Source organism: Synechococcus sp. MU1642, from assembly GCF_020514115.1.
In the GTDB taxonomy this organism is placed as follows: domain Bacteria; phylum Cyanobacteriota; class Cyanobacteriia; order PCC-6307; family Cyanobiaceae; genus Parasynechococcus.
Genome location: NZ_VTKZ01000006.1, coordinates 56,354 through 110,676, shown reverse-complemented (window position 1 = coordinate 110,676; position 54,323 = coordinate 56,354). Strand labels below are relative to the sequence as shown.

Below are 54,323 nucleotides of genomic sequence, written 5' to 3'. Positions count from 1 at the left end.
GACCAAGCACCGCAACGGGCCAGTGGGCACGGTGAAGTTGCTGTTCGAGCCGCAGTTCACCCGCTTCCGCAACCTGGCGGCCTGAGCCAACTCAGATAATGGAGCCATGAGTAGCTCCGCCGCCCCCACCGAATCCTTCGACGTGATCGTGGTCGGCGGCGGCCATGCCGGTTGTGAAGCGGCGATCACCGCCGCCAGGCTGGGCCTGAACACCGCCCTGTTCAGCCTCAATCTCGATCGCATCGCCTGGCAGCCCTGCAACCCGGCCGTTGGTGGCCCCGCCAAGAGCCAGCTCGTCCATGAAGTGGATGCCCTCGGTGGGGTAATCGGTCGCCTGGCCGATGCCACCGCCATCCAAAAGCGCATCCTTAACGCCAGCCGCGGCCCGGCGGTTTGGGCCCTGCGCGCCCAAACCGACAAGCGGCTCTATTCCCGCCAGATGCTGCAGCTGCTGCAGCACACCCCCAACCTCGCCCTGCGCGAAGCGATGGTGACCGGCCTGGAAACCACCGGTGAAGGCGATCAACAACGCATGAGCGGCATCCACACCTATTTCGGCAGCGTTTATGGCGCTGAAGCGGTGATCCTCACCGCCGGCACCTTCCTGGGGGGCCGCATCTGGGTGGGGCATCAATCGATGGCCGCCGGCCGCGCTGGTGAACAGGCCGCCGAAGGGCTCACCGAATCGCTGCAGCAACTCGGCTTCCAGACCGACCGGCTCAAAACCGGCACCCCCGCCCGGGTGGACCGGCGCAGCATCGCCCTCGATCAACTGGAAGAGCAGCCCAGCGATGCAGCCGATCGCTTCTTCTCCTTCGACCCGGCCGCCTGGGTGAGCGGTGAGCAGATGAGCTGCCACATCACCCGCACCACCGCCGAAACCCATCAGCTGATTCGCGACAACCTGCACCTCACCGCCATCTACGGCGGAGTGATCGACAGCAAGGGCCCGCGTTACTGCCCCTCAATCGAGGACAAGATCGTTCGCTTCGCGGACAAGAACAGCCACCAAATCTTCCTCGAGCCGGAGGGGCGCGACACGCCGGAGATCTATGTGCAGGGCTTCTCCACCGGCCTACCAGAACCGATCCAGCTGCAATTGCTGCGCAGCCTGCCAGGCCTGGAGAAGGCCGTGATGCTGCGGCCGGCCTATTCAGTGGATTACGACTACTTGCCCGCCACCCAACTCAAACCCTCCCTGGAAACCAAGCGGGTGCGCGGCCTATTCAGTGCCGGCCAGCTCAATGGCACCACGGGCTATGAGGAAGCCGCCGCCCAGGGCCTGGTGGCCGGCGTCAACGCGGCCCGGCTGATTGGCGGCCAGGAGCCGGTGCACTTCCCCCGTGAGGGCAGCTACATCGGCACGATGATCGACGATTTGGTGAGCAAAGACCTGCGCGAGCCCTACCGGGTGCTCACCAGCCGCAGCGAATACCGCCTGATCCTGCGGGGTGACAACGCCGACCGCCGTCTCACACCGTTGGGGCGAGAGCTGGGCCTGATCGACGACCGCCGCTGGCAGCTGTTCAAAGACAAATTCCAGGCGATGGAGGGCGAAAAGCAGCGGCTGGAAACCGTGCGGCTCAAGGTGAGCGATCCGGCGGCCCCAGCGGTGGAAGAGGAAACCGGTGCAGTGATCAAAGGCTCGATCACCCTGGCAGACCTGCTGCGCCGGCCCGGCATGCACGCCGCCGATCTGGTACGCCATGGCTTGGCCGACGCAGATCTGCCCCTGCCGGTGCGCGAAGGCGCTGAGATCGACATCAAATACAGCGGCTACCTGCAACGCCAGCAGCAGCAGATCGATCAGGTGAAACGCCAGAGCCAGCGCAAGCTTCCAGCCGATCTCAACTACGCCGGCATCGGCACCCTCTCCAATGAAGCCCGCGAAAAGCTCATGGCCATTCAACCCAGCACCCTGGGGCAAGCCAGCCGCATCCCCGGCGTCAGCAAAGCCGACATCACCGCCCTGTTGATGTGGCTGGAACTGCAGCAAAGGGAACGCCAAACCCTCGCCCCAACGGCAGAAGCTCGATAGCGTTGACGTCCTGAAACGTCTGGCCGTGTCAGCCCGGGTTTCCACCTCACGTGCCTACTGGAACCTGCGGGCCGAGCAGGTGATGGACAACGTGTTCGAGCGTGAGATGGCAACCGCCCCAAGCCAACCGAACCTGGTGCCGGTGCATGTGGCAGTACACGAACCAACAACCAAACCAGCCGAACCAAGCAAGCGCCGCTCCCCCTCCGCTTGGCTGCTGCCGCTGATCAGTGGCATCGCCGTGACCGGGGTTATCTGCAGCGCCTGGCTGGTGAGCAGCCTGCGGCCCTCCCGCCTGGAGCTGGAACGGCAGCAAAGTGCCGTGATCAGCCGCAACGGCCAACGCCAAGCCCTCTCGGCGGGAGGACTGTTCTGAACCACGCCCCCCGTCTTCACCCATCACCGCACCAGCTCTGGCAAGCCCCAACCAATGCCGTGCTGTCAGCGGACGGACCGCGTCAACTGCCCGGCCCCTGGCGGCTGATGCTGCTGGGTGATGGCAGCCCGACCCGCCACCTGCGCTTGCTCACCGGTTCGCCCGTTGCCGTGGATCTGATCGCCATGGAGGCCGACCAGACCGACCACCCCGGGGCACCTATGGAGGTGAATGAATTGATGGCACCGCTGCTGCGGCGCCAGGTGTGGCTGACCTGCGGCGGCACCCCGCTGGCCTGGGCCGAAAGCTGGTGGAACCAAGCCGAAGCGGATTGGCACCTGCGGGACCGCAACCAGCCGATTTGGAAAAGCCTCACCGAAGGGCGTTCCGAGCTGTTCCGCGAGGTGGACGGCTTGGCACTGGTGGAGGGGGATTGGCTGGACCAGACCTTTGGCCATCGCGGCCCCTACTGGAGCCGCCATTACCGCTTCTTCCGCCAGGGCAAGGCCCTCACCGTGATTCGCGAAGTGTTCAGCCCGCAACTCGAAACCTGGCTCGGACCAACGCTGCGCCAGGAGTTTCAACAAAATTCATGAACAAACCTGCGGGTTTGTTGGGATTTGCTCTTGACAACTTGCTATCCCCTGTGCATTCAGGAAGATGTGAGCACTTCGGTTCACCGTGTCATGGCTGCCACCACCTCCTGGCTCAGCCTCACCGACCTCGGTCGGATCTACGGCATTTCGGCGATTCACTGCGGCAAGACTCTCGAGCATCAAGGCTGGCGTGACCGTCGCGGTCGCCCCACCCAAAGCGCCCTCGACGCCAATGCCGCCATGCAGACAGGCCCCCATGGCCAGGGACGCACCGTGCTCTGGAACCGCTCGGTTTGCAGTCAGCTGCTGGAGCGCAAGGGCTATGAGCCCATGAGCCGCAGCCTGCAGGTGGAGCAGTGGACCCAACTGCTGGAGGCCCTCCAGGTGGGATCCCCATCGATCACTGCCACCGCAGACCAGATGGCGGAAGAGATGCCCGGAGAGCTGCTCGAGGATGTGAATCACCAGCTAGAAGCACGGGGCTGCCGCTACCGGGTCAGCCCACGCTCATTGCACCCCAGCCGTTAGTCGGCCCGGCGACGGCTAGAGCGCGGCAAGGCCCTGCGAGAGCCAGCGGGATTAGGAGCGGCTTCGGGCTCCGGACGGTTTGCCGGCTGGGCTGAGCGCGACCAGCGCTGCAGCCGGAAGCTCTCGTCTTCCGGCCACTCCCCCTGGTCTGCGTTGAACTCCTGAGCCACAGGCGGTGTTGCCGTGGGCGCTGGAGCTTGAGCTGCTGTTCCGCGGCGGCTTCGTCGTGAGATCGCATCGAGGGGTCGCCGGGCTGAGCGCATCGAACGCGCAGGCTCCGGGCGGCCACGGCCAGCTTCTTGCCAAGGCTCCTGCCAATCGTCGTCCTCCTCCAGAAGCCACTCGACTTTCTCGCCGACCCAGCGGCCAACTGAATCAAGATCCAAACCGGAGCGCCGCACTCCGGGCCGTTGTCCTGGTCGACGGCCGGACACCCCATCCACGAACTGACGTCCGGTTTCCAAGAACTGGTCGAGACGACGATCCCGTTGATCACGGAACCGATCCAACCGATCAAAACGCTCCTCCATACCCCGACGTTACCGACGGCGGCGGCGCAACCACTGTTCCCGCCGCAATCCCAGCAACACAATCACCACACCGCCGCACTCCAATGACAACCAGAACACCTCCACCTAACCCTCCGCCTCCACGTAACTGAGCACACAACTGGAATCCCAGCGGCCGTGAAAGTGCTCGACGCAACAGGCACGGCAAGCGGCATTGCGCGTGCGTCTCCGGCAGGGGGTACGACGGCCGCAACGGGGACAGACCGCCAACCAGCGGGCCGGCCGGGGCGGCACCGGATAGCTGTGGCGGATGCTCACCTGAAAGCGGGTCTGGGCCGCATTGATGGCGGCCATCCGGGCCCGGAACAGCGGGCCATGGCTTTCGCGGCGACGCTGCACCAGATCAACCCAGGCGTGGATCATCTCGTGGCAGAGCGTGCTTTCCATTGCGCTCTGCGGCAGCGGCTCAAGCACCGGCCGCGACAGCACGATTTCACTACCGCGACCTTCACCCACCCCAGGGCCACGACGATAAAAACCAGCAGTACGGCTCATCCGCCCATCGCTCCAGCGCACCGCCGTTAACGGCTGGCCCCCATCCACCAGCGCACCGCCAAAGTGTTCCCGATTGAGGCGGTGAAACAACGGCAGCAGGGGCTGCAAAGGCACAGAACGGGGGGAGGAGATCCGAATCAGCGCCATCTTGCCGTGGTCAGTCAGACTCGGCCCTGCTTTGACAGCTGGTGATGGAACTGGGACTGGTGCGTGAGATCGGCAGCAAAGCCCTGCTGGCCGGGGGTCTCACCCTGCTGGGGTACTGGATCTACAACGCCGTGAAATTGGTGCTCGACGCCCGCGGCATCAACCCCCTGATCAAGCAGTTCTTCACCCAGGTGGCAGCCGGCCGCATCGATGCCGCCTACCTGCTCACCACCAAGGCCTACCGCCAGCACGTGAGCCGCCAGCAGTTCATCCGCTTCCTGGCCGACCTCAAGCTGAACAAATTCCGCAATCTCAAGTCCGGCCGCCCCCGCGTGCAGGAAGGCAACTTGATCCTCACCGTGAAGTTGAAGTCCGAAGGCGACGAGGAGCTTCCCCTCGACTTCACGTTCACCAAGATGGACGACAACTGGCGCATTGCCCGCATCAACCGGGTCAATGGCTGATCCGCACGAGCGGGCCGCGGAACTGCGGCAACTGCTTAACCGTGCCGGCCACGCCTATTACGTTCTCGATGCGCCAGTGATGGAGGACGCGGTCTACGACCGCCTCTATCGCGAGCTGCTCGAGCTGGAACAGAACCACCCAGGCCTGCAACGGTCCGACAGCCCCACACAACGGGTGGGCGGAGCTCCGGCTGAAGGATTCACCAGCGTTGAGCACCGCGTGGGCATGCTCAGCCTCGACAACGCCTTCAACCCGGACGACCTGCAGGCCTGGCACGAGCGGCTGTTCAAGGTGTTGGACCGTCCCAACGACACCCGCCTGGCCCTGGTGGGAGAACTGAAAATTGACGGCAACGCCCTCGCCCTGAGCTACCGCAACGGGGTGTTGGAGCGGGCCGCCACCCGGGGTGATGGCAGCCGCGGTGAAGAGATCACCGCCAACGTGCGAACGATCAGCTCCATTCCGCTGCGCCTGCAGGTGGAGAACCCACCGGAATGGGTGGAAGTGCGCGGAGAGGCCTTCATCCCTGATGCCACCTTCGCGGCAATCAATGCCGAACGGGAACAACGGGGCGAAGCACTGTTCGCCAATCCCCGCAACGCCTGCGCAGGCACCCTGCGCCAACTGGATCCGAAGGTGGTGGCCGCCCGCCGGCTCGACTTCTTCGCTTACACCCTCCACCTGCCGGGGGACGCCCAACCCCCGGGTCAATGGGCGGCTCTGGAGTGGCTGAACACAGCCGGTTTCCGCGTCAACCCGAACCGAGAGCTCTGTGCCGACCTCACTGCCATCAATCGCTTCTGCGACCACTGGGAGCAGGGTCGCCACGACCTCCCCTATGCCACCGACGGCGTGGTGGTGAAACTGGACGACCTCCAGCTGCAGGACGAAGCCGGCTTCACCCAGAAGGCCCCGCGCTGGGCCATCGCCCTCAAATACCCCGCCGAAGAAGCCCCCACACGCCTCTTGCGCGTTGGCGCACAAGTGGGCCGCACCGGTGCTGTCACCCCCGTCGCCGAATTTGAAGCGGTGGCCCTGGCCGGCACCAGCGTCAGCCGCGCCACCCTCCACAACGCCGACCGGATCGCTGAACTGGATCTGCATCTGGGCGACACCATCGTGGTGCGCAAAGCCGGGGAGATCATTCCCGAAGTGGTGCGGGTGCTGCCGGAACTCAGGCCCAGCGACGCCACCCCGGTGGAACTGCCGCAGCAGTGCCCCGAATGTGGCTCCAACCTGGTGCGGGAGGGCGATGAAGCCGCCACCCGCTGCGTGAACAGCAGCTGCCCGGCGATCCTGCGGGGTGGCCTGCGGCACTGGGTGAGCAAGGGCGCCCTGGATGTGGATGGGCTCGGCAGCAAGTTGATCGAACAGCTGGTGGACCGCGGTCTGGTTCGCTCGCTGGCCGATCTCTACCGCCTGGATGCGGCCCTGCTGTCCAGCCTGGATCGGATGGGTGACAAATCGGCCACGAATCTGGTGGAGGCCCTGGAGGCCTCCAAACAGCAGCCCTGGCACCGCCAGCTCTACGGCCTTGGCATCCGCCACATCGGTGAGGTCAATGCCAAAGCGCTCGCGGCCGCTTTCTTCAGCATCGACAGCCTCGCGGCAGCAGCGCTGGAGGCTCCGGAGCAGATCGCCGAACTGCATGGCATCGGCCCGGAAATCAGCGCCAGCCTTGGCCAATGGCTGCGCACCCCCGCCAACCAGCAGCTGCTGCAGGACTTGCGCAGCGTCGGCCTTTCCCTGGAAGCGAGTGCCTCCGAGCAGGAGGCCGCAAGCCAAGCCGGAGCTGACGCCGACGGCGTGCTGCAGGGCAAGACCTTGGTGCTCACGGGCACGCTCCCCAACCTCAGCCGCAGCGACGCCAAAGTGCTGATCGAAACGGCGGGCGGCAAGGTGAGCGGCAGCGTCAGCAAGAAGACCGACTACCTGGTAGCAGGCGAAGCTGCCGGGAGCAAACTGACCAAAGCCGAAAGCCTCGGGGTGACGGTGCTCAGCGAAGCCGACCTCACCGCCATGCTGCAGCCATGAGCCAATCCACCCCTGCCCTGCACCGGTGGATCAAGACCGACTGCGGACGGGCCAAGTTGGCTGACCTGCAGCAACGCCGCGGCCCAATCGCCCGCACGCGCCTGGCTTGGTTCATCCTGATCGCTGCTCTGAGGGACTGGCGCCTACCCAATCCCGATCAGAGCGACGTCTCCACATCCTGAAGGGCCCGCCTGGCCGCCCGGCTCACCAGCCAGACCACCGCCAGCGTGGCGAGCACGCCAATCACCCGCAGCGCCCAGGTGCTGGCATCGGCCTCACCCCCCAGCACCTCCCCGAAACGGGCCACATCGCCGGCCAGCGCCCCCAACCCGCAAAACAACACCGTGCCGGGGAGGATGCCGATCAAGCCGATGCTGTAGTCCCGCAGGCTCACCTCACTGAGGCCATAGGCCAGGTTGAGCAGAGAAAAAGGAAAGGCGGGCGAGAGACGCGTCAGCAACACCAACCTCAGCCCCTCTTTGCTGACGGCCCGCTCCACCGCCTGCAGCTTGGGGAGCTGCTCCAACCGGCGCCGGGCCCAGTCGCGCAGCACCGAACGCCCCAGCAGGAACACCACCACTGCCCCCAGGCAGGCCCCCACAAACACAAGGGCACTGCCGAGCCAGGTGCCGTAAAGCACCCCGGCCAACATCGAGGCCCACACCCCCGGCAGCAGCAGCGTCACCCAGAGGGCGTAGAGCGGCATGAACAGCAACGCCCCAGCGGGGGAGCGCAGCAGCTCCAACACATCCGGCAGCCAATGCTGAACCAAGGAGATCAAGCGGAATCACCCACGCATGGCGTGGAGCATTGCACTTAACTCGATGCCGAGGTGTAGAAGCGAAGGGCAAAAAGCCAAAAGGCCCGCGCCGCCGCAAAAAACAGCACCGCCAACCCCAAACCTGCGAGCAACATTGGTGCCGCGGCTTCACCGAGCAGCACTTGAGCCGGAACCGTGGTGAGGAACGCCACGGGCAGCACCAGGGTGAACAGCAGGCGCAAGGCGGGCGGATAGGCGTTGAGGGGATAACGGCCGGAGGCCAGCAGGGCCCGCAACACCTCGGTGGCATTCCAGGTTTTGACGAACCAGATGCTGGTGGCGGCGATCAGAAACCAGAGCGAATAGAGGATCAAGCCACCGGCCAACAGCATCACCAGCACGGTGAGCAGTGAGGACAAAGTGAGCACTACGCCGGCCTGATGGCTGCCCCAGGCCAAGAGCCCCAGCCCCAAGCCGATCTCCGGCAGCCCCGCCGGCGAGAGCGTGCGCAGCGACAACCAGAACTGGCTGTCGATCGGCTTGAGCAGCACGAAATCCAGGGTGCCCTCGCGCACGTGGGTAACGATCGCCCCGAGGTTCGGGCGCAACCAGGTGGTGGCCATGCCATCGAACACCGTATAGAGCCCCTGCACCATCAGGGCCTGGGCCCAGCTCCAACCCCCCAACGTCTGATCGGGGCCATAGAACAGCGAGAGCAAAAACAGGCTGCCGCTGAGGCTCATTGCCACCGCCAGCAGCTCAATCAACACGTTGGCCTGATATTCCAGCTGCACCGCCACGGCCGTGCCCCAGAAGCGACGCAGAGTTCGCCAGTACCTCCCCATCAGGCCCCCATGGCGCTGTAGCGCCGCACGCCGGCCCGCCAGAGCAGCAGCACCAGCGGCAACAGCAGGACGATCCAAGCCAGTTGCGCCCCGAAGCCTGCCAAAAGATCCACCGGCTGGCCCGCCAGCACCCGGGCCGGGAAGTCGATCAGATATGGGAAAGGCGTCCATTGGGCTACAGCCCGCACCGCCGGCGGGAACGCCGTGAGCGGCGCCAGTAAGCCTGAAAGGAACAGGAATGGAATGAACTGGAGCCGCTCCAAGGCACTGGCCTTCTCACTCCAGAAGCAGAGGGCCGCAATCAGGCTCTGGAACAGGAAGGCGATGGCAAAGGCCATCCAGGTGGCCAGCCAGGCCAGCAGAAAGCCCCCCAACGACGGCACCCAGAAGGCCTGGGGTTGCACCGCAAAGAACACAGCTGCTATTAGGGCTGCGAAGGGCAGACGGGTGAGCTGCTCACCGAGGTGGGCCGCCACATATCGCCAAAGCGGATGAAGCGGTTGCAGCAGGTAGGGCGAGAGCCGGCCGAGAAGAGCGTCTTCCTCGAAGGCATACACCACCCACACCACCGAGAACTGGCGCACCAGAAAAGCGCTGAGGAAATAGCGATCCAGGGCCGAACCATCCAGCCCCAACCCCGATCGCGCGTCACTGCCGCTCCAAACGCTGAGCATGATGAAGGGCAGCACCCCAGAGAGGGCCCAAAGGGCAATCTCGGCGCGGTACTCGAGCATGTGGGCGTACTGGGAGCCAAGAAGCACCCGGATGATCCGCCGGTTCAGCCCGAATACCCGCATCAGACGCGCCCCTGGCGGAACAACCCACCGATCAGCTCCTCGATCGGCGGATCGGTCACATCCAGATCGCGTACCGGGAAGCGATCCAGCAACTGCGCCACCACGGCGGTGAGCTGATCGCGGGGCACCAGCAGCCGCACATCACAGCCCTCCAACTGCTCCAGGCGCCCCAACCCCGCCAAGGCATCGGCTTCAACGGGCGACTCCAACTCGAGCCGCACCTCGCGCTCCGGTGCCAATTGATCGGCCAGCACCTCAAGGGGGCCGTCATGGAACAACCGCCCCTGGTGGATCAGCAGCACCCGGGGGCACAGGGCCGTGATGTCAGCCATGTAGTGGCTGGTGAGCAGCACCGTTGCCCCCGTGCGGCGGTTGTACTGCGCCAAAAACTGGCGCACCCGGGCCTGGGCATTCACATCCAGCCCCAGGGTCGGTTCATCAAGGAACAACACCTCCGGCTCGTGCAGCAGCGCCGCCAAGAGTTCGGCCTTCATCCGCTGACCCAGGGAAAGCTTGCGCACCGGCCGGGTGAGTTCCTCGCCAAGCTCCAGCAGATCGGCCAGCTCGTTGATCCGCCGTTGGGCTACACCATCCGGGATGCCATACACGGCAGCATTCACCCGCAGCGAATCCATCGGCGGCAGGTCCCAGAGCAGCTGCTGCTTCTGACCCATTACCAGGGTGATCCGGCGCAGGAACTCCGCCTGACGGCGCTGGGGCCGGTGCCCCGCCACATGCACCTCCCCGGCGCTGGGGTGGATCAAGCCGCAGAGCATCTTCAAGGTGGTGGTTTTGCCGGCTCCGTTGGCACCGAGAAAGCCCACCATCTCGCCGGGCTCGATCCGAAAGGAGACGTCCTGCACCGCCGTCACATCCCGCGTGCGACGGCGGACGAAATGGCGCAGGGTGCCAGCCAACCCGGGCTGCTTCTCGGCAACCCGATAGATCTTGCTCAGCCCCTCAACCTGAATCACCGAATCAGCTCAGATCCGCCAAGCGCTTGCGTGCCAGATCGGCCTGGGCCTGCTTCTCATCGAGGTTGGCCTGGCATTCCGCCACAACCTCCGGCGGGGCCTTGTCGGCGAAATTGGGATTCCCCAGCCGGCCCGCCAGGCCCTTGATCTCCTTCTCAGCCTTGGCGATGTCTTTCTCCAGACGGCCCTTGAGCGCATCGAGATCGACCAGGCCTTCGATCGGAAGCAGCACCTGCAGCTCACCGCTCACCCCCGCCAGGGCCTTGGCCACCGGAGCCGCATCGGCCTCCTGCGGCGCCATCACCGCCACCGACTCCGCCCGCGTCAACGCCGTGATGTCAGCCATGCCCTTGCTCAGCACCGCCGCCAGCTCGCCACGGCCGGTAACGAAACGCACCGGCACTGATTGGGAGGGCTTGAGACCCGCCACCGCGCGCAGGTTGCGCACCACACGGATGGCACTAATCAGCTCAGCGAAAGAGGCTTCCAAGGCATCATCCAGAGCGCTTTCATCCATCGCGGGCCAGGGCTGCAACGCCAGGAAGGTGGTCTCCGGCTCGCCGGTGACGCTGTGCCAGAGCTCTTCTGTGAGGTGGGGCATCAGCGGATGCAGCATCAGGTGCATCTGGCTGATCACCTTGGCCAGCACCTGCTTGGCCACCCGCTGATCAGCAAGGGCCTCGGCCGAGGGGTCCTCACCGGGATTGAGCCGGCGCTTGCTCAGTTCCAGATACCAATCGCAGACGTCGTTCCAGGCGAACTCGTAAAGCCCCTTGGCCGCTTCACCCAGGGCATAGCTGCTGTAGCGCTCGGCCGTCTCCCGGTTCACCCGGGCCAGGCGGGAGAGAATCCAACGGTCCGCCAACTGCAGTGCTGCGGGGTCGGGGTCGCCGAGTTGGTCCGGCGTTTCGCCGCCCAGGTTCATCAGGGCGAAGCGGGTGGCGTTCCAGAGCTTGTTGGCAAAGTTGCGCGAGGCCTCCACCGTGGCGGAGGTGTCCCTTTTGCGGTCGTAGTCCAGACGGATGTCCTGCCCCGCACCGGCCACCTCCCGCACCAAGGCGAAGCGCAAAGCATCGGTGCCGTAGCGCTCGATCAGCAGCAGCGGATCGATGCCGTTGCCGGCGCTCTTGCTCATCTTGCGGTTCTGCTCATCCCGCACCAGACCGTGGATGTAGACGTCTTGGAAGGGCATCTCGCCGGTGAAGGCGCCGGCCATCATCGTCATCCGGGCCACCCAGAAAAAGATGATGTCGAAGCCCGTCACCAGGGTGCTGGTGGGGTACCAGCGCTGCAGGTCCGCGCTATCGGCATCAGGCCAACCCAGGGTGGAGAAGGGCCACAAGCCACTAGAGAACCAGGTGTCGAGCACGTCTTCGTCCTGCTCGATCTCCGCCGCCGCGCCGTACTCCGCCTTGGCTTTTTCCAAGGCTTCAGCTTCGTTGCGGGCCACCACGTAAGGCGTGGTGTCGATGTACTTGCCGCCGGTCTCGCTGATCACGAACCAAGCGGGGATGCGATGGCCCCACCAGAGCTGGCGGCTGATGCACCAGTCGCGGATGTCGGTGAGCCAGTCGCGATAAACCTTCTCCCAGCGCTCGGGGATGAAGCGGGGATCCTGCTTCTCCAATGCCTCGCGGCAGCGAGCTGCCAGGGGTTCGGTTTTGACAAACCACTGGGTGGAGAGCAGCGGCTCCACCGGCACCTTGCCGCGGTCGGAATAGGGAACACTGTGGCGGTAGTCCTCCACCTTCACAAGCAGCCCCAGCTCCTCCAAGCCAGCCACCACGGCCTTGCGCGCCTCGAAGCGATCCAGCCCCTCGAACTGGCCGGCCTCCTTGTTCATCGTGCCGTTCTTACGCATCACCGTGATCTGGGGAAGACCGTGGCGCTGTCCGATGGCGAAATCGTTGGGGTCGTGGGCCGGCGTCACCTTGACGCAGCCGGTGCCGAAATCCTTCTCCACATGGTCGTCGGCCACGATCGGAATCTCCCGCCCCACGAACGGCAGCGTGAGGGTCTGACCCACCAGATGGGCATAGCGCTCGTCGGTGGGGTTCACCGCTACCGCCGTGTCGCCCAACATCGTTTCGGGCCGTGTGGTGGCCACCTCCAGGTGGCCGTCGCCGCTGCTGAGCGGATAGCGGAAATGCCAGAGGTGGCCGTCCACCTCCTTCATCTCCACCTCCAGATCGCTCACCGCCGAACCGGAAGCGGGGCACCAGTTCACCAGGTACTCACCGCGGTAAATGAGCCCCTGCTCGTGCAAGCGCACAAAGGCCTCCTTCACCGCCTCACTCAGGCCCTCATCAAGGGTAAAGCGCTGGCGCTTCCAATCAACGGAATACCCCAACCGCCGAAGCTGGCCCACGATGCGGCCACCGCTTTCGGCCTTCCACTGCCAGGCCCGCTCGAGGAATGCCTCACGGCCGAGATCATGGCGGGTCTTGCCCTCCTGGTGGAGCTGCTTCTCGAGGATCGTCTGCACCGCGATCGAGGCGTGGTCGGTACCGGGAAGGCAGAGCACGTTTTTCCCCGCCAGGCGCTGGTAGCGCACGATCGTGTCGATCAGGGCCGTGTTGAAGGCATGGCCCATGTGCAAGCTGCCGGTAACGTTCGGCGGCGGGATCACCACGGAGAACGGTTCACCGGGGGCCTTCGGGTCGGGATGAAACGCTCCCCGGTCTTCCCAGGCCTGCTGCCAGCGGGCCTCCGTGCCAACCGGGTCATAGGTCTTGGCCAGTTCGGGCACGGAAAGCTCAGCGGTTCAGCCGGCCATGCTCGCAAAGCCCTGCCCGCAATGGCCAACGTCCCTACCGTCGACCTATCGAAGCGATGGCATGGCCGCGATCGGGATCCAGCATCTGGCCTGGGCATCGCACTCGCCGTGACCAGCGCAGGCTGCAGCTCCTGGAGGCCACCGGTGGTGGTGAAGGTGGTGCGCACGATCAACAACACGGAAACCATTTCCAGCAAGGACTACGAACGGCTGCGGGAGGTGACCGAAGAAGCCATCGATCACATCAGAAGCGTGGATCCCCACATCCGCCCGCAACTGACCCTGTCTGCCCGGAAAAACTTCGTTGATGAAATCGCAGATCAAACCCGCAGCGGTTTTGGCCCGGATCTGCTGATCACCGACAGCGACACAGCCCTTGAGCTGTACAGGCGCAACTTTGTGGATCCAATGGAGCTTTCATCCGATGGAATGGCCCCCATCCAAGGAGCAAACCCACCGGTTCGGCAGCCCCTCCAATCAGCTCCAGGCCGAAGCAAAAAGCGATGCAGCCAACGATTTAACTGGCGAGACGTCGTAGGTAGTCCTCCTGGCCTCCGGCATTGATCCAACCGGTGGCGATCAACTTGGTGGCTCTCTCGTTCACCCGTCCGCGGTGAATGTGGGACGGACCAGCGGGAAAGATCACCAACTTGCCTCGCTCAGCCGGTTCGTGGTGGTCCTGCCAGTGGAACTCGGTGCCGGCCTCATCCACGTCGTTGCAATAGAGAATCCAGGCCAGCACCCGGTGGACCGGTTCGGTGGCCTCATCGCTGATGGTCCAATCGCAGTGCCACCGCTTGAACCCTTCCCCCGGGGCGTAGTGCTGGAGGTTGAAGATCGGATTCACAAACAGACTCTGCTGGGGGCAGCACTGCCGGAACAGCGGCCGGTCCTGCAGATAACGCTCCAAGCCGGCCGTCACCCCACGCAGGATCAGTTGCGACAGGGCAAAGGATTCGGGTTCTGAGCGATCAATCGCCACCAGGCTGATGTCGGTGCTCTGCTTCGCCGGTTCCCCCTCACCCTCGGGCCCGAAGGCCACGCCAGGCCGCTGCAAATCCACCCGGCGGTCGAAGAATTCACGCACCGCATCCGCCACCGAGACGTAACCGGGATTGGTGTAGCGCCCGATCAGGTTCATGCCGCAGCCTCCAAACGAGGAATCGCCACCACAGCATCGAGCTGCTGCCAACGCACCTGGTCAGCCACCACATGGCCCTGCAACTGCACTTGCTCAATCACCGTGGCAGCACGCTCCAGATCAAGGGGAACACCCGGGCCCATCGGCAGCACCAGCACCTGCTGCTCAGCCGGATCGGCCATCACCTGAAGATCGAGGGCCTCCAGCTCCCGCTCAAAGAACACCCGCCGCATCCGGGTGGTGAGGCTTGGTCCAAGCGCCTCGACGAAACGGGCCATGCCAGCTTCATCCCCGGAGCTGCCGCAATTCAGCGACAACCAAATCAACAGTTTCACCCAACTTTCTGCCGTCCACAGGGGTTGGAAGCTCTCCCGGTGTTGCCGCACCAGCTCAGCGATTGAAAAATCAAACAGCGTGGCCTGCAGGCCAGTGGCATCAGCGGAATCCATGCTGTTCATCCTCTCCTGCGAAAGGTCAAAATGGGATGACTGGCTATTCGCACCATGGCCCTGGACCTGAACGATCCCGAACTCGAGTTCTCAGATCTGGTCTACGCCTATCAGAGCTGGGTGATGGCGGTGATCAATGACGAAAAGCTGGACAGCGACGACAAGCTGCTCACCGATGACATTGCCGAGGACGCACTGAACTCCATGCGGTTTCTCCCCGGTGAGGTGACCAGCGCCATCGAAACCAGCCTGGCCCGCGTCTACGACGTGGACGCCGACGAACTGGCCGAGCTGCTCTTCCCAGAGGACTGAGCCCAGGCTCACGGGCCGCAATGCCGGAGACCCCTTATCTGCTCGGAACGCACACCGAGGAGCTGGAACGCCTGCGCTTTCAGCACACGCTCTGGCGCCCGATTGCACAAGCCGCCTGGCAGCGCGCCGGGCTCCAAAAGGGTCAGTCCGTCCTCGACCTGGGGGCGGGGCCAGGTTTCGCTGCAGCAGATTTGGCCGACGTTGTGGGTGCCCAAGGTCGCGTCCTGGGGTTGGAGCGCAGCGAGGCTTACGTGGTATCGGGTCGCCACATGGCAGAGCAGGCCGGCTTGCATCAACTGGAGCTCCGTTTACAGGATCTACTCAGCGATCCCTGGCCGGAAGAATCCTTCGATCTGATCTGGTGCCGCTGGGTGGCCATGTTCTTGCCCCAATTGGAGCCCCTCCTTACTGGTGTGGCCCAATGCATCGCACCGGGCGGCCGTTGGCTCCTCCATGAATACGTTCACTGGGACACGTTCGGGCTGCATCCCCACGGGCGGGCGATTCAGCGGTTTGGCAAGGCCTGTCAAACGAGTTTTCGTCAGGACGGGGGCGATCCCGACGTGAACCGGAAACTGCCCGGTTTGCTGCACCAGGGCGGATGGCAGATCGAGCACCTGAAGCCAATCCCCGTGTTGGGTGATGCCGCCTCCATGGCCGGGCAATGGATGGAGCGGTTTGTTCTGGTGTTCGGCCAGCAACTCCAACAGCTCGGCCACTGGAATGCGGACGACGCACTGGAGGCTCAGGACGAAATCGCCCGCGCCCACGCTGATCCTGGTTGCTACTGGGTTGGACCAACCGTGCTGGAGGTCCTGGCACGACGCCCCTGAAAGCAAACTCGGCACAATGGCGTCACGCTTCCTCGATCCATGGGTTGGTCCGCAGCTGACATCCCGAACCAGCAAGGGCGCACTGCGCTGATCACTGGGGGCAACAGCGGTTTGGGCCTTGAAACCGCGCGCGCCTTGAAACGCTGCGGGGCCACTGTGGTGCTGGCGTGCCGCAGCCCCCGCAAAGCCGAGACGGCCAAACAAGACTTGCTGCAAGACCGGAACGGGGGAGCGGTGGATCTGGTGGACCTGGATCTGGCGGACCTGACCAGCGTGCAAAGGGCGGCGGCCACCGTTGGCGAGCGCTACGGCTGCCTTGACCTGCTGATCAACAACGCAGGTGTGATGGCACCGCCGCGTCGCACCACCGCCCAGGGGCATGAACTGCAGTTCGGGGTGAATCACCTGGGGCACATGGCCCTGACCCAGGCCCTGCTGCCGCTGCTGCAGAACCGGCCCGATCCCCGCATAGTGACGGTGACCTCCGGGGCGCAGTACTTCGGCAAGATCCGCTGGGATGACCCCAGTTGGAGCAAGGGCTACGACCGCTATAGGGCCTATGGCCAAAGCAAACTTGCCAACGTGATGTTTGCCCTCGAGCTGGATGCACGCCTGCGCGAGCAGGACAGCCCCATCCGCTCCCTGGCGGCCCATCCCGGAGTCGCGCGCACGGAACTCCAACCCACCGCGATCGCCAGCGTGGGCAACCGCTTCGAAGCCCTGGTCTACCGGCTGATGGATCCCCTTTTTCAGAGCGCCAGCATGGGTGCTCTGCCGCAACTGCATGCCGCCACCGCGGCAACGGCGCAGGGTGGCGAGCACTACGGCCCTGAGCAGTTAGGCGGATTGCGGGGGGCACCGACACTCTGCCGAGTTGCCCCAGCAGCAAGCCAACCCGCCGAACGGCAGCGGCTCTGGAGCTTGAGCGAGCAGCTGATCGGTGGCTGAAGCCAGCGCTGTGATGTTGAGTGGCTGCAGGTTGGTCGCCCTTTAAAACCATGGCCACTCGCCCTTCAACCCAGATCAATGCACGCCAGAAGGTTTTGCTGACGAGCCTCCAGGCCTGTGGTGATGAGATGAGCGGACAGCAACTTCACCGCAGCCTGGAGCCCGACCAAGCCATGGGCCTGGCCACGGTGTATCGCAATCTGCGGCAGCTGCAGCAACGGGGGCTGTTGCGCTGCCGTCACCTGCCCAATGGCGAAGCGCTCTACGCGCCGCTGGAGCGGGATCGCCACCACCTCACCTGCGTCGATTGCGGCAAGACACAAGCGCTCGACCACTGCCCAATTCACGACCTGGAGGTGCCCGAAGACGGGCGCAAAGGCTTCGATCTCCTGTTTCACACGCTTGAATTCTTCGGTCTCTGTAGCGACTGCCGCGAGCGGCAGCAAAGTCCGTCATGACCCTGGCCGCCACTTACTACGGAGCCAATGGCTGGTTGCTCGAATTCGATGATCTCTGCGTTCTGGTGGATCCCTGGCTGCGCGGCAGCCTGAGTTTCCCCCCGGGAGAATGGCTGCTGAAGGGGGAGCTTCCCTGCGAGCGCAACGTGCCCGAGAAGCTAAACCTGCTGTTGCTCACCCAGGGGCTCGCAGACCACGCCCATCCGGAGACCTTGGCGTTGCTGCCCAAGGATCTGCCCGTCATTGGATCGGTGGCCGCAGCAACGGTGGTGGAACGCTTGGGCTTCACCAGCGTGCAAGCTCTCTCCCCTGGAGAGAGCACCACCCGCCAGGGCCTACAGGTGCGAGCCAGCACCGGTGCACCAGTGCCGACTGTGGAAAACGGCTATCTGCTTGAGCATCCGGCCGGATCGCTCTATCTGGAACCCCACGGTTTTCTCGATCCAGCCCTGGAGCCGCAACCGCTGGATGCCGTGATCACGCCGATGGTGGATCTGGGGTTGCCCGCGCTTGGGGCGTTTGTCAAAGGCTGTTCGGTGGTGCCGCAACTGGTGGAACGCTTCCAACCCACCACGGTCCTCGCCAGCACCTCCGGCGGCGATGTGCACTTTGGCGGCGTCCTGAGTCGGGCCCTGCAAATGAAAGGATCTGTTGCCAGCACTGGAGCCCAGCTGCCGGCCAGCTGCAGCTGGACCGATCCAACACCGGGGGAGCGTCTGCTGCTGAAAAACTGATTTTCGGATTAAGCTTTGTAACAGCAGATTCAGTTCGATGAAATCTCCGCAAGCCAACGATTCTTGGTTCCAGGGCGTCGCCGCCCGCGACATCCACATGGAGCAGCTCAAAAAGGCAGAACGCTTCAACGGCCGTGCCGCCATGCTCGGCATCGTGATCGGAATCATCACCGAAGGGCTTACCGGTGCAGGCATCGTTCACCAGATCGGGCTGGGCCCCCTGGTGGATGGCTATGCCGCCTGCCGCACCCAATTCCTGCCCTTCTGCTTCTGATTTTTGAGGGGGATCACCCCCCGATGACGAGAATGGGGCGATTCACGTTCGAATCGAATGGCTGCTGACAAGGAACTACTGAAGGAAGTGGCCCTAGAGCTTTGGAACACCACCAAGAAGCTCCGTCCCGGCCTGCCCAAAGCGCCTCGGTCCCAGCTGGTCTTGAAAGCACTGCTCACCATCGGTGACATGAGCGATCAGCTAGAAGCCGCCATGGTGCTCGGGGTGATTGAAGCGCAGGAACCCGACGACGAGCCCCTGCAAGGAGAAGCGGCCGGCGAAGACAAGACGGTGTCTGAAGAGGATGCCAAAACAGAGCGTGAAACCCCCCGGGTGGTTCGCAAACGCTCCAGCAGCCGCTGATTCAGACCGAGATCTGAAGCAGGCGAAACGAAAAGGACGCCTCCAACTGACAGGCAGCCATTACCCGCTCCATCCTGAACGGGTAATGGCTCCTTTCGCATTGAAACTCCGCACCGTGGCTGCTCTCGCTGCTTGGTTTTTTGCTCTTGGTCTTAGGGCGTGTGCTCAGAAAGTCCGCCAAGGTCACGGACCTGAACAATTCCAAGGCAACGTGATGGGCGAGGCCTGCGAACCCGCATAAGAAAGGCGGCTCAACGCCGCGAAGAAACCACCGCCGCAGCGACAGCGAGGGCAACGATTCCAGTCATCCAAATGCTGTTCTGGCGTGTCAACAACCATGCAGCGTTGCGGGAGAACGACAGCCGGCCGATCGACAGAAGTGCGGTGAGACCCACCAGCAAAACCACAGGGACCACTACAGCCAGGAGCAGTTGCATCAGCACATGCCTTCAGAGGCCAACAGTTCAAAGATGGCTCGTTCGCGCGCTGAGTAGTTTTTAACTCCCGACTCACAGCTTGAATCTTGTATTTGCTGATCGTCACAGCCGGTTTCATCGGTCTGCTCTGGTTGACGCAGAACCTGATCCGAAGCGGCATGGATGACGGCGGCAACGGTTGAAAGCGCACAACGACGAACAACATCAAGATCCGCGCAGACACCCATGAGTCATGTCCATCGGCATCTTGATCTCAATCCTGACGGGCGGCTTCCTTCTCGGATTTGTGTTCTCAGCCCTGAAGCTGCCTCTGCCGGTGCCTCCCTTGGCAGGATTAATCGCTGCAGCGGCCTGACTGGGAGGGTCGGCAACCTTTGAACTCGATCGCCAACAGTGGCTGCTTTAAAAGCAACCGCTCATGCCATCCGCCGGAGGCTTGTGACTTCGGCGTCGAGCAACGTCATCACACCAACGATCGCATCAGTGATTGTCGCCACGATCAGCAGGGCGTACAGGTCAAACAACATGAGACCTCCTGCATCTGATCTAGGTCTGCTGCCCCCTTAATGGGAATAGGGGAGAAGCCTCACCCCTGCATTTGGGTTGACCCAGCCGCGGCTGAGCTGTTTGAGAAATCGTCAGCGGCGAATCTGCTCTCTTCGAGCCTGATCTGCTTCCTCTTTCAAGAAACGACGATGTTGGGCCGATGCATAGCCGCTGAGGTCAATTCGGCTGGCATTACTGCCAACCTTTCGCCACTCCCTTGAGGGAGTGCTGGATCTTCGGTTCATGGAATCGAGTTATCGGATCTCGCGCAGTGGGCCTTCAATCAGGCTCTTTGGCGTACTCCCACCTTTGCACACCTCCCTTCTCAGAGCAAAAAAGCCAATGCTGGTGGTTGCTTTGGGGGAATGGGCGATACTGGGATCGAACCAGTGACAATCTCCTTGTAAGGGAGGTGCTCTACCTCTGAGCTAATCGCCCCACCGGGCAGATTCTGCCCTAACGCGTCAGGTTGGGGGCGCAAGGAAGCTCTAGAGACTTGGCAAGGGGTCGCCGCCACGACCAAAGCATCTGGATTCTGAGCCTGCCGCTCGGCATCGCCGTTGGATTGGTGCTGGGATGGGCGGAAGGTTTGATCGCCGCAGCCAGCTGTTGGGCCGGTGGTCTGTGGCTGTCCCCCGATCTCGACACCCGCTCCAATGCGCTGCGACGGTGGGGAGCCCTCGGCTTTCTCTGGTGGCCCTATCGCCTCCTGATTCCCCATCGCTCGCTCTGGTCCCATGGCCCGGTGCTGGGAACGACCGCGCGCCTAGGGGTACTGCTCACCTGGTGCTTAATCGTCACCCTGGCGGTTCCTACGCTCTCGCCAGCGATGCTCCTGGCGGCGCTGCAGCAGCTGATGCATCAGCACCCACAAGAGTTAATCGCTCTGCTGGTGGGCTTGGAGGGCAGCGCATGGATCCACCTAGTCCTCGATGGCGACCCATGGCCCCAAGAATGGTCGAAAAAACGACAGCGGTGAGAAGGTGGACCTTGCCCCAGTTGTTGACCCTGCATGGCCAACGCTCCGTCTGATGCCATAGAACGTTTGGTCGATGTTGTGGCACAACTCAGGGATCCAACAACGGGTTGCCCATGGGATCTGGAACAAACCCATGCATCCCTGGTGCCCTACGTGCTGGAAGAGGCCCACGAGGTGGCTGATGCGATCCGTCATGGCGATGACCACCACCTCAAGGAGGAACTCGGCGACCTTCTCCTCCAGGTAGTGCTTCATGCACAGATCGCTGGAGAAGAGCAACGCTTCGATCTCAATGCGATTGCCGATGGCATCAGCGAAAAGCTGATCCGGCGTCACCCGCATGTGTTCGGCGATGCCCACACCAGCACCAGTGACGAGGTGCGACGCAGCTGGGAGGCCATCAAGCTGAAGGAGCAGGCAGAGGCACTGGCTTGCTCCACCAGTCCCCTCAGCGACCAGCTCAGCACCAAGGTGCGCTGCCTACCGGCGCTGGCTGGAGCGATGACCATCTCAAAGAAAGCAGCCAAGGCCGGCTTCGAGTGGGATGACATGGCCGGCGTCTGGGAGAAAGTCCATGAGGAGCTGGACGAACTCATGGAGGCGGTGGCCAGCGGCAACCAAGGCCATGCCCAGGAGGAACTGGGCGATCTGCTGTTCACCTTGGTGAACGTGGCCCGTTGGTGCCAAATCGAGCCCGAAGAAGGCCTCGCCGGCACGAATCAGCGCTTCCTCGACCGTTTCTCTCGCGTTGAAGCCGCCCTGGGTGGAGATCTGCAGGGCCACAGCATCGACGAATTGGAAACCCTCTGGAAGCAGGCCAAGGCGGCGATCCGGGCGGAACAATCCTGATCGTCTTACGTCATTAATCTTCCGGGTATGGCCGGCTGCGCCGTTGACGCTTTAGGTCACCACGCTTTTTCTTCGTGTCCAATCGCCGCTTCACCGCACCGCGACCCGGCCGGGTGGCTTTGCGGGAACGAGGCGGTGGCTGTAAGCCCTCCCTCAGCAGCTCCCCCATGCGATGTAGTGCCTTCTGACGGTTCTGCCACTGGGAGCGTTCTTCAGCGACCACAACCCGCAAACAACCATCCACCAACCGGGGCTGGAAATGTTCCAGCAGTCGGGCGCGGCGAAATGGACCCAGACAAGTGCAGTTCGCCACGTCCAGCAACAACTCGACGCGGGAATCGGTGGTGTTGACTCCCTGCCCACCAGGACCGGATGAACGGCTGAACCGCCAACGCAGCTCCTTAGATGGAATAGTCAACCGCTCGTTCACGACCAGGTCTTGCACCGCCGTTCTCCTGGACCAAGGACAACAGGATGATCCGCCACGGTGATGTGTCGGAAGAGGAGAGACGTGCTTCGAACCTGTGATCTAGCCGCACTACGAAAGCCTTGATCTGACGAGTAAGGCTTTGGAGCTGCCCTCTTCCACAGCAGCTCCCCAACCAAACACTTTTGACCTCCACAAATTGCGTTCGTCAATCCCTAAAGCACTACATCTGGTGTTTGAGAACAGGCCCCCCGGGTCCTTAGCTGGAAAGATGCCCACCGCGCCCCATGAGCAACTGGATTGACGAAGAGCACCGCGGCGTCCGCTACGGATTGAAGGGAGAGGTGCTGGTCGAAGAGACCAGTCCGTTCCAGCGAATCAGCGTGATTCGCAGTGAGCGCTATGGACGGGGGCTGCTGCTGGATGGCTGCTGGATGACAGCAGAGCAGCAGGAACGCCACTACCACGAGGCTTTGGTGCATCCAGCGCTGTGCAGTGCCAGCTCGATCGAACGGATCCTGGTGATCGGCGGCGGAGACGGCGGCACCGCAAGGGAATGCCTGCGCCATCCAGATGTCCAGCGCCTGGACATGGTGGAGATTGACGAGCGGGTGGTGGAGCTCAGCCGAGAGCACCTCCCCGACATCGGTGGATCTGCCTGGTCCGATCCGAGGTTCCAGCTCACGGTGGGAGATGGCATCGCCTGGGCCGCCGATGCCGAAGACCAGAGCTACGACGTTGTCTTGGTGGATGGCTCTGACCCCGCCGGACCGGCAGAAGGCCTGTTCAACCGCGCCTTCTTCGAGAACTGCCGACGTCTGCTCAAGCCCGGGGGCGTGTTCGGCACACAGAGCGAATCTCCCGAAGCCTTCCACGATGTCCACATCGCCATGGTGCGCCTGTTGCGCGAAGTGTTTGACCACGCCGACCCGCTCTATGGCTGGGTGCCGATGTATCCCAGCGGCTGGTGGAGCTGGACCTTCGCCGCGATGGGAACACCCCGCTACCGCACTCCGGATCCCGAGCGCAGCAAGGCCATCGCCCCAGGCTGCAAGATCTGGTCACCGCGCTGGCAGCGGGGAGCCATGGACGCCATCCCCGCCTTCGTGGAACGGGAGTTGCAGTCATGACGGTCTATCCGCCGAATGGGCTGTTCGACAGCGACGGGACCATTTTCATGGGCTCCAGGCGCAACCCCGCCGACTGCCGTGTTGGCCTCTTTGGTGTGCCCTACGACGGCACCACCTCCTTTCGGCCTGGCACGCGCTTCGGCCCGGCCGCCATCCGAGAGGTGAGTGCTGGGCTGGAGACCTATTGCCCCCAACTCGAACTGGATCTGGAGGATCTTGACTTTGCCGATCTTGGTGCCGTTGAGATTCCCTTTGGCAACCCTGAGCCCGTTGTAAACAAGGTGAAGCAGGCGACCGAAGCCGTGCTGGCACTGGGTCTCAGGCCTCTGATGCTGGGCGGAGAGCATTCGATCAGCTCCGGTGCCGTGGAGGCCGTGGCGCAACGCTACCCCGAGCTGGTGCTGGTGCAGCTGGATGCCCATGCCGATCTCAGGAATAGCTGGCTGGGGGCCCGCCACAGCCATGCCTGCGCCATGCGCCGCTGTTTGGAGATTCTTCCCAGCCAGACGCTGTTTCAACTCGCGATCCGCAGTGGCACGCGGGAAGAATTCACCGAACTGCACGAGAGCGGCCGGTGGATGCCCAGCATCGATGCCCTTCAAAAGGCCCTCGCTCCCTTGAGAGGAAAACCGATCTATCTCACCGTCGACCTGGACTGGTTTGACCCCTCAGTTCTGCCGGGTACGGGCACCCCTGAACCCGGTGGTTACCACTGGTCTGATTTCGCCAGCCTGATCGCGGTGCTCCGGGAGCATCATCTGGTGGCGGCCGATGTGGTGGAACTGGCACCGCAACTCGACACCAGTGGGATCAGCTCCGTGCTGGCCGCCAAGGTGACCCGCAGCCTGCTCCTCCTGCTGGGTGCCGATCAATAGAAGTGACGCGCATCAGTGCGCTGCTGCCGCAATCGGTTGTGCTGTTTGCTGAGCAATTGCAGCACCAGCGTTGGGTGCCGGTGAATGAGCGCCAAAAAATTGGTGCGGCTCAGGCGGAACAGCGAAACGGGCGTCACCGCTGTGGCATCACGGCTATGACACTCGGTCGTATCAATTAAATCCTCATAGAAAAACAACTCACTGGGACCGAAGCGGATGCGGTTCAACGGACCGCTGCTCAGTTCCACCCATCCCCGTTCAATCACATGGATGTACTGCACAGTCTCGCCGGCGCGGAACACGGTTGTGCCGGTGGGAAGGGTCAGGCGATCCACCTCAGGCTGTTCCTGGATGAGTTCCAGAGGAGTCAGCGGAGCTGAGGCGGACAAGGCAACAACGTGGGTTGGCTGCAGTATCCCGCGATCAGCAGGTGGAGGCCATCAGCAAGGGCGGAGCCATGGATGGATCCAGGCTCACGTCAAGCTGCGATCCAGTTCCAGCTGACGCTCACCAACGCCGCTGCTCTGCAGAGCCGGAAGCTTGGGGGAACGGGGGGTCCAGTGGTGACAGACCATCAGATCCGCCAGCTCTGCATGCACCTCCAACCGTCGCAGTCGGCACCACCCCTTCGCACTTGCCGGCAGAGTGCAGTACTGACAACTGCGACAGCAGGAGCTGGTGGCCAAACAAGCGCCCCGGAAACGCGCTCAAGCTAGTGACGTCCTACAAAAAAGACCATGGAGAGGGGCAAATTTCCGGGTTCCCTTCCGGATCGTGAAGCCCTCCATAAGAATGCGCTTCCCATCCGCCGCCCCCATGTCTCTGCAGCGCACTCCCCTGTTCGAGTCCTGCCGCAACGCCGGGGGCCGCATGGTGCCGTTTGCCGGCTGGGAGATGCCAGTTCAGTTCAGCGGCCTGATCCAAGAACACAAGGCCGTACGCGAACGGGTCGGCATGTTCGACATCTCCCACATGGGTGTGCTGCGCCTCGAAGGCGCCAATCCCAAGGACGCGCTGCAAGGGCTGATCCCCAGCGACCTGCACCGCATCGGTCCCGGCGAAGCCTGCTACTCCGTTCTGCTGAACGAGCGCGGCGGCATTCGCGACGACCTCATCGTTTACGACTGCGGTGCCATCGATGCCGAACGGGGCGCGCTGGTGCTGGTGATCAATGCCGCCTGTGCCGACAGCGACACCGCCTGGATCCGTTCACAGATGGAACCTGCCGGCCTCACGGTGACCGACATCAAAAACGGCGGGGTGCTGCTCGCTCTCCAGGGCCCTGACGCCATGGGATTGCTGCAGGAGCTGAGTGGTGAAGACCTCAGCGGCTTGCCCCGTTTCGGCCACAGGATGCTCAGTCTCAACAGCCTGAGCCAACCGGTGTTCAGTGCTCGCACGGGCTACACCGGCGAAGACGGTGCAGAACTGCTGCTCAACGCCGACGACGGACAAAAGCTCTGGCAAATTTTATTGGATCGCGGTGTCGCCCCCTGCGGCCTGGGGGCGCGGGACACCTTGCGGCTGGAGGCCGCCATGCACCTCTACGGGCAGGACATGAACGATGAAACCAACCCCTTCGAGGCGGGGTTGGGTTGGCTCGTGCACCTGGAAATGCCCATGGATTTTGTCGGCCGAAAGGCACTGGAGCAGGCGGCGGAATCCGGCCCCGCCAAACGCCTAGTGGGGCTCAAGCTGCAGGGCCGCGCCATCGCCCGCCACGACTATTCCGTCATGCACAACGGGGAGACAGTTGGCATCGTCACCAGCGGCACCTGGTCCCCCACCCTGGAAGAAGGAATCGCCCTGGCCTACGTGCCCCCATCCCTCGCCAAGCTCGGCACCGAACTGAGTGTTGAGATCCGCGGCAAGGCCCAACCGGCAACGGTCGTTCGCAAGCCCTTCTACAAGCGCGCCTGAAGCTCACCGCTGCTGTGGGAAACTCGCTCTTCTCCAGTTGAGACATCCCATGCGCAGCAACGGTTGCGGTGACCTGCGCGAACAGAACATCGATCAGAAGGTGCAACTGTGCGGCTGGGTAGATCGACGCCGTGATCACGGTGGGGTGATTTTCATCGACCTGCGGGACCGCAGCGGCACGGTGCAGATCACGGTGGATCCGGATCTGGGCGCCGACGCCTTCGCCGTTGCCGAGCATCTGCGCAGCGAAACCGTGTTGCAGGTTGAGGGGAAAGTGCGGGCCCGGCCGGGCGAATCCCTGAACGAGAAGCTGGCCACGGGGGCCGTGGAAGTTCTGGCCAGCGGCATCACCGTGCTGAACAACGTGAAGGGCAACCTGCCCTTCCCCGTGTCGGTGCACGACGAAGAGAACACCCGCGAAGAGCTGCGGCTGCGCCACCGCTATCTCGATCTGCGCCGCAAGCGCATGAACGACAACCTGCGGATGCGGGCCCAGACCATCCAGGCCGCTCGACGCTTCCTGGAGGATGCCGGCTTCATCGAAGTGGAGACCCCGGTGCTGACCCGCTCCACACCGGAAGGTGCCCGCGACTACGTGCTGCCCAGCCGGGTCTGCGGCGGCGAGTGGTTTGCCCTGCCCCAGTCCCCCCAGTTGTTCAAACAGCTGCTGATGGTAGGCGGCATCGAGCGCTACTACCAGGTGGCCCGCTGTTTCCGCGACGAAGACCTACGCGCCGACCGCCAGCCGGAATTCACCCAGCTGGACATCGAGATGAGCTTCATGGATCAGGAGCAGATCCTGGAGCTGAACGAATCCCTGATTTGCGCCATCTGGAAGGCCATAAAGGGCATCGAACTGCCGCGGCCCTTCCCCCGCATGACCTGGCATGACGCCATGGAGCGGTATGGCACCGACCGGCCCGACACCCGCTACGGCATGGAGCTCACCAACGTGAGCGACATCGTCAAGGACATGGGCTTCAAGGTGTTCAGCGGTGCCGTGAAATCCGGCGGCGCGGTGAAGTGCATCGCAGTACCCAACGGCAACGATGCGGTGAGCAACGTGCGGATCAAGCCCGGCGGCGATGTGTTCAGTGAAGCCCAGAAAGCCGGTGCCGGTGGCTTGGCCTTCATCCGCGTGCGCGACGGCGGCGAAATCGACACGATCGGCGCCATCAAGGACAACCTCAGCGATGAGCAGAAGCAGGAGCTGCTCAGCCGCACCGGCGCGGAACCCGGCACCCTGCTGCTGTTCGGCGCCGGCGACACCGCCACGGTGAACAAGGCCCTCGACCGGGTGCGCCAATACCTGGCCAAGGAGCTGGGCATGGTTAAGGCCGACCGGGACAACAACCAGTGGAACTTCCTCTGGGTGGTGGACTTCCCGATGTTCGAGTTCAACAGCGACGAGAACCGTTACGAGGCCCTGCACCACCCATTCTGCGCTCCCAATGCTGAAGATCTCGGCAGCAATGCGTCGAAATGGGCTGACACCCTGCCAGCAGCCCGGGCCCAGGCCTACGACCTTGTGCTCAATGGCCTTGAGCTCGGCGGCGGCTCCCTGCGCATCCATGACTCCGCCTTGCAGCGCCAGGTGTTGCAGACGGTTGGCTTGCCCCTCGAGGAGGCCCAGGAGCAATTCGGCTTCCTCATGGACGCTCTCGATTTAGGCGCACCTCCCCACGGCGGCTTGGCCTTCGGTGTGGACCGGATGGTGATGCTGCTGGCCGGCGAAGAATCCATCCGCGACACCATTGCCTTCCCCAAGACCCAGCAGGCCCGCTGCCTGATGACCAATGCCCCAGGGGGCGTGGCCGACAAGCAGCTGGAGGAACTGCATGTGGCCAGCACCTGGGTCGAGCCCAGCGACGAGGACGTCTGAGTCGAGCTGACTCAGCTCCGACAGTGAACCTTTAGCAGCAAAGCCCCGGTCTCTGGATCGTCTTGATTGGCATAGACCTGTCCTTCAAGGTGCCGCAACGCTTGCCGATCGATGCGTCGGGACAACCCCAACGGTTTGGGAAAACTGCGAATCGATCCTTCAGCGAAGCTTTGTGCTGTGTGGATGGCTTCATGGTTAAGAACGCGCCGAAATGCTTGGGTTCCCCTGCCTACAACGGAGTGACTAATCCGCATTTCGCCACGTCATGGATTCCACTCACCTGACGCACCAAGGCGATTCGGTTCTGCGATCACCACGGTGACGCCATTTCGATCCAACGCGGCCAAGAGGTTTTTGATTGACGCAACGTCGCTTTGCGTAATCCGGTGGAGAGCGCAACAAGGCTTGAATGTCTCGCAAAGGCAACTCCGGAGCACCGGGCCTCTGCCGGTGGGTGTATTCCTAACGACCTTTGTCATTCACAACCAAGCGCGGCTGCCACTGGCGGTCGTTTTGGGCACGCACGTCAAGAACCAAGCGTTGATTCGCGACACCGATTTCCAAAAAATCCGGCAAACCAGCCAGCTGGATCGGAGCGTATGTCACTCCAGACGGAAGGGGCTCGACGATCGAGGTTTCTGAAACTGCTGACGCAGAACAAGCCAAGTTCCCGTCAGGAGAGCCAGAACGATCAATCGCTGACCCAGTCAGAACGACGGACTTGACGTGCCCACAATGACTCCCAAGCGTTGTGATGCCCAGCTCCCCAGAAACGAATGGCATGACCTAGGGGCTTAACCAGATCCCGAAGGGATTCAGCGCTTTTTGAGCACCGCAGTCAACGACGAGGAACCCTGAAGTTGGACTTCACCACGGCCAGCTTTTGCCCAGCAAGCCCCGACGGACAGGGGGAACCCGTGAGCGCCGCAGCAGCGGCACGACGGATCTGCTGCGACTTTATCTCCAGGACATTGGCCGGGTCGACCTGCTCACCAATGAAGAGGAGGTCACCCTGGCCCGTCTGGTACAGCGCCGCGAAGCGCTGCTGCTGCAACAACGAGAGTTAGCCGAGAGCGATGCTGCAATCGCAGAGCTGCACCGTCTCGAAGAACTACAACGCCGCGAGGCCAACCAGCACAGCCACTGGCCAACTAAGCAGGAATGGGCCCGGGCGGCCGGACTGCCGTTGGAGGCGTTACAGGAGCGGATCGATCTGGGCTACCAAGCCTGGGCTGAACAGGCCCAACTGGAAGCCAAAGAGCTGAGATTGGCTCTCCGCAATGGTCGGCGAGCCAAGAACCACATGATTCAGGCCAACCTGCGCCTGGTGGTGGCGGTGGCGAAGAAATATCAGCAACGGGGCATGGAAATCCTCGACCTGGTCCAAGAAGGAACGCTCGGGCTGGAACGGGCTGTAGAGAAATTCGATCCCACCCGAGGCTTCCGCTTCAGCACCTACGCCTACTGGTGGATCCGTCAGGGCATCACGCGGGCCATCGCCACGCAGAGCCGAACCATTCGCTTGCCTGTCCACGTGACCGAAAAACTGAACCGGATCAAACGGGTCCAGCAAGAGATTGCGAGCAACGAAGGACGCATCGCCTCAATCGCAGACCTCTCGCGCGAGCTGGGCATCAGTGAGGAGACCGTGCGCCAGACCCTGGCCAGGGTGCCGCGATCAGTCTCACTCGACACCCGTGTCGGCCGTGACCAAGACACCCAGCTCGGGGACCTAATCGAAGACGGCCATGCCACCCCCGAGCAAACCCTGACCATCGACGAACTCCACAACGATCTGGAGGATCTCCTGGACGAACTCACCAGCAGAGAGGCCGCTGTCCTGCGAAGACGCTTTGGCTTGGAGGACGACACTCCCCAGACCCTGGCCCAAATCGGGGAAGAACTGAAACTCTCCAGAGAGCGTGTTCGTCAGATCGAAACCCGCGCCCTGCTCAAACTGCGACAACCCCAACGACGCAGCAAAGTCCGGGATTACATCCAGAGCCTTGATTCCTGAACCAACCGTCCAACTCTCACCACCACGCCATGGACATTGACATCGGTCGTTCCCAAGAGCAGCGCGACACCATCGCCGATGGACTCGGCGACTTTTGGCGGACACCTACGTGCTGTACAGGAAAACCCACGGTTTTCACTGGAATGTCCCCGGGCCGATGTTCAACACGCTGCACCTGATATTGATGACGCAGTACACCGAGCTTTGGACCGCACTGGATGAAATTGCCGAAGGGATCCGACCCCTCGGCCTGACGGCCCCCCATGGCGGCAGCACCCTGGCGTGCTTGTCCTCCATCCCGGAAGCCGAGCGAAATGCTCCGGCCTTGGACATAGTGCGGGAGCTGGTGGCCGACCCTGAAGCGGTGGCACGAACAGCGCGCAGCATGTTCTCCCTGGCTGATGCGGCCGACGATCAACCCAGTTCAGATCTCTTGACCCAACGCCTCCAGGTGCATGACCCCCCCTGGTTGTTGCGCAGCCTGCTCGAGAACTGACGCATCACGCGCGTGGGCCCTGGAGACCATGACCGACGCCAGCTAATTTGAATAATCGCCCGGCAGGTCATGGCCAAATTCGTCTTCATCACCGGTGGTGTGGTGTCCAGCATTGGCAAGGGGATCGTGGCGGCAAGCCTCGGTCGGCTGCTGAAGTCGCGGGGCTACAACGTTTCGATCCTCAAGCTGGATCCCTACCTGAATGTGGATCCCGGGACGATGAGCCCGTTCCAGCATGGTGAGGTCTTTGTGACCGAAGACGGCGCCGAAACCGATCTCGACCTGGGCCATTACGAGCGCTTCACCGACACCGCGATGTCACGTCTGAACAGCGTGACCACCGGCTCGATCTACCAATCGGTGATCAACAAGGAACGCCGCGGCGACTACAACGGCGGCACCGTTCAGGTGATTCCCCACATCACCGGCGAAATCCGCGAGCGCATCCACCGCGTTGCATCCAATAGCAATGCCGATGTGGTGATCACCGAAATCGGCGGCACCGTCGGTGACATCGAATCACTGCCCTTCCTTGAAGCCATCCGTGAATTCCGTGAGGACGTGGGTCGCAACGATTTGGCCTACATCCACGTCACCCTGCTCCCCTTCATCGGCACCTCCGGCGAACTCAAAACCAAGCCAACCCAGCACTCAGTCAAGGAGCTGCGCTCCATCGGCATTCAGCCGGATGTGCTCATCTGCCGCAGTGATCGCGACATCAGCGAAGATCTCAAGCGGAAAATCGGCGGCTTCTGCGGGGTGCCCACCCGCGCCGTCATTCCCTCCTTGGATGCCGACAGCATCTATGCCGTCCCGCTGATCCTCGAACAGGAGGGTCTGTGCCGCGAAGTTCTGGACGTGCTGAACCTGATCGACCATGACAGCGACATGTCGGCATGGGAACAACTGGTCAACAAACTGCGCAACCCCGGCCCGTCGGTGAAAGTTGCCCTGGTGGGCAAGTACGTGCAGCTGAACGACGCCTATTTGTCGGTTGTCGAAGCGTTGCAGCATGCCTGCATTGCCCAGGATGCCTCCCTCGACCTGTACTGGGTCTGCGCCGAACAGATTGAAGCCGACGGTGCCGATGCACTCCTGCGCGGGATGGACGCCGTGGTCGTTCCCGGTGGCTTCGGCAACCGTGGCGTCGATGGAAAGATTGCAGCGATTCGCTGGGCCCGGGAACAACGCGTGCCCTTCCTGGGGCTCTGCCTTGGGATGCAAACCGCTGTGATCGAGTGGGCTCGCAACCAGGCCGGCCTCACCGGTGCCACCAGTGCTGAATTGAACGAAAACACGCCGCATCCCGTGATTCACCTGCTGCCGGAACAGCAGGACGTGGTGGACCTGGGCGGCACGATGCGCCTGGGGGTCTACCCCTGCAGGATTGCGCCGGGAACCCTGGCCCAAAGGCTTTACGGAGATGAGGTGGTCTACGAACGGCACCGCCACCGCTACGAATTCAACAATTCCTATCGCAATCTGTTCCTGGAATCCGGATACGTGGTGAGCGGCACGTCCCCGGACGGGCGCCTGGTGGAGTTGATCGAACTGAAAGGGCATCCCTTCTTCACGGCCTGCCAGTACCACCCAGAATTCCTATCCCGCCCTGGACAACCCCATCCCCTATTCCGGGGATTAATCGAGGCAGCCCAACAACGCCTGCCCGATTCGCCGGCTCAGGCCCTGCGTCAACAGGGGGATATTGCGATCCCATGAACCGCATCGATGGTTGACTCCCAGCGTCTCCCGGTGGTGGAAACGTTCCATTCCCTTCAGGGAGAAGGCCACCATGCCGGACGCAGTGCGTTTTTCATTCGCCTCGCGGGCTGCACGGTGGGTTGTCCCTGGTGTGACACGAAACACTCATGGCCCAGCCAGGGGCACCCTGAGCATCCGATCGATGCCTTGGCTGACGCTGCCCAGATGGCGGCTGATGCCGGGGCCAGCTTCGTTGTGATCACCGGTGGAGAACCGTTGCATAACGATCTGCAGCCCCTCACCCAGGCCCTCGATGCGCGATGCGGTCTCCCCCTGCATCTGGAAACCAGCGGGGTGGATCCGCTGAGCGGACGCTTCGACTGGATCACCCTCTCACCAAAACGCCACCAGCCCCCACGGCAAGAGCTTTTGCAGGCCTGCCATGAGCTGAAAGTTGTGGTGCATGGAGCGGAAGACATCAGCTTCGCTGCAGCAATGGCGTCCCAGTGCGGGGACGACACAGAACGACTGCTTCAGCCAGGATGGGAGAGCAGCATCGGAGAAGACCTGGCTGTGGATCATGTGCGTCGACACGCCCAATGGCGCCTCAGCCTGCAAAGCCACAAATGGCTAGGAATCCGCTGAAAGATGCCGTTGAGGTCATGATCTGCTCCACTACGTTGAGGTTGAACAGAATTTGATCGCCTGAGCCATGACCTCAGTGGCCGTTCTGGGCACAGGCCTCCTCGGAACGGCGATCGCAACGCGATTGCTGGAGCAGGGTCTCAACGTCCACATCTGGAATCGCAACCCCTCCCGCATCGTCTCGCTCGTGGAGAAAGGTGCAACAGCGATCGACGATCTGGGGCAAGCCGCAAAAAACAACCGAGTTTTGATCTCCGTTTTGCGTGATGGGGCAGCAACGGCATCCGTGATCGGCACGCTTGGGGATCTGCAGAGCTCAACGGTGGTCCCGATGGGAACCATGGGCGTGGAGGAAAGCCGGAAGCTCGCCACACAGGTTGCGGACCAAGGAGGGCAGTATCTGGAAGCCCCGGTGCTCGGCAGCAAACCGCAAGCACTGAATGGATCTCTGCTGGTGATGGCCGGCGGCGAAGCAGAGGTCTTCGAGGAACAACGGCCACTCCTCTCCCACCTCTGCCAAGAGCCCCTGCTCGTGGGCCCCGTCGGCAGCGGAGCTGCCACCAAGCTGGCCCTCAATCAGTTGATCGCCAGCCTCACCCACAGCTTCTCCGTCTCCCTGCAACTGATTCAGCGGGCCGGCGTGCCTGTGGAAACGTTCATGGCCATCCTGCGGCCGTCAGCGCTTTATGCCCCCACCTTCGACAAGAAGTTGCAGCGGATGCTGGATCACACGTACGCCGATCCCAACTTCAGCACCGCCCTACTGCGCAAAGACCTGCGCCTGTTCCTGGAGGAAGCGACAACGGCTGGGCTCCAAGATCAGGGGCTGAGCGGTTTGCTGTCCCTGCTTGAACAAGCAGAGGGCACCGACCTGGATGAGCAGGACTACTGCGCCCTGCATGAACTCACAGTCCTGAAATGAGTCAACGCACTTCCATCGCGCTGCTCTCCGGCGGTTTGGATTCCGCCACCGCTGCGGCCCTTGCCCTTGAGCAAGGTGACCGCGTCATCGGCCTGTCCTTCGACTATGGCCAGCGCCATCGCCGCGAATTGGACGCCGCCGCTGCCGTCGCCCGGCAGCTCGGCTTGGCCGAGCATCACTGCATCGCCGTGAATCTGGCCAGCTGGGGGGGCTCAGCCCTCACCGACGCCAGGATCTCAATCCCAACCCATGGCGTTGAGGAGGGCAGCATCCCTCCCACCTACGTACCCGGGCGCAACACCGTGTTCATCTCCGTGGGCCTCAGCCTGGCGGAAGCACGCGGGGCCGAGCGGTTGGTGCTGGGGGTGAATGCTGTCGACTACTCGGGGTATCCCGACTGCCGGCCCGACTACCTCAACGCCTTTCAGACCCTGGCCGACCTAGCCAGCAAGTCTGGTCGTGAGGGCCATGGCGCCCAACTCTGGGCACCCCTGGTGCAGTGGAGCAAGGTGCACATCGTTGAAGAAGCCCTTCGCCTGGGTGTTCCGATCGAAACAACCTGGAGCTGTTACAGCGGCGGCACACACCCCTGCGGCGTCTGCGACAGCTGCCGCATCCGTGATGCAGCACTCCGCGAGGCAGGACGGCCTGAACTCTCCAGTGCCAAGCAGGCATGATCCGCCCACAACGGCTTGAACTGGCCTGGCAGGAGCCCCAAGCACTCGCCCACCAACTGACCCATGCCTACGGCGAGGAAGGCCTGGTCTGGCTGGATGGCGACGGCAGCAGCCTGGGCCGATGGGCCACCCTCGCGGTAGCGCCCCAGGAGATCGTTTGCTGCCGTGGTCTCCCTGAAGAGACAGGAGCCAGCAATCCGTTCGAGGCACTGCGGGGGCTTGCACCAGGCCATTGGTGCGGCTGGCTGAGCTATGAAGCCGCCGCTTGGGTGGAACCCGGAAACCCCTGGGCCAGCGATGGCATGGCCACGCTTTGGATCGCCCGCCACGATCCGGTGCTTCGCTTTGATCTCCAAAAGCGCAAGCTGTGGATCGAAGCCAGCAGCACGGCTGCTCTGGAACGCCTAAACCAACAGCTGGCCTCCATCACTGAGCAGCCCAAAAGAGAGCTCCCATCGATCCCCTTGGGGGCTTGGCATCACCACACCTCAGCAGACCAATACGCCGGAGGTGTGCAACGCATCCGAGATCTGATCGCAGCAGGCGATCTCTTCCAAGCCAATCTCACGGCCTGTTGCAGCACAGCCTGGCCCCAGAAAAACAGTGCTTTGGAGCTGTTTCTCACCCTTAGAGATGCCTGTCCTGCTCCCTTTGCAGGGCTGATCATCAGCGACCAGAACGAGGCGTTGTTGTCATCGTCCCCGGAGCGGTTTCTGCAGGTGAGTGCCCAGGGAACCGTACAAACCAGGCCGATCAAAGGCACCAGACCACGCCATGACGACCCTGAACAGGATGCGAGCCTCGCCGCGGAACTCGTTTGCAGCGACAAGGACCGGGCCGAGAACGTGATGATCGTCGACCTGTTGCGGAATGACCTCGGCCGTGCCTGCCAACCGGGTTCGATCAAAGTCCCCCAACTGGTGGGACTCGAAAGTTATGCCTCCGTGCATCACCTCACCTCGGTCGTGGAGGGACAGCTGCAGGCCGGATTGAGCTGGGTCGATCTCCTGGAAGCCAGTTGGCCTGGGGGGTCGATCAGCGGGGCACCGAAACTGCGGGCCTGCCAACGTCTGCATGAGCTCGAGCCCACCAGCCGCGGTCCTTACTGCGGATCACTGCTGCGGATCGACTGGGATGGCAGCTTCGACAGCAACATCTTGATCCGCTCTTTGCTGCGCCAAGGTGACACCCTGCGAGCCCATGCCGGCTGCGGAATTGTCGCCGACTCGGATCCCCTCGGCGAAACGGAGGAGTTGATGTGGAAGCTGCAGCCGTTGCTGGAGGCGCTGACATGACCGCCTCAGTCGCCTGGATCAACGGCCAGTGGGGAACAGCAGCAAGCCTGCAGCTCCCCCTCGACGACCGGTCCCTGCTCCTTGCCGATGGCATCTTTGAAACCATGCTGATTCACAACGGTGAGCCGCAACTCCTGCAGGAGCACCTGCAGCGATGGAGCGACGGTGCGGCCCTGCTGGGCATGGACCCGCCACCGCAGCGAGATGCGCTGGGGCCTCTGATTGCAGGCGCAATTCAGCGGAGCCAGCTGAGCGAAGCCGATGGAGCCCTGCGCCTCAACTGGAGCCGTGGCAGCACATCCCAACGCGGAATCGGGCTTCCGGCCTCAGGCCATCACCGCTTTTGGCTCACGCTCCAGGCCTGCGCACCAACGTTTTCGCCCGTCACCACCATCACCAGTTGCCATGAGCGCCGCAATGACTCCAGCCTACTGAGCCGTTGCAAGACTTTCGCCTACGGGCAAGCCATCCAAGCCCGCCGGGAAGCGCAGGAGCAAGGAGCCGACGACGCTTTGCTTTTAAACACGACGGGGGTCCTGTGCTGCGGCACAGCGGCCAATCTGCTGGTCCGGCGTCGCGGACAGTGGCTGACGCCAGCCCTAAGCAGCGGCTGTCTTCCAGGAGTGATGCGAAGCCGTGCACTGGCCCAGGGCATCGCGGTGGAAACCGAGCTGGCGGCCGAGTTCGAAGCCGACGATCAGGCCGTTCTGATCAACAGCTTGAGCTGTCGACCGATCGCATTCCATAACGGCAAATCCATGGCTGCAATGACTGGTGCATTGGAGCTATGGCAATCCCTACTCCATTGAGCCAAAGGCCAGCGATGGCCTAGATCCGAAGAATCCGGCGCACAGCCTCATCCCAACCGTTGGCATGGGGGGCTGCCGCCAGCTGGAAACGCCCGGCAGCAATCCCTGAACTCAACTCGGGATGGGGACCGTCGGGTCCGGGCACAACGACAGCGATGTCGGCCACCTCGAGCAAAGGCAGATCGTTGGGGGAATCCCCCAAGGCCAAGACCTTCACGTGCTCAGCATCCAGATGACGCTTCAGGGTGGCCAAGGCCTTGCCTTTGCTGATTCCTGGGCCCAGCAGATGACCCATGCGGTTGCCCTGCACCACCGTCAGGCCCATCAGCTGCACCAGGGCCTCAAGCCGGCGACGCCCCTCCGCCGAGGGCGGAACAAAAGGCACGCTGCAGCACCGCCGCTGCGCCTGGCGCAAGGCTTCACCGCCAAGCCCCAACAACCGCTGCCCCTCAGCCTCACTGAGTTCATCCAACGGGCGCAGGGGCTCGCCCAACTCGGCCTGAAGACGCTGCAACTGAGGTTTCAGCTCCGTCCAATCCGGTCCCAAAGACAGCCCCCAGGGCTCCCCTGCCGGAGTTTCCCCGTGCACGGCGCCACCATTTTCAACGATGTACGGATCATGAAGCCCCGCCTGGGCGCGAAAGCCGCGCACTTCCTCCGCCGTTTTGCTGGTGCACGGAATCACCGGAATCCGTTGCTGTTGAAGCTGACCGATCAGATCCTTGGCAGGCGACCAGTCGTAGCTGTGATCCAACAACGTGCCGTCGAGATCGGTTACCACCCACCACGAGGTCTCGACACTTGCGGTCATGGCTGAGCCAACCAATGCACCGCATAAGGCTCTAGCGAATGCAACTGATCTGGTGCGAACACATGACCGCTCAGGCAATCGGCCCAGGGCTGGTTCAGATCACCTCCCAAGCCACTGAGTCGAAAACTCAGGCGCGCTGCCGTCATGTTGTGCACGGCCACAAGCGTTTCTCCACCGAAGGACCGATGCAGAATGACGCAATCACTCCGGTCGGTACTCAACACCGTCATCGGGGCATCCGGGTGCAAAGCCGGATGAACAGCCCGTTCGGCCAGAGCCCGCCGCAACACCGGCAGCAGCGCGGAGACATCGGCATCAGGATCCGCCATGCGTCGCTCCAAAGCCTGGACCGTGAACTGGGGCCGATTCAGATCGCGGCGATGGCCCGTGCGACGAAAGCGGGTCAGGTCGTTGGGAGCCGCCAGCAAGGCCGGCAGATAAAAAGCGGGAACCCCAGGCAAGGCCAGGATCATTAGTTGGGTGAGCAGGAACCGCTCGCGTTGGAAGTAGGTGGGATCAATCCCCCCATCCGCCATGGCACTCCACCAGCTGATGTTGATCTCGTAGGGAACCTCCTCACCGGAACTGAGCATCCTGTGACTGACCAGACCACCCCGTTGTTCACAACCGATCAACAGCTGCAGCAAGCGCTTCTGGGACATCAGGCCCTCCAGGGGCCTTAAGCCAATGCCGTCATGACAGGCGGTGAAATTGAGCAACCCCGTCTGCGGTGGCAAGTCGGGCCAACGACTCAGCCAGGCATTGAGAAGATCGGCCCGACCACCGACGCTGGCCTCCAGCAGCAAGGGCGGCAGGGGAAAGTTGTAAGCAAGATGCGCTTCATCACCGCTCCTCAGATAGGAGAGGTTTTCCTGCTCCGGCACGTTGGTTTCAGTGACCACAACGCCATCGGGTGCCACCTGATCGAGCAGCAGGCGCAGCACCTTCACCAATTGATGCGCCTGCGGCAGATGGATGCATGAGGTGTGGGGTTCCTTCCAGACGAAACCCACTGCATCCAGACGGATCCAGCGCACTCCATGCTGGGCCATGCGCTGCATCAAACGGGCAAAACCCAACAGCACCTCCACGCTGCGCCAGTTCAGATCCACCTGATCGGGACCAAAGGTGGTCCAGACCTGGCGCGCGCCCTTGGGCCCCCTCAATTGCGTGAACAGACTGGAACTGCGCGGACGAACAACATCCGCCCAGCAGGGATCAGGTGCTGCCGCCAGCACACAGGAGCGACCCGGCTGGTCATCCCGCATGAACTGCTGCACCCAGGGGTGAGACGCCGACACATGATTAAGAACGAGGTCGGCCATCAGCCGTCGGCCCTGAGCCAAAGCAGCGAGGTCGCTCCAATCGCCGCAACGCGGCTCGAGCTTGGTATGGCTGGCAACCGCAAAACCACCATCACTGGTGGATTGCAAGAACGGCAGCACATGAACTACCTCTGCGAAGGCTTGCAGATGGCGATTCACAAACGACTTCAGCGCTTGAAGACCAGGCACACCCTCGTCACCAATGGTGTCGGCGTAGGTGATCAAGACCACGTCGCTGCCTGCCCAGCGGTCCATGGGTTCTGCCATATCGCCATCTCCTGACGCTTCGCTCAAGATCTGCAGCAATTGCGACGACAACTCCTGGCCATCCCCGGAAGAATCATTTGGGTACAAATTGCCAAGCAGAGTCCGCAGCGTTTCGTCGCGCGGGGGCTGCATCGCTTTCCTCCTCAACACCGTTCAGGTATGGGGCAGGACTCTGACCTCTGTTGTTGCATCGAACACCACATGGATTTTCAGCAGGGCCTGATCAGCACAGTCCATGACTACAGCTTGGGCAATCTCGATGCAGTTGCCTTTAACCGGGAGCTGAATCAGCGACCCACCACCCTGCTGATCCCCTGCCTGATGGAGGAATTCAGCCGACCAGCCTTAGGCCTGATTCGAGACACACTCTCAGGCCTAAAGGGGCTCAACGAGCTGGTGGTGGCGTTGGCAGCCACCAGCGCCGAGGACGTCAAAGCGGCAGAAAAGTTTTTCGAAGGGATGCCCTTCCCCGTTCGGGTGCACTGGACCAACGGGCCTGCGGTTCGGGACTTACTCGAATCCGTTGGTGAACTGGGGCTCGACGTGACCGGACCACCGGGCAAGGGCTGGGCCGTTTGGCAGGGGCTCGGGGTGGCTTGCCAGGACGCTGAGGTGGTTGGCCTGTTCGATGCCGACATCAGAACCTTTGGATCGGCGTACCCAGAGCGCATGCTCCGTCCCCTGCTCGATCGCTCCCACGGCATTGCCTACGTAAAGGCGTTCTACAGCCGGCTATCCCTTGAAACCCAAGCGCTTCAGGGCCGGGCGACCCGTCTGTTTGTCGGCCCATTGTTAGCCAGCCTGGAACAGGTTTTCGGCCCCCTGCCCTACTTGGCATATCTTCAGTCATTCCGCTACCCCCTGGCTGGCGAATTCGCCTTCACCACCGATCTAGCGATGAATCTGCGGATCCCGTCAGACTGGGGACTGGAAGTTGGCCTGCTTTCTGAGGTGTATCGCCATGTGGCCTCCAGCCGAATCGCTCAAGTGGATTTGGGCTTGTTCGATCACAAACACAAGGAGCTGGGCCAGCAACCCAGCGAAGGCCTGCAGCGTATGGCGGGCGAAATTTTCGGCACGGTCTTACGCGGTCTGATGGAACATGAAGGCTGCGTGATGTCAATGGATCAACTACCAACACTAGAAGTGCTGTACCGGCGGGTTGGCGAGGATCGCGTGCGGCAATTCGGCCTTGATTCAGCGATCAATCGGTTGCCTTACGACCGCCATGGCGAAGAACTGGCTGTTCAAAACTTCGCCGGCCTTCTACGCCCCGGCTTGGCAAAACTGATGCAAGCGCCGATTGCCCATCAACTGCCTAGCTGGTCACGACTACGCAGCTGCAATTCAGCACTTCAAGCTGATCTGGCAGCAGCAGGACAGGCAGATCGCACATCTCTGAAACGGCCGAATCACAACCCACAGCGCTTGACCTCTGAGCTCGCTGCATAAAGCGAACGAGATCAAGTCTCAGCCCAACTGCTGCCGCTGACGCATTACCCAAACTGTTGCGGCACGCTGAGAATGCCATGCCTCAAGCAATTGTTTGGCTATCACCTGCAATGTCTGTGAATCGAGTGTTGATTCGATAGCCCGATTCATCCGCTCAACATCAAATTGCTGAGCAACACTCAGGCTGACTGATTTTTCAATTCTCAATCCACCAATATCGACATATCAATCATGCAAAAGCGGCAAAAAAGAACTGTTTCAACTGAAACGGAAACGCCGCCATATGCGACCACCCAAACCTCGGCCCACTGGTCGTGGTCCAAGGCTCTGGAAAAAAGTGGTCGTAGCTACAAAAGCTATCCGCTCTGTATCAACTCATCTATACCAAATCTAAAGGCGTGCTGATTCGGTGACCAATCAAACACTCCGCTTGCCTAGAGAACACGAGATTGACATGATTTCAAATGCTCAAAATGATTGAGTGTGTCTATCAAAACGACACCAGTCGGATGGTGATCGTTAAATGCATTGGCTCCGACCACTTCTATCGAGAGAAGGTGGTGATGCCCACAGAGGTCTTTTGGTTCGAAGCACCTCAAGATGCACGCTTGGAAATCTGGAAAATGTCGATGACAGGACAAATGCTCCATGTGCGTGCTGATGTGAGCGACTACGCCATGGCTGATGAACCTGCAAAAGAATCACTCTGGGCCAGCTGAACTGACCCAGTAGCAACCTACAAAGCGAAGCTCTAAACGCTCAAGAACTGGTCGACAACCGCCTGACTGAGTTCGCTGGTTGACCCACTGGCGACAATCCCGCCCCGTTGCATGGCGTAATAGCGCTCCGCCTGGCGAACGAAATGGAGATGTTGCTCCACCAACAACACCCCAATCCCGGTGTCGGCGATGATCCGCCGAACAGCAGCTTCAATATCCTGAACGATATTGGGCTGAATACCCTCGGTGGGCTCGTCCAACAGCAATAGCTTTGGTTTGCCGAGCAAGGCACGGGCAATAGCCAATTGTTGTTGCTGACCCCCACTCAAATCCCCGCCCTTGCGCGGTAGAAACTCCTGAAGAATCGGGAACAGCTCATAAACAAACGGATCGATGTGGCGATGCCGCGCCAATCCACCCGGCAACGCCTCCATCCCCAAAAGCAAGTTTTCTTCCACCGTGAGCTGGGGAATGATCTCTCGACCTTGGGGCACATAGCCAATCCCGGCCCGAGCGCGCTGATGGGGGGGCTGACGCTCCAGTTGAGCTCCATCGAACGCCATGGATCCGGAGCGGGGGCGTAACAAACCGATCAGTGATTTCAGCAGGGTGGTTTTGCCCACACCATTGCGGCCGATCAAACACACCATCTCGCCCGACTTCACGCTGAGATCAACATCCCGAAGAATGTGACTCTCACCGTAAAAGGTGTTGAGGCCTTGGATCTCCAGCAAATTCGTCATGGGTTCTCCTCCTCAGTGGTGCCGAGATAAACCTCAATCACACGAGGATCGGCCTGCACCTGATCCATCGTGCCCTCACAGAGAACATGACCCTGGTGCAGCACCGTCACCGGACTTTCAAGTCGCCGAATGAATTCCATGTCGTGCTCAATCACCAACACGGTGTGATCCCCCGCCAACGACTTGAGCAGATCTGCCGTTAGATCAGTCTCCTCATCCGTAAGCCCAGCCACCGGCTCATCCACCAGCAACAGGTCGGGATCCTGACCCACCAGCATGGCGATCTCAAGCCACTGCTTCTGGCCGTGGGACAACGACCCAGCAGCCCAATCGGAACGATTCTGCAGGTTAACGATGCTCATCAAGTGCTGAACACGGTCTCGCTGCTGCCCATTCAGGCCCCCTACCAGCAATGACCAGGGCTGCTTCGGCTGGCTCACGGCCAGAGCCAAATTCTCCTGAACGCTGAGCTTCTCAAAAACACGAGGGCTCTGAAACTTGCGGCCGATGCCGAAGCGCGCGATGCGGTGCTCGCGCGTTCCCACCAGAGAGCGTCCCTTGAACACCACATCCCCCTCAGTCGGAGCGGTCTTGCCGGTGATCACATCGAGGAAGGTGGTCTTACCAGCGCCATTCGGGCCGATCACCGCGCGCAGCTCCCCTGGCTGAAGGCTGAGGTTGAGATCGCGGAGCGCCAAAAAGCCATCAAAACTGACGGTGATTTGGCGCAATTCCAATAAAGCCATACTCATGACTGAACCTCTTCCTGACCTTCAAGATCGAGACGTGGATAGGTCTCACTCCGACGGGAAATGCCAAATCGGTTGAGCCAATTGCGAGGGCCATCACCTCGGAACCAACCAATGACGCCCTCAGGCAAGGCGGTCACCACGAGGATGAACAGGCCCCCTTGGATGAACAACCAACTCTGGGGGAGCGCTTCGCTCACCAAACTCTTGGCGTAGTTGATGACCACGGCGCCAAGAATGGCTCCCACAAGCGTGCCTCGACCACCAACCGCAACCCAGATCACCATCTCAATCGAGAAGGGAACAGTCATGTACTGCGGCGAAACAATGCCCGACTGAACGGTGTAAAGCGCACCACCGATTCCTGCCAAACCACCAGCAATAGCGAAGACGATCGTCTTGAACAGAGTTGGGTTGTAACCCGCAAAGCGCAGCCGGGGTTCGTCATCGCGAATGGCGATCAACACATCACCGAACCGTCCCCGCACCACCCAGCGCAGAAGCAGCCATGCCAGGATTACCACCACAGAGGTCAACCAGAAGAAGCCCCGCTGCATCTCGGGGGAACCCACCATCTGACCGAACAACTGGGTCACATCGGTTTTAAGACCGTTGGTGCCATTAATCAGCTTCTGCTGTCCGTTGAAGAAATTGAAGAAAACGAGCAGTGCGGCCTGGGTGAGGATCGAGAAGTAGACCCCCTTGATCCGGTTGCGGAACACGAGGTTGCCGAGCACAGCGGCCAGGACAGCTGGAACCAGCCAAATCGCCACCAGGGTGAACAACGGGGAATGGAAGGGCTCCCAGAACGCGGGCAACCGATTCACGCCATAAAGGCTGAAGAACTCGGGAATGCCGTTGGGAAGATCACCCGAGCTGTTCAACTGCAGGTACATGGCTGCCACGTAGCCGCCAAGGGCAAAAAAGATGCCCTGGCCGAGGCTGAGCAGACCGGTGAAGCCCCAGATCAAGTCGATGCCCAGGGCAACGATCGCCAGGGAGAGAAAGCGACCCAACAAATTCAGCCGAAACACCGGCAGAACAGCAGGCGCAGCAACGATGGCCGCAACGATCACCACCCAAAGGATGATCAAAGGCCAACGGCGTTGTTGAAATGCTTGGAACATCAGATCAAGCCTCCACCATGCGTCCCTTCTGCGGAAAGAGACCCGCGGGACGGAATTGAAGGAACACCACGATCAGAGCAAACACCATCACTTGAGCCATGCTCGTGGTGGCGAAGAAATTCACCGCACCGGCCAGAGGAGCCGGCATGTCAGGCCAAATCGTCAGCAGGCGACCAGCGCCGATCAGGTCGGTGAGCATGCCGATGGCGAAGGAGGCAAGCACAGTGCCCAACAGGTTTCCGACGCCGCCAAGCACCACCACCATGAAGCAGCCCACGATGTAAGACCCGCCCACATTGGGGCCCACCGATCCCAGCAGGGAAACAGCAACCCCCGCCACCCCGGCCAAACCGGAGCCGATGCCGAAGGTGAGCACATCAACGGTGTCGGTGGGGATGCCCAGGCAATCACTCATCGAACGGTTCTGGGTGACGGCACGAATGCGCATGCCCCACACGCTTTTGTTGAGGAACCACGTCACCCCAACCACAGCAACGATCGTGATCACGATGATCACCAGACGCGGCACAGGAAAGGTGATGTCTATGAATTCGATCCCACCACGCATCCATTTGGGTGCCGTCACATCCACGTTGCGTGATGTGGCTCGGGCGATGCGAGTGATTTGTGAGGCCAGGCCCCCCGCCAGCAGCACGCCTCCCAGGGCTGAAATAGCCCAACTCCCCGCACGCACCAAGCGTGCTCGAGGCCCCGCCAGCAGAGAGGAGGGAAGCAACAGCGGGAGGCCAAAGCCCAGCACCAGCGCCAGGATCAGGCCGGCGGCATGGGCCAGGGGAACACTCCGCACAAACTGCTGAAGAATCAAGCTGACACCCCAGGTCGCAAGCAACGTCTCCAGCGGGTTGCCGTAGAGCCGGCGAATCACGGTGCGTTCCAGCAGGATGCCGACCACACCACTAACGATGAAGGCCAGAGGAAGCGCGACCAGCACGTAGGCGTTGTAAACCGGCTGCAGCGCAGGCAGCTTGAAGATCAGCTGTACCACGTAGGTGGTGTAGGCCCCAAGCATGATCAGCTCGCCATGGGCGAGGTTGATCACGCCCATGAGGCCGAAGACAATGGCCAGTCCGAGGGCGGCCATCAGCAGCACCGAGCCGATGGCAACACCGTTGAACAGGCTTTCGAGAAGCAGTTGCACGGACGTGTGAAACGAGGCGATCAATGAAACGACGAAAGGAGGAGCCCGTCACCGGGCTCCTCCCTGAAGAGCAATCAGGCTGTGATCAAAGGATCAGAGCTTGTATTTCTCGCCTTTTGCAGCGTCGGTCCAATCGCAAGCAAAGCCCTTGGAGCTGGGCTCGAACTGGTTCCAGGCCTGAGGAGCAACGGGACCGTCAGTGGATTCAAGAATCTTGAACTGACCATCGGTACCGATTTCTCCAATCAAAACTGTCTGAGAAAGGTGATGGTTGGGCATCACCTTCACAGGACCCTGAGGAGCATCAAATTCAATTCCAACCAAGGCTTCACGAACCTTGTCGTCATCAAAAGTGCCTGCCTTCTCAACAGCAGCCTTCCACAGATAAACCATGTTGTAAGCAGACTCCTGTGGGTCTGCGACAACAGCTCCAGGATCCTTTGTGAACTTCTTGTAGTTCTCAGCGAAAGTCTTGGAAGCAGGCGTATCGATCGACATCATGTAGTTCCAAGCACCGTAATGGCCCTCAAGGAACTCAGTTCCGATGTCCTTAATCTCACTTTCCGCGATGGAGTAACTCATCACGAAGTAGCCATTATCAGGGGTGATGCCGGCGTCCTGGATCTGCTTAAAGAAGGCAACGTTCTGGTCGCCGTTCAGGGTGTTGACGATCACACCGCCGTCGGGCAGAGCCTTCTTGATCTTCGCAATGATGGGAGCAACCTCAGTGTTGCCCAGGGGCAGATAGTCCTCACCGACCACTTCACCACCCAAGGACTTGAGCTGTTCCTTGGTGATGGTGTTGGAGGTGCGGGGGAAGACGTAGTCAGAACCCACGAGGAAGAATGGCTTGCCAGCGGCAGGCGACTTCTCATACATGAACTTGGTGGCAGGCTCCGACTGCTGGTTCGGAGTTGCACCGGTGTAGAAGATGTTGTTGGAACACTCCTGACCCTCGTACTGAATCGGGTAGTAGAGGAAGGCGTTCTTCGACTCGTAGACAGGCAGCATGGCCTTGCGGCTGGCGGAGGTCCATCCACCGAACACCACAGGAACCTGATCCTGATCAATCAGCTTCTTGGACTTCTCAGCAAAGGTGGGCCAATCGGAAGCACCGTCTTCGACGATGTACTCAATCTTGTAGCTCTTGCCGTCGACCTCGACGCCACCAGCGGCATTGATCTCAGCGATCGCCATTTTTTCGGTCTCCGCCAAGGTGGTCTCGGAGATCGCCATGGTGCCTGACAGAGAGTGCAGGATTCCGACGGTGACGCTGTCGTCGTAGTCAACGTTGGCAGCCTTGTCATCGCCACCGCATGCGGTCACTGCAAGACCCAGCGATGCCGCGGCCATGCCAGCAAACAGACGCTTGGAAAGAGGGGTGCTCATGAAATGAAGGGGCACTTAAAGCTTGGACGTACGAAACGTCCTGAAATTCGACCATCGCTACAGGAGGGGATTTGAAATGTCGCAACGAGAACACTTTTGACCCCAAAAGCTTGTGTTTTCATGATTTTGGTAGCTGTTGCAACAAGAACACCACCACCTGCTCCAGACCTTCACCGCTGTGGAGATTGGTGAAACACCAGGGCCGCTCGCCACGCATCCGCAGGGTGTCCTGTTCCATCACCGAAAGATCGGCACCGACCTGGGGAGCAAGATCAATCTTGTTGATCACCAGCAGATCAGAGCGGGTGATGCCTGGGCCTCCCTTGCGAGGGATCTTGTCGCCAGCTGCCACGTCGATCACATAAATGCAGAGATCCACCAGTTCCGGGCTGAAGCTCGCCGCCAGGTTGTCGCCACCGCTTTCAACCAGAACAAGATCCAGATCAGGGAATTGCGCCTCCAGCTCTGCCACGGCGGCTCTGTTGATCGAGCAGTCTTCGCGGATCGCCGTGTGAGGGCAACCACCGGTCTCCACCCCACGGATCCGCTCTGGATCCAGGGCACCGGCACGGGTAAGGAACTGGGCATCCTCTTGGGTGAAGATGTCATTGGTGACCACCGCGAGCTGCAGGTCGTCGCGTAAGCGGCGACAGAGCGCCTCCACCAGTGCGGTCTTGCCAGATCCCACAGGACCCGCCACCCCCAGGCGTAGTTTGCTGCTCATCAGCTTCGAAACAGGCGTGAATACAGCTCAGCATGGGCAAGCTGAGCCATGCCCGCACCCACACCGCTGCTCCAGAGCTGCTGCGGATCGGCCGCCTGAAGCAGCTGCGCTTGCGAGGCAATCAGCGGCAGCAGCTGTTGTTGCAGCACCTGTGCTCGAGATGGACCCAACGGCAGCAGCCGCACCGAGGCACTGAGCTGATTGGCAACCCAGCCGTAGAGGTACCCCTCCACCATGTCTCCCGCTGGAACCGACAAGCCCACAGCGGCCCAGGCCCAGGCCGCTGGCCAGCTAAGGGCCACAGGTTCAGGCAGGTCCTGACCCATATCAGACATCAACTGCAGCAGCGACATCCCCATCTGACGCTGCTGAGCTCGCAACTCCGCGGCTTCACGGGTGGCCAACAGCCAACCATCCAGATCGATCAAACGCGCCTTGGCCGCAACATCAGCCTGGGTTGACCACCCCACCAAAGCCTCCGCAAAAGGCCTTAACGCCGCAGCTTCCAGCCGTACCGCACCCCGTTGCAGTTCAGCCTCCAACCAAGCTTGAATGGCCTGCTCATCGGCGATGGATCCCGCCTGAATCAACACCTCCAGGCCCTCTGAATAACTGAATGCACCCACAGGCAGGGCCGGGCTAACCAGTTGCAACAACGCGAGGGAAGTCATCCGTGCTCATGGCCTCCGTAGGCGCCGCCCTCGGGGGCAAACGGCTGCAGACAACGGCTGACCGTCAATCCACGCCCTTCCAGCATCGTGGCGAGAACAGAATCCTCAGGGAGCAACAGCTCTTGCTCATGCAGCTCCAGAGCGACATGGCGATTGCCCAGGTGATAAGCCGCCTGCAACAGCTCCAGGGGATGCGACCCCTGCACCCGCAGCAATGCTTCCGGCGCTGCCGTCACCTCCACAACGGTCGAACCGGACTGATCCCCCAGCAAATCACCAGGCTGCAGCGATCCCTCACGGGGCAACTGCAGCAGCACCGGACGACCACAGGAAGTGGTGCGACGACCACGCAGCACCGTGCGCTCCTCGGCCGTTAACGGCAACTGCAGGGTTGCCTTGACACTGCTGCTCTGCAGGCGCTGCCCCAGCACGACAACCACATCCGTCACCTGCGCCTCCTGTCCAGTTCCTTTAAGAAAGCGTGCCGATCAATCACCCACTCTTTGGTGTGCATTGCTACATAGTCGAAGCCGGTGGCGGCGGAGCGTGAGGCCATGCAACGTCTTGATCCCTGGCACGGCCGCTGCGACCTGCAGTTTCATGCCACCAACGGCAGCACCCGACACCAGGGGGGCTGCACAGCTCCGTTCAAGTTGCTCCGCAGTGAACGCGGTGATGACGGACGCTGTGAGCTGCCGGTGCTGCATACCGCTGGAGGCCTGGTGGGCGGCGATCAACTCAGCCTGGACATCAAACTTGAAGCGAACAGCTGCGGCCTGATCACCAGCGTGGCGGCGCAGAAGGTGTACGGGTCGATCGGCCGCAGCCGCCTGCAACCCGAGGGTTGCTTTGCCCATCAACAGGTGCGCTGCTCGCTAGCCAGCGGCAGTGATCTCGAATGGCTGCCGCAGGAACTGGTGCTGTACGCCGATGCCTTATTCGAGCAGCAGCTGACGGTGACCCTGCCCCAGGACGCCTCCTTTCTCAGCGCAGAGATCGTGCGCTTAGGCAGAACGGCCGCCGGTGAAACCCTGGAGCAGGGACGGTGGCAGTCGAGCCTCACGATTCAGCGCCTCGCGGCCAATAGCTCAACCTGGGAGCTAGCGGATCGTGTGGAACTCGGCAGCGCCAGCATGAACAGTCCACACGGGTTGGGAGGCTCCCCGGTTTTCGGAACACTGGTTTGGGCCGCACCCATGGCCATGAGTGCCGAAACATCGGTAACGCTGCTGGAGGGAGCACGGGCCGACCGAGAGGGTCTGACGGGAACGATGCGCTGCGGTGCCCTCAATCAGGGCCTGATCGCTCGCTATTCCGGCGATTCGAGCCGCGATGCCCGCTTTTGGTTCAGTCGAATCTGGGAACGGACGCGAACGCTCCGGGGCCTGACACGGCCTCGCATCCCCAGGGTCTGGCCCCTGCAGGAACAGCCTCTGCGCCGATAAACGTCCACTGTGAACGCTTCCGAGGCTGCAGCGGAGACACACTGAAGAAGACCGAGCTTCGCCATGCATCTCAGTCCCCAGGAAAAGGACAAGCTCCTGATCGTGACCGCGGCACTTCTTGCCGAGCGGCGCTTGAACCGTAGCCTCAAGCTCAACCACCCCGAAGCGGTGGCCTGGCTGAGTTTTCTGGTGTTGGAAGGCGCCCGTGACGGCAAGAGCGTGGCGGAGCTGATGCAGGAAGGCACCACCTGGCTGCGTCAGGACCAGGTAATGGAGGGCGTGCCCGAGCTCGTCCATGAGGTGCAGATCGAAGCCGTCTTCCCCGATGGCACAAAGCTCGTCACCCTGCACGACCCGATTCGCTGAGGCAGAACCCATGGCACCTCTCATTCCAGGCGAACTGCTTCCCGAACCGGGTGAACTAGAGCTGAATGCAGGCCGACCCGTCACCACGCTGAGCGTCTCCAACAGCGGCGACCGGCCAGTGCAGGTGGGCTCCCATTTCCATTTTGCCGAAGCCAACGCCGCCCTGCAGTTCGACCGGACCGCAGCCCGCGGTCAACGGCTCGACATCCCCGCCGGCACCGCCATCCGCTTCGAACCCGGCGACAGTCGCGATGTGAACCTGATTCCCTTCGCCGGTGCGCGACGCGTCATTGGCTTCAACGGCCAGATCAACGGACCCCTCGACGCCTGACCCATGCCCTACCGCATTTCCCGCCAGGCCTACGCCGAGACCTATGGACCCACCACCGGAGACAGACTTCGTCTGGCCGACACCGATCTGATCCTTGAAGTCGAGAAGGACTACACCGTCTACGGCGATGAGGTGAAGTTCGGCGGCGGCAAGGTGATCCGCGACGGCATGGGCCAGTCCCAGACCCCTCGGGCCGAGGGCGCCGTCGACACAGTGATCACCAATGCCCTGATCCTCGACTGGTGGGGCATCGTCAAAGCCGATGTCGGCCTCAAGGACGGCCGGATCGTCGGCATCGGCAAAGCCGGCAACCCCGACACCCAGGAAGGGGTAACGATCGTGGTGGGCCCAGGCACCGAAGCCATCGCCGGGGAAGGACACATCCTCACGGCCGGTGGCATCGATACCCACATCCACTTCATCTGCCCCCAGCAGATCGAAACGGCCCTGGCCAGCGGCGTCACCACCCTGATGGGAGGCGGCACCGGACCGGCCACGGGCACAAATGCCACCACCTGCACCCCCGGCGCCTTCCACATCGGGCGGATGCTCCAGGCCGCTGAAGGCCTGCCGGTGAACCTGGGCTTTTTCGGCAAAGGCAACGCCAGCACCCCGGAAGCCCTGGAAGAACAGGTGCGCGCCGGCGCCTGCGGCCTGAAGCTGCACGAAGACTGGGGCACCACGCCCGCCTCCATCGATGCCTGCCTATCTGTGGCCGATCGGATGGATGTTCAGGTGTGCATCCACAGCGACACCTTGAATGAAGCCGGCTTCGTGGAAGACACGATCGCGGCGATTAAAGGGCGCACCATCCACACCTTCCACACCGAAGGCGCCGGCGGTGGCCATGCCCCGGACATCATCAAGATCTGCGGCGAGGCCAACGTGCTGCCGAGCAGCACCAACCCCACCCGGCCCTACACCCGCAATACGCTCGAGGAGCACCTCGACATGCTGATGGTGTGCCACCACCTCGACCCGAAGATCCCCGAGGACGTGGCCTTCGCTGAATCACGGATCCGGCGCGAAACGATCGCCGCAGAAGACATCCTTCACGACCTGGGCGCCTTCTCGATCATCGCCAGCGACTCCCAGGCCATGGGCCGCGTGGGCGAGGTGATCACCCGCACCTTCCAGACCGCCCACAAAATGAAGGTGCAGCGTGGTGCCCTGCCAGAAGACTCCGCTCGCAACGACAACCACCGGCTGAAGCGCTACATCGCCAAGGTGACGATCAACCCAGCGTTGGCCCACGGCATCAGCTCCGAAGTGGGGTCGATCGAGACCGGCAAGCTCGCCGATCTCGTGCTGTGGAAGCCGGGCTTCTTCGGCATTCGCCCGGAACTCGTGGTGAAGGGCGGTTCAATCGTCTGGGCCCAGATGGGCGACGCCAACGCCTCGATTCCCACCCCCGGCCCCGTGCACGGTCGACCGATGTTTGGAGCCTTCGGCAAAGCCCTCGCCCCCAGTTGTCTCACCTTCGTGAGCGAAGCGGCGATGGATGCAGACATCCAACGCCAGCTGGGGCTGGAGCGCACCTGCATGGCGGTGAAGGAAACCCGCAGCGTCGGCAAGAGCGCCCTCAAGCTGAATTCAGCCCTCCCCAAGGTGAGCGTGGACCCGCAGACCTACGAGGTGTTTGCCGACGGCGAACTGCTGACCTGCGAGCCCGCTGAAGTGCTACCCCTCGCCCAGCGCTATCTGCTGCTTTGAGCCCCACGATGTTGGTGGTCCAACACGTTGACCACGAAGACGCCGCACTGGTGGGAGAACTGGCGCGGCAACGGGACCTGACACTCGAGATTCTGAGGCCTGGACGTGGTGACCCGCTGCCGGATCCCAGGGCGAGTAAGAACAGCATCGCGCTTGTGCTCGGCGGCCCGATGAGCGTGAACGATCGCAACCAACCGGGCATGGACTGGTTGCGGCAGGAACTGGACTGGCTTACTGCATGGCACCAGCAACGCCGACCGGTGCTGGGCATCTGCCTGGGGGCGCAGCTGTTGGCTGTCGCCGCGGGCGGATCCGTGCAACCCCTGCAGGTGGGAGCACCACCACATCAGCTGAAGGAACTGGGCCTCGGCGCAATCCACTGGGTCGCAGATCCAAGCGACGCAGCTCTGCTCAAGGGACAATCAAGCAGCAGCTTGGTGCTGCATTGGCATAGCGATCGCATCCAACTGCCGGCTGATGCAACCCTGCTGGGTTCTTCGCTGCACTGTGCGGAACAAGTGTTTCGCATCGGAGCCCACGCCATTGGCCTGCAATGCCACCTCGAGGTCGACGGTGATGCGCTTGAGCGCTGGATCGCCAACGACCACGACTATGTGGTGAGTGCCTTAGGACCTGAAGGACCCGTGCGTCTGAGCCGGGACTGGCGCAGGCTGGGCCCCACGCTCCAGGAACAAGGCCGAGACTTCTTCAATGCTGCGCTCGATCAGCTGATTGAGATCAGCAAAGTCAGCTAATTCCTACGGACAAAGATAAACAAAACCAAAAACTTTTCTGAAGAGGTATCAACCCGAACACCACTTTGTAAACCGCGGGAGCTTCAATATTTTCGTAGCAACAGCTACCGATCGTTCACTTCGCATCGCGCGAAGCGCAGTTCGCCTCAGGCCATGGAACGGGGACCTGAGCTTGCTTCGAGGACCATCTCAATGACAATGACCACCCTTCTCTATCGCGGCCATCAGTACCAGCAAAACAACGCCACTCAGGGCAAGCCCAGTGTGCAGCTGGTCTACCGCCGCAACGTTTACCAAGCCCGCCAAATCAACACCCACCGCACTCCGGTGCAGCTCGTATACCGCGGGGTGGGCTACACGCGCTAGAGCAACTACTCAATCTGTAGCAACTCGAACATTCCACTTGCACGAATTGAGGCGTAATAGATCCAGCTTCAGCAACGACGTTGGATCTCATCACTACTCGCCTCGACCAAGGTCTCGTACAGGTGAATCCCTCCAGCGTCCATGGCGTGTTCTGGCTGCAAACGCACTTTCCAGCTCAAGACTGGGATGCCCTGCTGTCTGGACAAGCAGCCTTTGGCATGGATTGCATCGACGATCTGATCAGTGATGCACGCGAAGCTGGATTAAAAGTTGAGTGGGAAGCTTCCGTCCCCAGCTGAACTCACTTGAATTCAAAAAATCCCTGCATACGGTCGTGTGCGGGGATTTTTTAATGGGACAAACGAAAGTGAATGCTCAAGCCACCAAGCGGTTGAGCATGGGCAATTCAGACAGTTCATCCCTCCACTGCTGGGCCCAAAGATCCTGACTGCGCTCGTACACCTCCATCAACTGCTCCACAGCGCGCTCGTGAAAATCAACGCGCAGATCCAACAGCGGGAACGCAGCTTCGCCGCTCACCTGCACAGCCGCTGAGGTGCAGAGGTTGGAACGGTGATCACCGCCAGCCGCTTCCCCAGCTTGAAGAGCCATCATCAGGCGACGGCCCAGTTTCAAGCTGGGGTCGCTGGTGAGGAAGGCTTGCTGCATAGCCGCCAACACGGCCTCTTCCGCCAAACAATTGCCAGCAACGGAGAGGTCACGCTGATGGCGATGCCCTGCCCAAGAGCCACAATCCTGCCCCGTCCAACAGGCCGTGCGACCGTCCAGGTCAATCAGGTGAAACTGACGCCGATCACGGTGCTGATCATCCGCGAGAAGGCTGGCCAGAACGCTCTCTGCATCCGAACTCTGCTCCAGACGCTCCAGGCCACAAATCCCCAAATACGGATTGGTGTGGGCCTGGGTGGCAACAGCACCAACCCCCGCACGGATGTGGGGGACGGTGGATCCAACTGCCATATGGCAGGTGGCCACACCCACACCAAAACGACCGTTGTTGGGATCACGGGCCAGGATTGAAAAGGTCACGGCAGGTGACGGTCGAGCCGCAGCAACGTTTCCAGCAGCACCGCGGTACCTGCACAGCACTGCTCATCGCTGGTGAACTCTGCAGCAGAATGACTCAAGCCCCCCTTGCTGGGCACAAAAATCATGCCCATCGGCCAGCGACGGCCGACCTCCTGGGCATCGTGGCTGGCTCTGCTGGGGAGATGGCTGTGGGACAGGCCGAGATCGGCTGCGACCTCAGTGATCGTGGCCAGTACCACAGCATCAGCAGGGGTGGGGTCAACGCTGAACTGGGGATCCACCGCAATGGGACAGCCCGTTTCAGCACCGATGCGTTCCACCTGCTGCATCAACTCCTCCACCAACTGATCAAGAACGGTCGGATCAACATCCCTCAGGTCAACCGTCAGGGCGACAGCGCCGGGGACAACATTGGCTGCATTAGGCCAAACCTCAAGTCGACCAACAGTCGCCACCGGATCTCCGGGATGACGGGAAGCCATGGCTTCGACGGCAAGAACAAGACGCGAGGCCGCCACGAGGGCGTCCTGTCGCAGCCCCATCGGTGTCGTACCGGCGTGGTTGGCCTGGCCCTGCACCTTGATGCTGAACCGACGCTGACCGACAACACCCTCCACAACACCAATGGCATCACCGCGTTGC

At 61.8% G+C, this 54,323-nt stretch carries 64 protein-coding genes, 1 tRNA gene and 1 pseudogene (2 of these 66 running past the window's edge); 40 read left to right on the top strand and 26 right to left on the bottom strand.

What is annotated here, in order from left to right; genetic code table 11:
* The 5 genes from dnaB to FZZ85_RS07785 form a co-directional block, all read left to right on the top strand.
* Positions 1-85: the end of a replicative DNA helicase gene (dnaB, locus tag FZZ85_RS07805; RefSeq protein ID WP_226413845.1), read on the top strand. 1,322 nt of this gene lie to the left of the window's left edge; the window shows 85 of its 1,407 coding nt (coding positions 1,323-1,407); its start codon lies off the left edge, out of view; the stop codon is at positions 83-85.
* Positions 86-106: 21 nt separating this feature from the next.
* The gene (gene mnmG, locus FZZ85_RS07800) at positions 107-2,038 is read left to right on the top strand and encodes a tRNA uridine-5-carboxymethylaminomethyl(34) synthesis enzyme MnmG (protein ID WP_226413843.1); all 1,932 of its coding nucleotides are present in this window, start codon (positions 107-109) and stop codon (positions 2,036-2,038) included.
* Positions 2,039-2,063: 25 nt separating this feature from the next.
* Entirely contained in the window at positions 2,064-2,414 is a 351-nt protein-coding gene (locus tag FZZ85_RS07795; RefSeq protein ID WP_226413841.1) for a hypothetical protein, read from the top strand.
* Positions 2,411-3,010, top strand: a complete 600-nt coding sequence (locus tag FZZ85_RS07790; protein WP_226413891.1) for a chorismate lyase — start codon at positions 2,411-2,413, stop codon at positions 3,008-3,010. Before FZZ85_RS07795 ends, FZZ85_RS07790 begins: the two co-directional genes overlap by 4 nt.
* A 90-nt stretch (positions 3,011-3,100) precedes the next feature.
* Positions 3,101-3,538, top strand: a complete 438-nt coding sequence (locus tag FZZ85_RS07785) for a hypothetical protein (protein ID WP_226413839.1) — start codon at positions 3,101-3,103, stop codon at positions 3,536-3,538.
* Here FZZ85_RS07785 and FZZ85_RS07780 read toward each other — a convergent pair.
* On the bottom strand, positions 3,535-4,068 hold the full coding sequence (locus FZZ85_RS07780) for a hypothetical protein (protein ID WP_226413837.1): 534 nt from the start codon (positions 4,066-4,068) through the stop codon (positions 3,535-3,537). The two genes, FZZ85_RS07785 and FZZ85_RS07780, sit on opposite strands and share 4 nt — an antisense overlap.
* A gap of 105 nt (positions 4,069-4,173) precedes the next feature.
* Positions 4,174-4,749, bottom strand: coding sequence for a SprT family zinc-dependent metalloprotease (locus tag FZZ85_RS07775; protein ID WP_226413835.1), 576 nt, complete (start codon positions 4,747-4,749; stop codon positions 4,174-4,176).
* Between the two features lie 44 nt (positions 4,750-4,793).
* On the opposite strand from FZZ85_RS07775, the gene FZZ85_RS07770 reads away from it, so the two are divergent.
* From FZZ85_RS07770 to FZZ85_RS07760, 3 genes are read left to right on the top strand one after another with little or no spacing between them, the layout of a single operon-like run.
* Entirely contained in the window at positions 4,794-5,213 is a 420-nt protein-coding gene (locus FZZ85_RS07770) for a hypothetical protein (protein WP_226413833.1), read from the top strand.
* Positions 5,206-7,248: an NAD-dependent DNA ligase LigA gene (gene ligA / locus FZZ85_RS07765; RefSeq protein WP_226413831.1), complete on the top strand. Its 2,043-nt coding sequence runs from the start codon at positions 5,206-5,208 to the stop codon at positions 7,246-7,248. Before FZZ85_RS07770 ends, ligA begins: the two co-directional genes overlap by 8 nt.
* Positions 7,245-7,430 carry a hypothetical protein gene (locus tag FZZ85_RS07760; protein WP_226413829.1) on the top strand — a complete coding sequence of 62 codons (186 nt, stop codon included), beginning with the start codon at positions 7,245-7,247 and terminating at the stop codon, positions 7,428-7,430. Before ligA ends, FZZ85_RS07760 begins: the two co-directional genes overlap by 4 nt.
* Here FZZ85_RS07760 and FZZ85_RS07755 read toward each other — a convergent pair.
* The 5 genes from FZZ85_RS07755 to FZZ85_RS07735 are packed head-to-tail and all read right to left on the bottom strand — an operon-like array spanning position 7,406 to position 13,373.
* Positions 7,406-8,029, bottom strand: a complete 624-nt coding sequence (locus FZZ85_RS07755) for a TVP38/TMEM64 family protein (RefSeq protein ID WP_226413827.1) — start codon at positions 8,027-8,029, stop codon at positions 7,406-7,408. The two genes, FZZ85_RS07760 and FZZ85_RS07755, sit on opposite strands and share 25 nt — an antisense overlap.
* 35 nt (positions 8,030-8,064) lie before the next feature.
* A complete protein-coding gene (locus FZZ85_RS07750; RefSeq protein ID WP_226413889.1) occupies positions 8,065-8,853 on the bottom strand; it encodes an ABC transporter permease in 789 nt (262 codons plus the stop codon).
* Positions 8,853-9,650 carry an ABC-2 family transporter protein gene (locus FZZ85_RS07745; protein WP_226413825.1) on the bottom strand — a complete coding sequence of 266 codons (798 nt, stop codon included), beginning with the start codon at positions 9,648-9,650 and terminating at the stop codon, positions 8,853-8,855. The genes FZZ85_RS07750 and FZZ85_RS07745 overlap by 1 nt, the downstream gene beginning before the upstream one ends.
* Complete coding sequence (locus FZZ85_RS07740; protein ID WP_226413823.1) at positions 9,650-10,624, bottom strand: ATP-binding cassette domain-containing protein; 975 nt, start codon at positions 10,622-10,624, stop codon at positions 9,650-9,652. Before FZZ85_RS07740 ends, FZZ85_RS07745 begins: the two co-directional genes overlap by 1 nt.
* 4 nt (positions 10,625-10,628) lie before the next feature.
* Positions 10,629-13,373 (bottom strand): valine--tRNA ligase, encoded by a 2,745-nt coding sequence (locus FZZ85_RS07735; protein WP_226413821.1) that lies wholly within the window; start codon positions 13,371-13,373, stop codon positions 10,629-10,631.
* A gap of 48 nt (positions 13,374-13,421) precedes the next feature.
* On the opposite strand from FZZ85_RS07735, the gene FZZ85_RS07730 reads away from it, so the two are divergent.
* Positions 13,422-13,964, top strand: coding sequence for a hypothetical protein (locus FZZ85_RS07730; protein ID WP_226413819.1), 543 nt, complete (start codon positions 13,422-13,424; stop codon positions 13,962-13,964).
* Here FZZ85_RS07730 and FZZ85_RS07725 read toward each other — a convergent pair.
* Both FZZ85_RS07725 and FZZ85_RS07720 read right to left on the bottom strand, forming a co-directional pair.
* On the bottom strand, positions 13,918-14,541 hold the full coding sequence (locus tag FZZ85_RS07725) for a 2OG-Fe(II) oxygenase (RefSeq protein ID WP_226413817.1): 624 nt from the start codon (positions 14,539-14,541) through the stop codon (positions 13,918-13,920). The two genes, FZZ85_RS07730 and FZZ85_RS07725, sit on opposite strands and share 47 nt — an antisense overlap.
* The gene (locus FZZ85_RS07720) at positions 14,538-14,990 is read right to left on the bottom strand and encodes a protein phosphatase (protein ID WP_226413815.1); all 453 of its coding nucleotides are present in this window, start codon (positions 14,988-14,990) and stop codon (positions 14,538-14,540) included. The genes FZZ85_RS07725 and FZZ85_RS07720 overlap by 4 nt, the downstream gene beginning before the upstream one ends.
* A 54-nt stretch (positions 14,991-15,044) precedes the next feature.
* On the opposite strand from FZZ85_RS07720, the gene FZZ85_RS07715 reads away from it, so the two are divergent.
* Genes FZZ85_RS07715 through FZZ85_RS07685 form a run of 7 tightly spaced genes read left to right on the top strand, consistent with a single transcriptional unit; the run spans position 15,045 to position 18,912 of the window.
* Positions 15,045-15,302, top strand: a complete 258-nt coding sequence (locus FZZ85_RS07715; protein WP_011365486.1) for a hypothetical protein — start codon at positions 15,045-15,047, stop codon at positions 15,300-15,302.
* A 20-nt stretch (positions 15,303-15,322) separates the two neighbouring features.
* On the top strand, positions 15,323-16,135 hold the full coding sequence (locus FZZ85_RS07710; RefSeq protein ID WP_226413813.1) for a methyltransferase domain-containing protein: 813 nt from the start codon (positions 15,323-15,325) through the stop codon (positions 16,133-16,135).
* 39 nt (positions 16,136-16,174) lie between these two features.
* On the top strand, positions 16,175-17,083 hold the full coding sequence (locus FZZ85_RS07705) for an oxidoreductase (protein WP_226413811.1): 909 nt from the start codon (positions 16,175-16,177) through the stop codon (positions 17,081-17,083).
* 50 nt (positions 17,084-17,133) lie between these two features.
* Positions 17,134-17,541 (top strand): transcriptional repressor, encoded by a 408-nt coding sequence (locus FZZ85_RS07700; RefSeq protein WP_226413809.1) that lies wholly within the window; start codon positions 17,134-17,136, stop codon positions 17,539-17,541.
* A complete protein-coding gene (locus FZZ85_RS07695; RefSeq protein ID WP_226413807.1) occupies positions 17,538-18,275 on the top strand; it encodes an MBL fold metallo-hydrolase in 738 nt (245 codons plus the stop codon). The genes FZZ85_RS07700 and FZZ85_RS07695 overlap by 4 nt, the downstream gene beginning before the upstream one ends.
* A gap of 37 nt (positions 18,276-18,312) precedes the next feature.
* A complete protein-coding gene (locus tag FZZ85_RS07690) occupies positions 18,313-18,549 on the top strand; it encodes a chlorophyll a/b-binding protein (RefSeq protein ID WP_186494091.1) in 237 nt (78 codons plus the stop codon).
* A 57-nt stretch (positions 18,550-18,606) separates the two neighbouring features.
* Positions 18,607-18,912: a TIGR03894 family protein gene (locus FZZ85_RS07685; protein WP_226413805.1), complete on the top strand. Its 306-nt coding sequence runs from the start codon at positions 18,607-18,609 to the stop codon at positions 18,910-18,912.
* Positions 18,913-19,163: 251 nt separating this feature from the next.
* Here the strand turns inward: FZZ85_RS07685 and FZZ85_RS07680 are convergent, their stop codons facing one another.
* Positions 19,164-19,349, bottom strand: a complete 186-nt coding sequence (locus FZZ85_RS07680) for a hypothetical protein (protein ID WP_226413803.1) — start codon at positions 19,347-19,349, stop codon at positions 19,164-19,166.
* Positions 19,350-19,581: 232 nt separating this feature from the next.
* On the opposite strand from FZZ85_RS07680, the gene FZZ85_RS12080 reads away from it, so the two are divergent.
* Positions 19,582-19,704 (top strand): hypothetical protein, encoded by a 123-nt coding sequence (locus FZZ85_RS12080; RefSeq protein ID WP_255616081.1) that lies wholly within the window; start codon positions 19,582-19,584, stop codon positions 19,702-19,704.
* 557 nt (positions 19,705-20,261) lie between these two features.
* On the opposite strand, the gene FZZ85_RS07675 is transcribed toward FZZ85_RS12080, so the two are convergent.
* A tRNA-Val gene (locus FZZ85_RS07675) sits at positions 20,262-20,333 on the bottom strand.
* Positions 20,334-20,391: 58 nt separating this feature from the next.
* On the opposite strand from FZZ85_RS07675, the gene FZZ85_RS07670 reads away from it, so the two are divergent.
* Together FZZ85_RS07670 and mazG are read left to right on the top strand one after the other, a co-directional pair.
* Positions 20,392-20,874: a metal-binding protein gene (locus FZZ85_RS07670; RefSeq protein ID WP_226413801.1), complete on the top strand. Its 483-nt coding sequence runs from the start codon at positions 20,392-20,394 to the stop codon at positions 20,872-20,874.
* Positions 20,875-20,907: 33 nt separating this feature from the next.
* Positions 20,908-21,723 carry a nucleoside triphosphate pyrophosphohydrolase gene (mazG, locus tag FZZ85_RS07665; RefSeq protein WP_226413799.1) on the top strand — a complete coding sequence of 272 codons (816 nt, stop codon included), beginning with the start codon at positions 20,908-20,910 and terminating at the stop codon, positions 21,721-21,723.
* Positions 21,724-21,736: 13 nt separating this feature from the next.
* Here mazG and arfB read toward each other — a convergent pair whose 3' ends face one another.
* Positions 21,737-22,168, bottom strand: a complete 432-nt coding sequence (gene arfB, locus FZZ85_RS07660; protein WP_226413797.1) for an alternative ribosome rescue aminoacyl-tRNA hydrolase ArfB — start codon at positions 22,166-22,168, stop codon at positions 21,737-21,739.
* Between the two features lie 269 nt (positions 22,169-22,437).
* Here arfB and speE point away from each other — a divergent pair, with 269 nt between their 5' ends.
* The gene (speE, locus tag FZZ85_RS07655) at positions 22,438-23,280 is read left to right on the top strand and encodes a polyamine aminopropyltransferase (protein WP_226413795.1); all 843 of its coding nucleotides are present in this window, start codon (positions 22,438-22,440) and stop codon (positions 23,278-23,280) included.
* Positions 23,277-24,155: an agmatinase gene (gene speB / locus FZZ85_RS07650; RefSeq protein ID WP_226413793.1), complete on the top strand. Its 879-nt coding sequence runs from the start codon at positions 23,277-23,279 to the stop codon at positions 24,153-24,155. The genes speE and speB overlap by 4 nt, the downstream gene beginning before the upstream one ends.
* Here speB and FZZ85_RS07645 read toward each other — a convergent pair.
* Together FZZ85_RS07645 and FZZ85_RS07640 are read right to left on the bottom strand one after the other, a co-directional pair.
* Positions 24,149-24,544: a cyclic nucleotide-binding domain-containing protein gene (locus FZZ85_RS07645; protein ID WP_226413791.1), complete on the bottom strand. Its 396-nt coding sequence runs from the start codon at positions 24,542-24,544 to the stop codon at positions 24,149-24,151. The two genes, speB and FZZ85_RS07645, sit on opposite strands and share 7 nt — an antisense overlap.
* A gap of 84 nt (positions 24,545-24,628) precedes the next feature.
* The gene (locus tag FZZ85_RS07640) at positions 24,629-24,841 is read right to left on the bottom strand and encodes a hypothetical protein (RefSeq protein WP_226413789.1); all 213 of its coding nucleotides are present in this window, start codon (positions 24,839-24,841) and stop codon (positions 24,629-24,631) included.
* A gap of 130 nt (positions 24,842-24,971) precedes the next feature.
* On the opposite strand from FZZ85_RS07640, the gene gcvT reads away from it, so the two are divergent.
* The 10 genes and pseudogenes from gcvT (at position 24,972) to FZZ85_RS07590 (ending at position 36,519) form a co-directional block, all read left to right on the top strand.
* A complete protein-coding gene (gene gcvT / locus FZZ85_RS07635; protein WP_226413787.1) occupies positions 24,972-26,075 on the top strand; it encodes a glycine cleavage system aminomethyltransferase GcvT in 1,104 nt (367 codons plus the stop codon).
* A gap of 49 nt (positions 26,076-26,124) precedes the next feature.
* Positions 26,125-27,957, top strand: coding sequence for an aspartate--tRNA ligase (gene aspS / locus FZZ85_RS07630; protein WP_226413785.1), 1,833 nt, complete (start codon positions 26,125-26,127; stop codon positions 27,955-27,957).
* Positions 27,958-28,840: 883 nt separating this feature from the next.
* Positions 28,841-29,974: an RNA polymerase sigma factor, RpoD/SigA family gene (locus tag FZZ85_RS07625; protein WP_226413783.1), complete on the top strand. Its 1,134-nt coding sequence runs from the start codon at positions 28,841-28,843 to the stop codon at positions 29,972-29,974.
* A gap of 29 nt (positions 29,975-30,003) precedes the next feature.
* Positions 30,004-30,470 (top strand): annotated as a pseudogene (locus FZZ85_RS07620) (Dps family protein).
* Positions 30,471-30,539: 69 nt separating this feature from the next.
* Positions 30,540-32,189: a CTP synthase gene (locus FZZ85_RS07615; protein WP_226413782.1), complete on the top strand. Its 1,650-nt coding sequence runs from the start codon at positions 30,540-30,542 to the stop codon at positions 32,187-32,189.
* A 9-nt stretch (positions 32,190-32,198) separates the two neighbouring features.
* A complete protein-coding gene (locus tag FZZ85_RS07610) occupies positions 32,199-32,816 on the top strand; it encodes a 7-carboxy-7-deazaguanine synthase QueE (protein WP_226413780.1) in 618 nt (205 codons plus the stop codon).
* 67 nt (positions 32,817-32,883) lie between these two features.
* Complete coding sequence (locus tag FZZ85_RS07605) at positions 32,884-33,738, top strand: NAD(P)-dependent oxidoreductase (RefSeq protein ID WP_226413778.1); 855 nt, start codon at positions 32,884-32,886, stop codon at positions 33,736-33,738.
* Positions 33,735-34,415, top strand: coding sequence for a 7-cyano-7-deazaguanine synthase QueC (gene queC / locus FZZ85_RS07600; protein WP_226413776.1), 681 nt, complete (start codon positions 33,735-33,737; stop codon positions 34,413-34,415). The genes FZZ85_RS07605 and queC overlap by 4 nt, the downstream gene beginning before the upstream one ends.
* Positions 34,412-35,710 (top strand): anthranilate synthase component I family protein, encoded by a 1,299-nt coding sequence (locus FZZ85_RS07595; protein WP_226413774.1) that lies wholly within the window; start codon positions 34,412-34,414, stop codon positions 35,708-35,710. The genes queC and FZZ85_RS07595 overlap by 4 nt, the downstream gene beginning before the upstream one ends.
* Positions 35,707-36,519, top strand: a complete 813-nt coding sequence (locus FZZ85_RS07590; protein WP_226413772.1) for an aminotransferase class IV — start codon at positions 35,707-35,709, stop codon at positions 36,517-36,519. Before FZZ85_RS07595 ends, FZZ85_RS07590 begins: the two co-directional genes overlap by 4 nt.
* Positions 36,520-36,538: 19 nt before the next feature.
* Here the strand turns inward: FZZ85_RS07590 and FZZ85_RS07585 are convergent, their stop codons facing one another.
* Positions 36,539-37,330 carry an HAD-IIB family hydrolase gene (locus FZZ85_RS07585; protein ID WP_226413770.1) on the bottom strand — a complete coding sequence of 264 codons (792 nt, stop codon included), beginning with the start codon at positions 37,328-37,330 and terminating at the stop codon, positions 36,539-36,541.
* On the bottom strand, positions 37,327-39,054 hold the full coding sequence (locus FZZ85_RS07580; protein WP_226413768.1) for a sugar phosphorylase: 1,728 nt from the start codon (positions 39,052-39,054) through the stop codon (positions 37,327-37,329). The genes FZZ85_RS07585 and FZZ85_RS07580 overlap by 4 nt, the downstream gene beginning before the upstream one ends.
* A gap of 69 nt (positions 39,055-39,123) precedes the next feature.
* On the opposite strand from FZZ85_RS07580, the gene FZZ85_RS07575 reads away from it, so the two are divergent.
* Positions 39,124-40,374, top strand: coding sequence for a glycosyl transferase (locus FZZ85_RS07575; RefSeq protein ID WP_226413887.1), 1,251 nt, complete (start codon positions 39,124-39,126; stop codon positions 40,372-40,374).
* A 473-nt stretch (positions 40,375-40,847) separates the two neighbouring features.
* Entirely contained in the window at positions 40,848-41,093 is a 246-nt protein-coding gene (locus FZZ85_RS07570) for a DUF1830 domain-containing protein (protein ID WP_226413766.1), read from the top strand.
* Positions 41,094-41,125: 32 nt separating this feature from the next.
* On the opposite strand, the gene urtE is transcribed toward FZZ85_RS07570, so the two are convergent.
* From urtE to ureE, 8 genes are all read right to left on the bottom strand, one after another.
* The gene (gene urtE, locus FZZ85_RS07565; RefSeq protein WP_226413764.1) at positions 41,126-41,836 is read right to left on the bottom strand and encodes an urea ABC transporter ATP-binding subunit UrtE; all 711 of its coding nucleotides are present in this window, start codon (positions 41,834-41,836) and stop codon (positions 41,126-41,128) included.
* Positions 41,833-42,588 (bottom strand): urea ABC transporter ATP-binding protein UrtD, encoded by a 756-nt coding sequence (urtD, locus tag FZZ85_RS07560; protein ID WP_226413762.1) that lies wholly within the window; start codon positions 42,586-42,588, stop codon positions 41,833-41,835. The genes urtE and urtD overlap by 4 nt, the downstream gene beginning before the upstream one ends.
* Positions 42,585-43,712, bottom strand: a complete 1,128-nt coding sequence (gene urtC / locus FZZ85_RS07555; protein ID WP_226413760.1) for an urea ABC transporter permease subunit UrtC — start codon at positions 43,710-43,712, stop codon at positions 42,585-42,587. The genes urtD and urtC overlap by 4 nt, the downstream gene beginning before the upstream one ends.
* A gap of 4 nt (positions 43,713-43,716) precedes the next feature.
* Entirely contained in the window at positions 43,717-44,871 is a 1,155-nt protein-coding gene (locus FZZ85_RS07550) for a branched-chain amino acid ABC transporter permease (RefSeq protein WP_226413758.1), read from the bottom strand.
* Positions 44,872-44,964: 93 nt separating this feature from the next.
* Positions 44,965-46,260: an urea ABC transporter substrate-binding protein gene (gene urtA / locus FZZ85_RS07545; RefSeq protein ID WP_226413756.1), complete on the bottom strand. Its 1,296-nt coding sequence runs from the start codon at positions 46,258-46,260 to the stop codon at positions 44,965-44,967.
* Between the two features lie 118 nt (positions 46,261-46,378).
* Positions 46,379-46,984 (bottom strand): urease accessory protein UreG, encoded by a 606-nt coding sequence (gene ureG / locus FZZ85_RS07540; protein ID WP_226413754.1) that lies wholly within the window; start codon positions 46,982-46,984, stop codon positions 46,379-46,381.
* Positions 46,984-47,655, bottom strand: a complete 672-nt coding sequence (locus FZZ85_RS07535) for an urease accessory protein UreF (protein WP_226413752.1) — start codon at positions 47,653-47,655, stop codon at positions 46,984-46,986. The genes ureG and FZZ85_RS07535 overlap by 1 nt, the downstream gene beginning before the upstream one ends.
* Positions 47,652-48,104 carry an urease accessory protein UreE gene (ureE, locus tag FZZ85_RS07530; protein WP_226413750.1) on the bottom strand — a complete coding sequence of 151 codons (453 nt, stop codon included), beginning with the start codon at positions 48,102-48,104 and terminating at the stop codon, positions 47,652-47,654. Before ureE ends, FZZ85_RS07535 begins: the two co-directional genes overlap by 4 nt.
* Positions 48,105-48,209: 105 nt before the next feature.
* Here ureE and FZZ85_RS07525 point away from each other — a divergent pair, with 105 nt between their 5' ends.
* From FZZ85_RS07525 to FZZ85_RS07495, 7 genes are all read left to right on the top strand, one after another.
* Positions 48,210-49,100 carry an urease accessory protein UreD gene (locus FZZ85_RS07525; RefSeq protein ID WP_226413885.1) on the top strand — a complete coding sequence of 297 codons (891 nt, stop codon included), beginning with the start codon at positions 48,210-48,212 and terminating at the stop codon, positions 49,098-49,100.
* Between the two features lie 63 nt (positions 49,101-49,163).
* On the top strand, positions 49,164-49,466 hold the full coding sequence (locus FZZ85_RS07520) for an urease subunit gamma (RefSeq protein WP_226413748.1): 303 nt from the start codon (positions 49,164-49,166) through the stop codon (positions 49,464-49,466).
* Positions 49,467-49,476: 10 nt separating this feature from the next.
* The gene (locus tag FZZ85_RS07515) at positions 49,477-49,797 is read left to right on the top strand and encodes an urease subunit beta (protein WP_114988750.1); all 321 of its coding nucleotides are present in this window, start codon (positions 49,477-49,479) and stop codon (positions 49,795-49,797) included.
* A 3-nt stretch (positions 49,798-49,800) separates the two neighbouring features.
* A complete protein-coding gene (gene ureC, locus FZZ85_RS07510; protein WP_226413746.1) occupies positions 49,801-51,510 on the top strand; it encodes an urease subunit alpha in 1,710 nt (569 codons plus the stop codon).
* A gap of 8 nt (positions 51,511-51,518) precedes the next feature.
* Positions 51,519-52,265 (top strand): type 1 glutamine amidotransferase, encoded by a 747-nt coding sequence (locus FZZ85_RS07505; RefSeq protein ID WP_226413744.1) that lies wholly within the window; start codon positions 51,519-51,521, stop codon positions 52,263-52,265.
* 198 nt (positions 52,266-52,463) lie between these two features.
* A complete protein-coding gene (locus FZZ85_RS07500; RefSeq protein ID WP_226413742.1) occupies positions 52,464-52,631 on the top strand; it encodes a DUF4278 domain-containing protein in 168 nt (55 codons plus the stop codon).
* Between the two features lie 146 nt (positions 52,632-52,777).
* Positions 52,778-52,930, top strand: a complete 153-nt coding sequence (locus FZZ85_RS07495; RefSeq protein WP_370631155.1) for a hypothetical protein — start codon at positions 52,778-52,780, stop codon at positions 52,928-52,930.
* 76 nt (positions 52,931-53,006) lie between these two features.
* Here the strand turns inward: FZZ85_RS07495 and FZZ85_RS07490 are convergent, their stop codons facing one another.
* Positions 53,007-53,681 carry a DUF1028 domain-containing protein gene (locus FZZ85_RS07490; protein WP_226413738.1) on the bottom strand — a complete coding sequence of 225 codons (675 nt, stop codon included), beginning with the start codon at positions 53,679-53,681 and terminating at the stop codon, positions 53,007-53,009.
* Positions 53,678-54,323, bottom strand: the 3' portion of a protein-coding gene (locus tag FZZ85_RS07485) for a Zn-dependent hydrolase (RefSeq protein ID WP_255616080.1). It continues 557 nt past the right edge of the window; 646 of the gene's 1,203 nt are visible here — the last part of the coding sequence; its start codon lies beyond the right edge, outside the window; the stop codon is at positions 53,678-53,680. Before FZZ85_RS07485 ends, FZZ85_RS07490 begins: the two co-directional genes overlap by 4 nt.

What these genes read in the sequence shown, in the direction of transcription:
- FZZ85_RS07585 (WP_226413770.1), bottom strand. Translation starts at nt 37,330, where the DNA reads ATGACCGCAAGTGTCGAGACCTCGTGGTGGGTGGTAACCGATCTCGAC.
- FZZ85_RS07780 (WP_226413837.1), bottom strand. Translation starts at nt 4,068, where the DNA reads ATGGAGGAGCGTTTTGATCGGTTGGATCGGTTCCGTGATCAACGGGAT.
- FZZ85_RS07750 (WP_226413889.1), bottom strand. Translation starts at nt 8,853, where the DNA reads ATGGGGAGGTACTGGCGAACTCTGCGTCGCTTCTGGGGCACGGCCGTG.
- urtE (WP_226413764.1), bottom strand. Translation starts at nt 41,836, where the DNA reads ATGACGAATTTGCTGGAGATCCAAGGCCTCAACACCTTTTACGGTGAG.
- urtA (WP_226413756.1), bottom strand. Translation starts at nt 46,260, where the DNA reads ATGAGCACCCCTCTTTCCAAGCGTCTGTTTGCTGGCATGGCCGCGGCA.
- FZZ85_RS07715 (WP_011365486.1), top strand. Translation starts at nt 15,045, where the DNA reads ATGGCCCTGGACCTGAACGATCCCGAACTCGAGTTCTCAGATCTGGTC.
- FZZ85_RS07695 (WP_226413807.1), top strand. Translation starts at nt 17,538, where the DNA reads ATGACCCTGGCCGCCACTTACTACGGAGCCAATGGCTGGTTGCTCGAA.
- ligA (WP_226413831.1), top strand. Translation starts at nt 5,206, where the DNA reads ATGGCTGATCCGCACGAGCGGGCCGCGGAACTGCGGCAACTGCTTAAC.
- FZZ85_RS07505 (WP_226413744.1), top strand. Translation starts at nt 51,519, where the DNA reads ATGTTGGTGGTCCAACACGTTGACCACGAAGACGCCGCACTGGTGGGA.
- FZZ85_RS12080 (WP_255616081.1), top strand. Translation starts at nt 19,582, where the DNA reads ATGTCCATCGGCATCTTGATCTCAATCCTGACGGGCGGCTTCCTTCTC.
- FZZ85_RS07575 (WP_226413887.1), top strand. Translation starts at nt 39,124, where the DNA reads ATGGATTTTCAGCAGGGCCTGATCAGCACAGTCCATGACTACAGCTTG.
- urtD (WP_226413762.1), bottom strand. Translation starts at nt 42,588, where the DNA reads ATGAGTATGGCTTTATTGGAATTGCGCCAAATCACCGTCAGTTTTGAT.
- speE (WP_226413795.1), top strand. Translation starts at nt 22,438, where the DNA reads ATGAGCAACTGGATTGACGAAGAGCACCGCGGCGTCCGCTACGGATTG.
- FZZ85_RS07535 (WP_226413752.1), bottom strand. Translation starts at nt 47,655, where the DNA reads ATGACTTCCCTCGCGTTGTTGCAACTGGTTAGCCCGGCCCTGCCTGTG.
- FZZ85_RS07710 (WP_226413813.1), top strand. Translation starts at nt 15,323, where the DNA reads ATGCCGGAGACCCCTTATCTGCTCGGAACGCACACCGAGGAGCTGGAA.
- FZZ85_RS07705 (WP_226413811.1), top strand. Translation starts at nt 16,175, where the DNA reads ATGGGTTGGTCCGCAGCTGACATCCCGAACCAGCAAGGGCGCACTGCG.
- FZZ85_RS07785 (WP_226413839.1), top strand. Translation starts at nt 3,101, where the DNA reads ATGGCTGCCACCACCTCCTGGCTCAGCCTCACCGACCTCGGTCGGATC.
- FZZ85_RS07775 (WP_226413835.1), bottom strand. Translation starts at nt 4,749, where the DNA reads ATGGCGCTGATTCGGATCTCCTCCCCCCGTTCTGTGCCTTTGCAGCCC.
- urtC (WP_226413760.1), bottom strand. Translation starts at nt 43,712, where the DNA reads ATGTTCCAAGCATTTCAACAACGCCGTTGGCCTTTGATCATCCTTTGG.
- FZZ85_RS07720 (WP_226413815.1), bottom strand. Translation starts at nt 14,990, where the DNA reads ATGGATTCCGCTGATGCCACTGGCCTGCAGGCCACGCTGTTTGATTTT.
- FZZ85_RS07520 (WP_226413748.1), top strand. Translation starts at nt 49,164, where the DNA reads ATGCATCTCAGTCCCCAGGAAAAGGACAAGCTCCTGATCGTGACCGCG.
- FZZ85_RS07515 (WP_114988750.1), top strand. Translation starts at nt 49,477, where the DNA reads ATGGCACCTCTCATTCCAGGCGAACTGCTTCCCGAACCGGGTGAACTA.
- FZZ85_RS07685 (WP_226413805.1), top strand. Translation starts at nt 18,607, where the DNA reads ATGGCTGCTGACAAGGAACTACTGAAGGAAGTGGCCCTAGAGCTTTGG.
- aspS (WP_226413785.1), top strand. Translation starts at nt 26,125, where the DNA reads ATGCGCAGCAACGGTTGCGGTGACCTGCGCGAACAGAACATCGATCAG.
- FZZ85_RS07570 (WP_226413766.1), top strand. Translation starts at nt 40,848, where the DNA reads ATGATTGAGTGTGTCTATCAAAACGACACCAGTCGGATGGTGATCGTT.
- queC (WP_226413776.1), top strand. Translation starts at nt 33,735, where the DNA reads ATGAGTCAACGCACTTCCATCGCGCTGCTCTCCGGCGGTTTGGATTCC.
- FZZ85_RS07725 (WP_226413817.1), bottom strand. Translation starts at nt 14,541, where the DNA reads ATGAACCTGATCGGGCGCTACACCAATCCCGGTTACGTCTCGGTGGCG.
- FZZ85_RS07760 (WP_226413829.1), top strand. Translation starts at nt 7,245, where the DNA reads ATGAGCCAATCCACCCCTGCCCTGCACCGGTGGATCAAGACCGACTGC.
- FZZ85_RS07580 (WP_226413768.1), bottom strand. Translation starts at nt 39,054, where the DNA reads ATGCAGCCCCCGCGCGACGAAACGCTGCGGACTCTGCTTGGCAATTTG.
- mnmG (WP_226413843.1), top strand. Translation starts at nt 107, where the DNA reads ATGAGTAGCTCCGCCGCCCCCACCGAATCCTTCGACGTGATCGTGGTC.
- FZZ85_RS07605 (WP_226413778.1), top strand. Translation starts at nt 32,884, where the DNA reads ATGACCTCAGTGGCCGTTCTGGGCACAGGCCTCCTCGGAACGGCGATC.
- mazG (WP_226413799.1), top strand. Translation starts at nt 20,908, where the DNA reads ATGGCCAACGCTCCGTCTGATGCCATAGAACGTTTGGTCGATGTTGTG.
- FZZ85_RS07680 (WP_226413803.1), bottom strand. Translation starts at nt 19,349, where the DNA reads ATGCAACTGCTCCTGGCTGTAGTGGTCCCTGTGGTTTTGCTGGTGGGT.
- FZZ85_RS07700 (WP_226413809.1), top strand. Translation starts at nt 17,134, where the DNA reads ATGGCCACTCGCCCTTCAACCCAGATCAATGCACGCCAGAAGGTTTTG.
- FZZ85_RS07615 (WP_226413782.1), top strand. Translation starts at nt 30,540, where the DNA reads ATGGCCAAATTCGTCTTCATCACCGGTGGTGTGGTGTCCAGCATTGGC.
- FZZ85_RS07745 (WP_226413825.1), bottom strand. Translation starts at nt 9,650, where the DNA reads ATGCGGGTATTCGGGCTGAACCGGCGGATCATCCGGGTGCTTCTTGGC.
- gcvT (WP_226413787.1), top strand. Translation starts at nt 24,972, where the DNA reads ATGTCTCTGCAGCGCACTCCCCTGTTCGAGTCCTGCCGCAACGCCGGG.
- FZZ85_RS07525 (WP_226413885.1), top strand. Translation starts at nt 48,210, where the DNA reads ATGCAACGTCTTGATCCCTGGCACGGCCGCTGCGACCTGCAGTTTCAT.
- FZZ85_RS07595 (WP_226413774.1), top strand. Translation starts at nt 34,412, where the DNA reads ATGATCCGCCCACAACGGCTTGAACTGGCCTGGCAGGAGCCCCAAGCA.
- FZZ85_RS07590 (WP_226413772.1), top strand. Translation starts at nt 35,707, where the DNA reads ATGACCGCCTCAGTCGCCTGGATCAACGGCCAGTGGGGAACAGCAGCA.
- FZZ85_RS07690 (WP_186494091.1), top strand. Translation starts at nt 18,313, where the DNA reads ATGAAATCTCCGCAAGCCAACGATTCTTGGTTCCAGGGCGTCGCCGCC.
- ureG (WP_226413754.1), bottom strand. Translation starts at nt 46,984, where the DNA reads ATGAGCAGCAAACTACGCCTGGGGGTGGCGGGTCCTGTGGGATCTGGC.
- speB (WP_226413793.1), top strand. Translation starts at nt 23,277, where the DNA reads ATGACGGTCTATCCGCCGAATGGGCTGTTCGACAGCGACGGGACCATT.
- FZZ85_RS07500 (WP_226413742.1), top strand. Translation starts at nt 52,464, where the DNA reads ATGACCACCCTTCTCTATCGCGGCCATCAGTACCAGCAAAACAACGCC.
- FZZ85_RS07730 (WP_226413819.1), top strand. Translation starts at nt 13,422, where the DNA reads ATGGCCAACGTCCCTACCGTCGACCTATCGAAGCGATGGCATGGCCGC.
- FZZ85_RS07770 (WP_226413833.1), top strand. Translation starts at nt 4,794, where the DNA reads ATGGAACTGGGACTGGTGCGTGAGATCGGCAGCAAAGCCCTGCTGGCC.
- FZZ85_RS07610 (WP_226413780.1), top strand. Translation starts at nt 32,199, where the DNA reads ATGGTTGACTCCCAGCGTCTCCCGGTGGTGGAAACGTTCCATTCCCTT.
- ureC (WP_226413746.1), top strand. Translation starts at nt 49,801, where the DNA reads ATGCCCTACCGCATTTCCCGCCAGGCCTACGCCGAGACCTATGGACCC.